This window comes from Rhizobium favelukesii, from assembly GCF_000577275.2.
GTDB lineage: Bacteria > Pseudomonadota > Alphaproteobacteria > Rhizobiales > Rhizobiaceae > Rhizobium > Rhizobium favelukesii.
The window spans coordinates 4009513-4065670 of record NZ_HG916852.1; the positions used below are offsets into that span (position 1 = coordinate 4009513).

A 56158-nucleotide genomic window follows, 5' to 3' on the forward strand; every position below is an offset into this window, starting at 1 on the left:
CCGCATATTCTCGCGCAGACCTGTATCGAGTGCCGAAAACGGTTCATCGAGCAACATCAAGCGCGGCTTGCGGCCGAGCGCGCGGGCAAGCGCCACACGCTGTTGCTGGCCGCCGGAAAGCTGGTGCGGCCGGCGGGTCAGCATGTTGCGGTCAAGCTCGACCATATCAAGCAGGTCGATAATGCGTCGCTCGCGATCGGGCGCGCCGCGCTCGAAGCCAAAGCCGATATTGTCGGCAACACTCAGATGTGGGAACAGCGCGCCGTCCTGCGACACGATGCCGATGCCTCGCTTATGCGCGGGCACTGCTACGGGACCATCGGCCAGAAGCTCGCCGTCGAGCGTCACTTGGCCGCCATCGGGCTGCTCAAAACCGGCGATGATGCGCAGCAGCGTGGTCTTGCCCGACCCTGAAGGCCCGACGACGGCAGTGCGGCTGCCTGCGGCAACATCGAGTGAAATATTCTGCAATGCCTGGACATGCCCGTAGCGCTTGCTGATGCGATCGATCGTAAGCAGCGTCATTGTCCGGCTGTCCGTTTCGATTGGGCATAGAGAAGAAGGGTGAGCGGCAGCGATAGCACGACCATCATGAATGCGTAAGGCGCCGCCGCCACGTAGTCGATTTCGCTGGTCAGCGACCAGAACTTCGTCGCAAGCGTCTCGACACCGTTCGGCGCCAGCATCAATGTCGCGGTGAGCTCGTTCGTGATGCCGAGACCGACAAGTGCGACGCTGGCGGCTGCACCCGGCGCGGCAAGCCGCATGGTGATCTGCCTCACGGCCTGGGCAGGCGTGCGGCCAAGCCCCATTGCCGCACGCTCAAGCTCCACGGGCGCCTGAGCGATGCTGGCGCGGAGACCCACCATGGCACGCGGCAGGAACAGCAGTATGTAAGCAACAATAAGGGTCGCAAAGGTTTGATAGAGCGGCAGAACAAGACGGACCGTAATCGTCACCAGCGCGAGCGCAACGACCACACCCGGCAACGAGCCGACATAGTAGTGGCAGGCCTCGAGCAGGCGCTGAAGACGCCCCGGCGCACGCACGGAGAGCCAGGCCATCGGTGCGGCGGCAATCGTGGCGAGCACGCCACCGGCAATGGCAAGAACGATGGTTTGTGCGAACGCATTGCCGACCGTGTCGACATGCCAGACCTCAAGCCCGCCGAGATAGAGCCACCGCACCAGCGTTACGAGGGGGACGCCGAGCGTCAAGGCCGCCAGTCCCAGCTGCAGCACGATGGCCGGCACGACGAACCAGCCGAGCCGACGACGATCCGCCGGCCGGGCTGAGCCGGATCCGACCCGGGCATATCGTTCATTGCCGCGCAACAGGATTTCGAGACCAAGCAGAAACAGGCAGCAGCAGACAAGAACACCGCCCAGCATGTTGGCGGCCGGGCTGTTGTAGGCGGATTGGAACTGGTCGACGATCGCGGTGGCGAACGTGTCGAAACGGATCATCACGTAAAGACCGTATTCCGACAGCAGGTGCAGCCCGATCAGCAGCGAGCCTCCGCAGATGGAGAAGCGCAATTGCGGCAGGATGGTACGGAAGAACAAACGCCAAGGCCCGAGCCCGAGGGAAGCGGCTGCATCCTCGATGGCAGGATCAAGCCGGCGCAAGGCAGCGGCGACCGGGAGGTAGAGAAATGGAAAATAGGCAAGTACGGAAACGAATATGCCGCTCTGCAGCCCGCGCATGCCGGGGACAAGGCTGATCCAGGCGTAACTATGGACGAAGGCCGGCACCGCGAGCGGCGCAACCGCTAACCACGACCAGAGCCGTGCGAAGGGTATATCCGTCCGTTCGACCAGCCAGGCAAGCGTCACGGCAAAGACGATCGACAGCGGAATGGTAAAGGCTTCCAGCAGCACTGTGTTGACGAGCAGTTCGCCAACGCGCGCGCGAAACACCAGCTCCTTGACGGTCTGCCAGCCGACATCAAAGGTTATCCAACCGATGAAACCAAGCGGCACCAGACTGAACAACGCTACGACGGAGGCAAACAGGATAACGGAAAGGTGGGGCAACCGCGCCCGCAGCCGATCCATTCCCGCCACCGGCCGAGCGATCGGCCCTTCATGGCCGGGAGCAAGCAATCTGTTGTCCTGCAGCAAGGCCGCCGCCTTCATACGCTGAAAAAGGAAGGCAACCGCCTTGAAAGGCGGTTGCCGATTTCGGCATGCCCTACGTTTTTCTTGAGCCAAAAGCAATAGTTTTGACAGTCAGGGCCTTTGACGGAAAGACTAGATGATGCCGGCGGCAGTCATCAGTTCCGTCACCTTCTTGCTGTTCAGCTTGGCTGCATCGACCTTCGGTGCGTTCAGATCAGCCAGCGGAACGAGCTTGTTATTTGAAGTGGCATCCTTACCGATGGCGTATTCGTAGGATGTACCGTTCTTGAGGACGCCCTGGCCGGGCTGGCCGGTCACGAACTTCAGGAAGGCCTGAGCCTCCTTGGCATGCTGGCTCGACTTCAGGACGCCGCCGCCGGAGATGCTGACGAATGCGCCCGGATCCTGGTTCTTGAAGTAGTGCAAGGCGACGTTCTTGCTGTTTTCGCCGGTCTTCGCCTGATCGCCGAACCAGTAGTAGTGATAGATCACCGCGCCTTCAACTTCACCGGCATTCACCGCCTTCATGGCGACGCTGTTGCCCTTGCATGGCGTGGAGTTTTCCTTGAGTGCCTTAAGCCAAGCCGCCGTTGCTTCCTCGCCCTTGAGTTCGAGCAGAGCGCTGACGATCGCCTGGAAGTCAGCGCCGGCCGGCGAAGCGCCCCAACGACCCTTCCAGGCCGGATCCGCGAGGTCGAGCAGCGACTTCGGCAACTTGTCTTCGGTCAGCTTCGTCTTGTCGTATGCAAAAACGGTGGAGCGAGCGGCGATGCCGGTCCACATGCCATCAGACGGACGATATTGCTCGGGAACCTGGTCCAGGGTCTCCTTGTCAACGGGCGCGAAGAGGCCAGCGGAATCGACCAGCGTCATGGCCGGAGAGTTCTCGGTCAGGAAAACGTCAGCCGGCGATGCATCGCCTTCCTGAACGATCTGGTTGGCGAGCTGCATGTCGCTGCCCTGGCGCATCGTTACCTTGATGCCGGTTGCCTTGGTGAATGCGTCGATCCACTCGCGCCCGAGGCTCTCATGCTGAGCGTTGTAAACGACGATACCTTCGGATTCCTGTGCCATAGCGCCACCGGCGACCAGCGAAGCCGCGGCAAAGACCGAGGCAGCGAGCGCTACAGCACCGGAAGCGCGATTAAAGGAAATTTTCATGAAGCCCTCCATGGTGTTTCACCCGAGATCCCCGAGGTGATGAGAGCCCGTATATTTTTGTTGATTTGGAATTTCAAGTTTTGGAGATGGTTCAGGGATCACGAATACTTGAAATCTTTCATCAACTTTAGAATCGTTCTAGCTAGAGCGAATGGATGGTGGCAATAACTTCACCCTCGACCTCGATGCCGCTTTCCAGCGCCTGTCTACGAGCCGTTTGGCCGCGGCGCCCCGGGAGCCGAACGCCGGGGTCAGATGAGATCTCGCCCACCAGCATGGCCAATCGCTCAGCAACACCACTTCCACCGCTGGCCGCCGGGTTGATAACGATCAGCATCTGTCCAAGACCGGGCGCCGAACCTTTGTCATCGAACAGCGACGAGGACTCGAAGGAGAAGTTGGCCCCGGTCAACCCACCGGCGAGGATTTCGACCATCATCGCCAACGCCGCACCTTTGGCCTCTCCAGATGGGGCCATCGTCCCCTCGAGCGCGGCAATAGCGTCCGTCGTCGGCTGACCGTTCCGGTCAAAAGCCCAATCCGCGGGGATATCGACGCCTTTCTGGCGCGCGGCCATCACCTTGCCGCGGGCGACCCGAGAGAGTGCAAGGTCGATGACGAGAGGGTCGGTCTCCGGGATCGGCGCGGCAAACGCGATGGGGTTCGTTCCAAACACGGGCTTGCGCCCGCCCCAGGCTGCCATGGAGGCTGTGGCATTGGCGACCATCAGAGCGACAAGCCCCATTTCCGCAAACCGCTCAACGGTCAAGGCAAGGACGCCGGCGTGGTGCGAACGGCGAACTGCCGCCAAGGCAATGCCCTGCTCCCGGGCAATCTCGGGAAGAACCGAGGCGGCGAGATCGAACGCAGGGTAGGCATAGCCATAACAGGCATCGATCCGCACGACCGCGGGAAACAGACGTTCGAGCTGCGGCTTGGCAAATCCATCGACCTTGCCCGCCTTCGCCTGCTTTGCGTAAGCCTCGACACGGCGCAGGCCATGGCCTCCCTGTCCGGCAGCTTCGGCGGCAACAAGCGCCCGGGCGACCGAGCGCGCATTTGCCTCGTCCACGCGATTGCGCGTCAGGGCATCGATAACCAGCGTTTCGGCCGCAGCCAAAGTCAAATGCATGAGGAACCCGCACAGAAGAAAAAGGGCAGATGACGTGTTATGTCATCGCCCTTGCAGCTGCAATGGAGCAGCAATCATTCAACGTCGAACTTCACGCCCTGTGCGAGCGGCAGTGTCTTGCCGTAATTGACCGTGTTCGTCGCCCTGCGCATGTAGGCTTTCCAGGCATCCGAGCCGGATTCGCGGCCACCGCCAGTTTCCTTCTCGCCACCGAACGCACCACCGATTTCGGCTCCGGACGGACCGAGGTTGATATTGGCAATTCCGCAATCCGAACCGCGAGCCGAAACGAAGGTCTCGGCTTCGCGCATGTCATTCGTGAAGATCGAAGAGGAAAGACCCTGCGGCACCGCGTTGTGCAGTTCCAATACCTGATCGAAGTCTGTGTACTTCATCACGTAGAGGATCGGCGCAAACGTCTCATGCTCGACCGGGCCAGTCTGGGAAGGCATTTCGACGAGAGCCGGACGGACATAGAAAGCGTCCTCCGCACCGTTTTCGACGCGCTCGCCACCGGCAACTTTGCCGCCGGCCGCCCTCGCCTGCTCCAAAGCGGACTGCATGTTGCTGAAGGCCTGCTTGTCGATCAGCGGCCCGACCAGCGTCCCGGCTTCCAGAGGATTGCCGATTGACACGGAGCTATAGGCCTTCCGAAGGCGCGGAACGAGTTGGTCATAGACGCTCTCGTGAACGAACAGACGGCGCAGCGTCGTGCAGCGCTGGCCGGCCGTACCCATGGCGGAGAAGGCAACACCGCGCAGCGTCAGATCAAGATCGGCCGTTGGGCAGATGATCGCGGCATTGTTGCCGCCGAGTTCGAGGATGGCGCGGGCGAAACGCTGCGACAGGCGAGGACCGACAACGCGACCCATGGCCGTCGAGCCGGTCGCGGAGACGAGCGGCACCTTGGGATGGTCGACGAGGACTTCGCCGACATCGCGGCCACCGATGAGCAACGTCGACAGGTTGGCAGGCGCGGCCCCGCCTTCGGCAACGAACCGCTTCACTGCCTTTTCAAATAGCACCTGAACGGCAAGGGCCGTCAACGGCGTCTTTTCCGACGGCTTCCAGACCGTCGAGTTGCCGCAGACAAGCGCCAGGGCGGCATTCCAGGACCAGACGGCAACAGGGAAATTGAAAGCCGAGATGATGCCGACGACGCCGAGCGGATGCCAGCTCTCCATCATGCGGTGCTCGGAGCGTTCCGTTGCAATCGTCAGACCGTAGAGCTGGCGTGACAAGCCGACCGCAAAGTCGCAGATGTCGATCATTTCCTGGACTTCGCCGAGCCCCTCGGAGGTGATCTTGCCAACCTCGATCGAGACAAGTCGACCGAGAGCGGTTTTTGCAGCACGGAGCTCTTCGCCAAGCAGGCGCACGAGTTCACCGCGCTTCGGAGCCGGAACGGCCCGCCATTCAAGGAATGCCTTGTGGGCGGCCTCGATGGCGGCCTTTGCCTCGGAGCCCGAATGCTCCTTCAGCGCACCGATCTCCTTGCCGGTGACCGGAGAGCTGACACGAAGCGTGCCGCCGGTATAGCGGTCGGCACCGACACCCAATTCAGCGAGCAGTTCTTTCGTCCTGGTGGCGAGATCAAGTGCAGAAACGGTCATTGGTTCAACCTCGGTGTTTTCAAAAACGGGCGTCGGCGAAGTGGGCGACTTGGGCGCCGGCTTCGTACCACACTTCCTTCACTGCACGGAAGCTCGGCTCGGACGGGGCGGTAAGCGGCAATGGCAGGTCCGCTTCCGTCGTCTGCCCCAGGATGAGCCGGGCAAGCGTACGGCCGAAGACCGTACCGGGCGCGATACCGCGACCGTTATAGCCAGAGAAACCGACAACATTGGGCGCGAACCTGTGGAACCGGGGCAACGCATTGTCGGTCATCCCGATCTTGCCATACCACTCACATTCGAACTCGACATCGCCAAGCTGCGGAAACAGCTTCTTCAGCGACCGTTTGGCCCAGGCCGTGTGGATCCCAAGCCCTGTATTGCGCAGAGCACCGACACTGCCGAAAACCAAGCGTCCGGCGTGGTCCATACGGTAGGACGACAGGATTTCCTTCGTATCCCAAACGCCCTCGCGCCCCGCGAGAATAGAACCGCGCAGATTGTCGCTGAGCGGCCTGGTCGCAAGATTGAAATAGGGCAGGTGCACTTGTTCGTTGCGCACCTCCTCCCAGGGACCGGTGCTATATGCGTCAGTCGCCACGATGATCCAGTCGGCCGTCACCTCACCCTTTGCAGTCTTTACGGTCCAGCGATTGCCGTTTCGCTCGGTCTCGATGACGGGGCTCGATGTGTGGATACAAACGCCGGCCCTGACCGCTGCATGGGCCAGACCGCGGGCGTAGGCGAGCGGCTGCAGCGTACCGGCGCGCATGTCGAGCAATGATCCCGTATAGGCATTGCTGCCGACACGCTTGGCTGTCCCGGCGGCGTCCAGCAGCGTCACTGGCGCTCCGAGCGCTGCCCACTGCCGCGCGCGGTTTTCGATCTCCTTCAAGCCACTCGCACCGACGGCAACGTGAAGCGTGCCGTTTCGTTCGAGCTCGCAGGCGATGCCGTGCTTGGCGATCAATTCCATCACCAGCCTCGGCGCATTACCCAACAGGTCGAGCAAACGTTCGCCGTAAACCGGCCCGAGAACACCCGGAAGGTCGTCAGGCATGACCCACATGCCGGCGTTGATGAGGCCAACGTTGCGGCCCGCGCCGCCAAAGCCGATTTCCTTGGCTTCCAGCAACACGACCTTCGAGCCCGCTTCGGCCAGATGCAGACTTGAGGAAAGGCCAGTATAACCTCCGCCCACGACGACGACATCAGCGCTCACTGCCCCCGCGAGCGAAGATGTCACGGGCGGCTGAGGAGCGGTCTTTTCCCAAAGGCCGTGGGAACGGGGATCGTTCAGCATCGATCAAAATCCATCCATTAAACTGGCGGCATTCTAGCGCCGCGCGATTGCTTGTAAAACCGCTGATCAGGCTGCCGATCGCAGCCCGGGATCGCGAGTCCAGCAGATCGATCGCATTTCCAGTTCATTCCGATTCTGTCGGATGAATTACTTTACAAAGCCGGATAAGCCGTAAATATCGACATTTGGGAAATAGCTTATTCTGAAATGGAATGATGGATGCTGCCATCACGACGCTTTCTTCCGTCGACGTCCTTGCTTGTTGCCTTCGAGTCCGTTTCCCGGACCGGCAGCGTGACAGCCGCCGCGCGCGAACTCGACCTCACACAGAGCGCCGTCAGCCGCCAGATCAAGGCGCTGGAAGAGCAACTCGGCGTCGAACTGTTCGTGCGCGAGCGCCAGACCGTGCGGTTGACGCTCGCCGGCGACGGCTATGCGCGCGAGATACGCGAGGCGCTGCGGCGCATTTCGAGCGCATCGCTCAACCTTCGCGCCAACCCGCACGGCGGTACGCTCAACCTGGCCATTCTCCCGACATTCGGGACACGATGGCTGGCACCCCGGCTCGGAGGCTTCCTCGCAGCCAATCCGGGGGTGACGATCAATCTCGTCACCCGACTGTCGCCCTTTGACTTCCGGCTCGATTCCATTGACGCGGCCATTCACTTCGGCCACCCGCATTGGCCTGGCGCGGAGCTGACATTTTTGATGTCGGAGAAGACCGTACCGGCCTGCAGCCCCGGGTTCCGCGGCCGGCACGCGATCACCACGGCGCAAGATTTGCTCGACGTTTCACTGCTGCATCTGACGACGCGGCCGGATGCCTGGGAGCGCTGGTTCGCCGGAAATGGCGTGAATTTTCAGACCGTGCACGGCATGCTCTTCGACCAGTTCGCGACCGCCGCCCAAGCGGCGATGGCAGGTCTCGGCGTTGCGCTGCTGCCGACCTTTCTCATCCACGACGAGCTGAAGCGCGGCGACCTGATTGCAGCCGTCGATTGCGAAATGGAAAGCAGCGAGCGCTACTATCTTGCCTATCCGACAGAACGGGCCGACTACGCGCCTTTGGAAGCATTTCGCCGCTGGATCGTTCGAGAAGCCGCCATCTAACGGAACAGCTTGCGCCGACATGGCGCTTTCGATCATTATGCGCCGACCCAGAAATATGATGCAGGAAACTCCCATGAAGCCCATTTTCGTTCAGCTCCAGTGCGCACCCGGCAAGACCTACGAGGTCGCCGATGCCATTTACCAAACAGAGCGCGCTTCCGAGCTCTACTCGACGAGCGGCGACTATGATCTCCTGCTCAAGGTCTATGTCGAAGAGGGGCAGGACATCGGCAAGTTCATCAACGACAACATCGCCAACATCCCCGGTATCGTGCGTTCGCTGACGACGCTGACCTTCAAGGCTTTCTGAGCCGCTTTCAAGCGCCCGCCGATCCGGCTTACCAAATGGACAAGTTGCAGGCAGAGCCTCAAAATGAAAGCGCTCGTGAGCCGCCGAGGCTTGTTATCTCACCGCAAGGCGCGTCTCCATCGGCCGATCTCGACAGCGGAAGCAACCGGACGCGTTTGGCGGTGCCGGGCGCAAGATGAAACCAATCGTCATCTGGTCGATAGCCATCGACATTGACGTGGACGGACTGAGCGAACCTGTCGGCTGAGATATCGAGTCCCCACGCATCGTCCTGTCGCGTCACCGACACCTGGATTTCAGCGTCGTGAAAGGCCTTGGAGCGCCCCAACGGAAAATGGAAGGCGTCGGCGACCACAGGACCACCGTTTGGCAGACGCAGGCGAGCGACGGTGACGTCGTGAGAAGGCGGACCGAAGCGGAACGCGTAGGTTGTGTCAAAGAATGCGCCAAAGAGATCGGTGGCGGCAAAGGCCTCGCGGCTTCTCGGCGCCAAAGTCAGAATGCGGCCGCCACTAACGACGTGCTGCTTGCCATGCCGCAGGCAAACGAGCTCGAGATCAAGCTGGAGAGCGTGTTCGGTCTCATTGAGCACGTGAATGTCGAGGCCATTCGTACCCTCGTCGGTCACAACCACCTGCACCGGTCGGAAAGCGCGGCGCAAGGCATACCAGACTGGCTTTGGTTCTCCGGTCGAATCGATCACACCCCAACCGGCACCGGGCATCAGATCCTGCAGGGTCCAGACCAGTGCACCGTTGCATGTCGACCCGTTGCGGCGCCATTCGGCGAAGCTCGCTTCCGCAACTTCGCCGGTGACGACGCGGGAAAGATCCAGGTACCGCTCGCGATCTTCGCGACGAAGCCGTGCCGGATCCTCGCGATAGAGTTCTGCCAGATAGAAATCCCTGACGTCTTCGAAATCCCATGACGCGCCGCGATCGCGGGGAACCCGCGATTTCCATAGCGGACTGTGGACTGGCGGTGCATCGAGGTGGCGCTGCAGCGTTCGCTGTTGCGGCACATTGGCGAAAGCCAAGCTCTCGGCTGCGAACCGCACGTTCGCGCGTCGCGCGTCGTCGAGCGGTCGCATATAGGCGCCCACCCCGTAATAGTGGGTAACACCTGCGTTCGGAGAGAATGGCATCGCGCCGCCTGAGGGCGAGTTCGCCACATACGGGACGTCAGGCCTCATACGGCCGGCAATCGCTGGAATGATCTCCTCCGTAATGGGGCCGGCCCAATACTCACGCGGCAATCCGAGCATGGCCGCCTGCTGGTAGATCTCGCTGCCGCCGCAGAGCACCGCCAGCGACGGGCATCCCTGGACGGCGTGCAGGAATTCCTCGACCTCCGCGTGGACATGGGCAGTAAGAGCCTTGTCGTTCTTCGGATAATCGAAATTGGCAAACATGAAGTCCTGCCAGACGAGCAGACCGAGTTCGTCGCAGAGCTGAAAGAAGTCCGGCGTCTCGTAGACCATCGTCGCGCCAATGCGGATCATGTTCATGCCCGCCTGGGCCGCAAGGCGGAGGAACGGCTCGTAGTCTGCCTTCCCACCTGGCAACCGAACGATGTCCGCCGTCGTCCAGACGGCGCCACGGCAAAAGACGCGCTCGCCGTTGATCAGCAGCGCAAAATCATCGCCGTGCGCTCCGCGGTCGACGTCGATGCGCCGAAAGCCGGTTCGGCCTGCGTGATGCTCAACACCGTCAACGACGATCGAGAAGTCATAAAGGTGAGGCGCGCCATGCGTATGCGGCCACCAGAGATCGACGTCCTTCAGCCTGAGGATTGCCGAGTAGTGGTTCTCTCCGACCTTTTCGAAAGCCTGCCGAATATCTCCGCAGCCAAGCACAAGGTCCGGATTGTCGACATTCGTATGAAGCGAAACGCTCAGCCGCCCGGTGCCGTCCGACTCAAGCACGGCACGCACCGAGACGTTGTCGATCGAAACGACATCGCGGCGGACGAGCGTGATGGGTCGCCACGGACCGACGGCATGAATTTCCGGACACCAGCCAGGCATGCGCCCAAGAAGCGATGTGCGGACGTTCTTCAAGCCCTGCGGCGTGATCATCTGCGGTCGCCAGCGAGCGCGTGGGCCGGGTTCGGCCAGGCGCGGAGCAAGCGCTCTGAAGCAAAGCGCGAGCTCGTCTCCGCCAGACAGCGTCACCGGTATCTCGTACATGGTGAACATGCTTTCCGACGACAGGATCTCCTGGCCGTTGAGAAAGACATGACACAGCGTCGCCAGCCCCTCGAAGCGAAGGATCGCATCACCGGGCTGCGCGTCAAAAAGCCGGCAAAGATACCACGCATCGCGGGTATCGAGCGGCTCCGGATTTTCACGGTCGAAGTGCCCGGCCTTTTCCAAAGCACCGGCAACTGTCCCTGGCACTTCGGCGGCGATAAACTGTGCTGATAAGGGGATGTCATGTGGGGTTGCACAAGCGCCCGGTTCCGTCAGAACCAGATTCCACCCTTCGGCGAGCAGCGTTTCCTCTGCACCGACACTCGCCAACCGTCCCCGCATACTCAGACTCCCGGCTTCACAAGCGCTCCTTGAGCGAAGCCATCATGGAATCCCATGCATCGGCTGCCGGATCAAGCGCCGTGCGCAGCGGATCGTATTTCTTGCGGGTCACGGCCCGGGCGAGCTGGAACTGCACCGACTTTGCGACTTCGGAAATTCGGCGCGCATCGTCGATGGCGGACGAGAATTCACTGGCGGATAGCCAAGCCAAATGATCGCCGGCAAGCTCGAAATTGGCACCGAACTGACGCAACGTGTTGAATGCGTACTTGTGAAAGAAACCAAAAGGCCGCTCTGCCATTGCCTCCACCTGCTGCGGAAACACTTCAGCGAAGGCGCAGATCGGGTTCGAGACGGGTCTGCGGCTGAAGTGCAGTCCGAGAAGTCTGCGTGCTGTAGTGCTCATACGAGCAGCGTCAGGCATGCGAACGGGAAACTTCGCAAATTCCGTGTAGGGGAGAAACGGCGGATCTTCTGCCGTCAGATGCAGCTGGAACAGCCCGTCAAAGTCTTCCCCCTCGAGCTCGAAATAGCCGCCATTGTGGAAATATTCGACGCGCTTGCCAGCAAAGTCGAGCCTGTTGATTGCTACCGTGGTCTTGCCATGCTCGGTCCGATAGGCAGTGCCCTGCGTATCGGGCATATAGAACGAATCCATCTCGATGAGGCAAAGACGCCCGCGCGCAATCTGCACCTCGGCGTGCCATTCGACGCGGTCGAAGATGGCAAGTTCGGTGACGCGGATGTCGTAAAGTGACTCAAGATCCTCGAGTGGCACTTTGAAGAACGTGAATTGATCGCCTTCAAAGTCTTGTGTGAGCGTGAAGCCAAGCATCGCCTCCGGCGCGGCACCGACGGCGTTCAACACTTCGATCCAGAGGTCGACGTAGCAATTGGTTTCCGGCCACATGCGCTCGGTGGAATGCAGCGCATGCGGCTGATAGCCGTCCGGGCACAGCTGCGGGAAGACGGCTTTCATTGATCCGTTCAGCCCCACAGCGCTTGACGCACCTTGGAAGGCCAATGCTTGACCTCGAGCCCGTGGTGATGGAACAGGGCAAGAGCGATGCGTTCAAGCCCGAAGCCAACGCAGGCGGTATGCGCAACGCTGCCGTCTTCGAGATAAAGGTCCCATTTCGCGCCGAACGCGTCCTGATGGTAGTTGAAGCTCATGCAGGCCGTCGGCTTCGCGACCGAAGTGATCGGAATGAGCAGCTCGAACTTCAGGTTCTGATCGCGCTGATTGTTGGCGAGCATCTTGCCGGCGCGGCCGAAGAACGGATCGTTCGCGACATCGATGGTCACATCCAGGCCGACCGCCTTCATCATTTCGATGCCGCGGTCCATCCAGCTTTGACGGAAATCCGTGACGTGCTGCTCCGTACCCATGCAAATGTATTCGCGCATGCGGAAAAGTTGCTGGCGGGCTGGATCCTGCGACGGCTCATGGCGGAAGCAATAGGACTGCAGATCGAAGAGGCCGCCGCTCATCGGCAGTTTGCCGCGGCGAGCAATCGTCGGATAGAGCGGATAGCACGCGGCAGGAGTCAACACGATGTCGGTTGCCTGCTGATCCTTCGTCCAGTCATCGCCCACTTCCATGCACTGAAGGAGGTTGATGTGGTCGAGTTCACTGCCGCAGAAACTGTGAACAGTGCCGGCGAGCTGCGGGAAGCTCTTCATGTAACCGCTCTTCTCGAAGAAGGCGCGGTTCATCCCGGGCGGAAAACGCATCGCTTCAGCGCCGTCGGCGCCGCCGAACTTGTCGATCAGCCGCTCGAAGGCGGCAATGACGTCTTCGAATTGTCCGCTGCGCCCGTAAAGACCGTCAACGCCCGTATCGATCAAGAGGCCAGATTGAAAAAGCCTGTCTAGAAACGTTGTCTGCACGTCCATGTCGTCACCCCAGTAGGCTAGTGTCCTGCTTGTGGACAAGAAGCATACTCGACGTGTTGCCGAGAATGCGGTCGTTCGAGATCATGAGTTGCGCAGAATGGGCATCGCGCAGATGGCGGCCGACGCTGAATGGCGTGCCGTTCTTGTAGCCCATGATCCCGCAAATCAGCATCACATGATTGACGATTTCGAGAATCGTTTCCGATGAGGCGATCTTCACGTTGTTCATTGTGACGGCAAAGCCCATGGAGGATAGCTTGTCTGCGTCGCTCTTGGCATCCTCGTAGGCCTTCAGGCCGGCCACGACGTTCGAGCGAACCATCTGCAGCAGGTTGGACACCTCAGCCAGTCGCAGGGCTCCGGGCGGTGGCGCACCGGGCGACTTGCGTGCAGCGGCGCGCACGAATGCCTGTGCGCGGCCCACTGCGTCGACGGCGATGCCGTACCAGACACTGCTCCAGAGGAGATGCGACGATGCCAGCATCGATTGAGCTGCGATCTCTGCAAAGGGCTTCGGCAGGATCTGTTCGGCTGGCGCCTCGCCTTTGAACAGGAAGCCGTCCGAACACGTACCGCGCATGCCGAGCGTGTTCCACGCATGCGTTTTTTCCAACGCGTACTGCTCCTTGACGAAAACGGTCAGAACCTGATCCGAAGAGGCCGCATTTGCGTGGGCGCGCGACGTAATCATGATCGCATCGGCGTAGGAGCCGTACGATATGACCGTCGCGTCTTTCTCCAGACGGCAAATGTCACCGTCCACCTCGACGGCGCAGATGCTATTCCTGAGATTGCCGCCGATGCCGCCTTCCGTCGTCGCCGACGCGATCAGCAATTGCTCGACAGCCACGCGTTGCATGAAAGCCCGATGCCATTCACTCTCGGCGCCGTGCTCGACAAGGCTGCAGAGCTTGATGTGATGCATGGCGAAAACCATGGCAGCCGCGGAACACGCCTGCCCGAGCATCGAGCATAGCTCGGCGATCTGCGCAATCGTTGCGCCTTCACCGCCGAACTGGCGCGGGATCTGAATTCCGAGCAGCCGCCCAGCCTTCATTGCATCCACGGCTTCGTGCGGGAACCTCCCATCAAAATCGACGGAATCCGCATGCTTTGCCGCGATCGCGGACACGCGGGCGACCCTGGCGGCAAGATCCTCTTGCGCGATTTTGACCGGAAAGTTCATTTAGGCGACCTTCCGGCTATCTTTGATCTGGTCGACAGTCTTCGCGATCGCCGCGATGCTGGCGAAAGACCTGCGATTCAAGAGATTGTCGGGAAACTCGATGTCAAAAGCCTCTTCGATGCCAAGCATAAGCTGCACGGAAGCAAACGAAGTTAGGCCGACCGCATAGAGGTCGGCATCATCGGCGACTTGATCGACAGAGACTGGAAGCTTTCCGAATTTGGCCAGGAGCTCACGGATCGTAGTATTCATTATGACTTCTCCAAGATGATCATATCTCGAGTGGCGAAACTGACTTGTTCTCGGAATAGGCGTAGTCTGGAAAAGACAAAATTCTCCTAAATGACGTAGTTAAAGCGAGCTAAGCAGCTCAGCTAAATTCTTATAAAGGAAACTGGAGGAAGCAGAACTTATGTTAGATTTCAATATTTTGTCCGAGAATTGCATTCACACGTCGTGTGAGCGGCTTACGACACATTGTCCAAGAACAACACTTCTCTCGTCCATTTTTCACTAAGCAACAGGCGGGTAAAGGTGCTCGGCGCCGCGATAGTCCGAAACTGAATAGCAGCCTTCCCCCGTCTTTCTGATCGACTGTTCAGCGATTACCGCCTTGCCGTGGCCACCGGGTATGTCGAGTATGTAGGTGGGTTGGCAGAGACCGGAAATCCGGCCGCGCAAAGCGGCGACTATTTTCTGTCCTTCTTCGATCGTCAGCCGAAAATGGCTCGTTCCGGGCGCGAGATCCGGATGGTGCAGGTAGTACGGCTTCACACGTGTCTCGACAAAGGCCTTCATCAACTCCGCAAGCACGGTCGGATCATCATTGACGCCCTTAAGGAGCACCGATTGGCTGATCATGACTATTCCGGCATCGACGAGGCGGGCGCAGGCCGCACGCGCTTCGTTCGTCAGCTCGCGCGGATGATTGGCATGCAGGGCCAGGAAAACAGTTTTGCCACTCGCTCTCAGCGCCGCAATCAGGGCCGCATCGACTCTTGACGGATCAACGACAGGGATACGTGTATGGAACCGCACGATCTTCACGTGATCGATCGACGCCAACTGGCGAAGAATTTCTTCCAGCCGCCGCGGAGACAACACCAACGGATCGCCGCCCGTCAGGATCACCTCCCAGATTTCCTCGTGGTCGCGGATGTAGGCAAAGGCTGCCGTCATTGCCCCGGGGTCCAGCGTTCCGAGGCCCTGCGGACCGACCATCTCGCGGCGAAAGCAGAAGCGACAGTAGACGGGGCATACGTGAACGGCCTTCAACAACACCCGGTCGGGATAGCGATGAACGATCCCTTGCACGGGACTGTGGGCTTCGTCGCCGATCGGGTCCGCACGCTCTTCCTGAGCAACGATAAGTTCGACCGGGTCCGGCACGAATTGCCGGGCGATCGGGTCGGCAGCGTCCGTGCGATCGATGAGACCCGCGACCGTTGGCGTCAATGCAATGGCGTAATGGGCGGCAACCTCCGCCAACGCTTCCCGGTCTCTTTGACCGAGCAGCCCGGCGCGTTCCAGACCCTCGACGGTCTTGATAGGCCCGACACTATTCATCTGCCGTACTCCGCGACCGGCGCCCACATCACCTGATCGATCCGCGACGCCCCGGTAGCCAGCATCACCAACCGGTCGAAGCCAAGGGCGATACCGCTCGCCTCCGGCATGATGGCAAGGGCGTCCAGAAAATCCTCGTCGATCGGATAGGTCTCGCCATAGATGCGGGCCTTCTCGGACATCTCGATCTCGAAGCGGCGGCGCTGTTCCGCCGGATTGGTGAGTTCACCGAAGCCGTTTGCGAGCTCGACACCACAGGCATAGACCTCGAAACGTTCGGCAACGCGAGGATTATGTCCCGACGGACGCGCCAAAGCTGCTTCCGACACCGGATATTCGTCAAGAATGGTGACGCGGCCGAAGCCCAGCTGAGGTTCGACCTTTTCAACGAGCACGCGGCTAAACAAATCCGCCCAACCGTCATCGTCGGCAACGCGCATGCCGATCCGCTTCATCTCGCAGGCGAGATGCGCCCGATCCGTCGCACCGTCGGTCGCAACGGACGCCAGGAGATCTATACCCGCATAGCGGTCGAAAGCTGCGGCAACGCTTATCCGGTCCGGCCCCGCGAACGGATCGCACTCGCTACCTCGATAGGTCAGGCGTCTCGTCTTCGTGGTTTCTGCAGCAAGCGCCAGAATGCGAACGCAGTCCATCATCAGGCTCTCGTAGCTTTCGTCCACACGATACCATTCAAGCATCGTGAATTCCGGATGATGCAACGGACCGCGCTCGCGATTGCGGTAGACGTGCGCGAAGCAGGCGATGCGCTGCTCTCCGGCCGAAAGCAATTTCTTGCAGGCAAACTCAGGCGAGGTATGCAGATAAAGCGACGCCGCCTTCTGACCGTCGGTCGTCAATGCTTCGGTGGCAAACGCATGAAGATGCGCCTCGTTGCCTGGCGACACCTGCAGCGTGGCGGTGTCGACTTCCAGAAAATCCTCGCTCAGGAAGTAGCCACGCAGTGCAGACTGGATCGCATTCCGCCCAATCAGGAACGGGCGACGGTCCAAATGCACGCTCGGCGTCCACCACGGCGATACTTTGGCGATCGAGGGCTTCATCGGCATTGTCCTGACCGACCTAGCCAACGCTGGGGCTGGCTATTTGCCGGATTTTAGGTTAGTTGCGCCCCAAAAGAACAATCAATTGCGTCTTTGAGGCTGTATCGACAGTCCTCTACGACGCCAAAAGCCGAGTTACAAGGAAGTCTTAATGGTCAAGGTCATCGCCTCTTCCGTCCGCAAGGGCAACGTTCTCGACGTGGATGGTAAGCTCTACGTCGTTCTGACTGCCCAGAACTTCCATCCGGGCAAGGGCACGCCGGTTACCCAGGTCGACATGCGTCGTATCGTCGACGGCGTTAAGGTCGCTGAGCGCTGGCGTACGACCGAACAGGTCGAGCGCGCCTTCGTCGAAGACGTGAATTTCCAGTATCTTTACGAAGATGGTGAAGGATTCCACTTCATGAACCCGGCGACCTACGATCAGGTGGTCGTGAACGATGAAACGATGGGCGATCAGAAGGCCTATCTGCAGGAAGGCATGACCTGCATCCTGTCGATCCACGAAGGCGTTCCGCTTGCGCTCGAGCTGCCGCGCCATGTGACCCTCGAAATTACGGAAACCGAACCGGTCGTTAAGGGCCAGACGGCTTCTTCCTCCTACAAGCCGGCAATGCTGTCGAACGGCGTGCGCACCATGGTGCCGCCGCATATCAACGCCGGCACACGCGTGGTTATCGCCACGGAAGACAATTCCTACGTCGAGCGCGCAAAGGACTGATCGTCCGCCTCATGCGCTGAGAAAACTAAGGCCGCATCGGAAACGACGCGGCCTTTTTCTTGTCAGCAGTTACGGTCATATCGCGACTGCCGTTCAAACAAAAAGCGCCGATCAGGTCGTAATGCAGTTCACTTAGTGAGCTGCGGGCAAGTTTGATGGTTCGGGATGGGGATTCGTTTTCCCATCCTGTTTTTGTTTGTGATGTCACGCACCCTTGGACATTCGGCCGAATTATCGGCTCTTTCGCAGGCGATCGACCCGGACTGGATCGCTCAGGCTCTCGCCACGACAGGCAAGGCGAGCATCCGCAAGCGCAAGCTGCCAGCCGAGCAGGTCGTCTGGCTGGTGATTGCGTTGGCCCTTTATCGTCATCAGTCAATCCCGGAGGTGGTGGCCCATCTTGATCTGGTTTTGCCCGATGAGGTCAACGCGGATATTGCCAAGAGCGCGTTGACACAGGCACGGCAGCGCTTGGGTCAGGCACCGTTGGCGCAGTTGTTTGCAATGAGTGCATCATGCTGGGATGAACGCCACCAATCCGGGCGTGCCTGGCGGGGTCTTTGTCGTTATGCCGTGGACGGCAGCACGCTGCGGACGTCCGACAGCCCGGAGAACCGGGCGCATTTTGGAGCGCAGGCCTACGCGTCTGGCGTTGTCGCAAGCTATCCGCAATTGCGGCTGCTGACGCTGACGGCGCTGGCGACGCATCTGGTGCGTGATGCGGTGTTCGGAGCCTATGGCACAAACGAGATGCTCTATGCCAAAAGCCTGCTCGACCGGGTTCCGGACCATTCGCTGACGGTCTTCGACAAGGGCTTCTTCAGTGCCAGCCTTCTCTTGCAATTGCAGACGAAGGGACATGAGCGTCACTGGCTGATTCCGGCCAAAGCCAACAGCACATGGGAACGACTGGATCCGCACCCCACCGATTATCGGGTGCGCATGAAGGTCTCGCCCCAGGCGCGGCAGGCAGAACCGGACTTGCCGGCCTTCTGGGAGGTCAGGGCCATCGAGACGACCACCAGCCATGGCAAAAAGCGCATATTGTTGACATCGCTGATGGACAGACAAACTTATCCGGCAAGCGAAATCGTCCATCAGTATGAAGAGCGATGGCGCATCGAGACAAGTTATCGCGAACTCAAGCAGGAGCTTCTCGGTAGCGAACTGACCCTGCGAAGCGGCACGCCGGAGACTGTCTATCAGGAGGTCTGGGGCGCGTTGCTGGCCTACAATCTGGTGCGGCTCGAAATGGCAGAGGTCGCGACCGAAGCCCAAGTCGAGCCAACCCGACTAAGCTTTATCACAGCCCTGCATTACCTGCGTCACGAATGGGGATGGATGGCGATCGAAGCACCCGGCAAAATCCCCGCCCACCTCACCAGATTGAGAAACAGATTGGCAGACTTGCTGCTGACAGAAAAACGGGGGCGATCATGCCCCCGTGTCGTCAAAAAACTGCCTGCCAGATACCCGATAAGAGCCGTAAGCAAACCTAAGTGAACTGCATTACCGATCAGGTCGGCGCTTTTTTCTTAAGGTAACGAAGTTAGGTCGCAAGCTACCTCAGTCGGCCCCGCCCTAGTAGCGCGGGCAACGTGCTTCGTAGCGGCGGCCGTATCGGTCCCTGTAGACGCAGTAGCCACGACGCTCAACGGACTGGCCGATCAATGCGCCAGCGAGACCACCGGCTACGGCACCGATTGCTGCGCCGCCCCAGCTGTGGCTAACAGCACCACCAATAATGGCGCCGCTGCCTGCACCGATCGCGGTGCCTTGTTCAGTCGCCGTGCAAGAAGCAAGCGCGCCAACAAGCGCGCCAATAATACCAGCGAGCGCAGAGTGCGACTCACTTGGGATTCCCGAATCGGTGAAAATCTGAATCCATGGGGCAAACGGGAGGTTTGCAATGGGTTCGGCGATTGCATTGCGCGATGATTTTGATGGTCCTGCTCTGCGGCAGTTCGCGAAAGGGACCAAGGATGCCGCTCAAGCGCGGCGGCTTCTGGCGTTGGCGGAAATTTATGACGGCGGCTCGCGTACAGATGCGGCCCGGATCGGGGGCGTGACCTTGCAGATTGTTCGCGACTGGGTCGTTCGTTTCAATGAGCACGGGTCGGCCGGGCTCCTCAACGGCAAGGCTCCCGGCAATCGGCCCAAGCTGAATGATGATCAGCGCCAGGCCTTGGCCAAGATTGTAGAGCGTGGTCCGATCCCGGCTATCCACGGTGTCGTTCGGTGGCGGCGCAAGGATCTGGTCCAATGGATCTTCCAGGAATTCCGGATCTCGATGGACGAGACCACGGTTGGTCGCGAATTGAAGGCTCTCGGCTTTGCCAAGCTGTCTGCCCGGCCGCGCCACTACGCCCAGAATGAACCCGAAGTGGACGCTTTTAAAAAGAGTTCCCTGCCGCATTGGCAGCCATCAGAAGCAGCCTCCCGAAGAATACCGAGATCGAACTCTGGTGGGCCGACGAGGCGCGCATAGGTCAGAAAAACAAGATCACCCGCCGATGGGCTCGCCGTGGCACCCGACCTTCAGCGCCGCTGGATCAACGGACGATGTGGGCGTACATCTTCGGTGCCATCTGCCCCAAGAAAGGTAAGGGCGCGGGCCTCGTATTGCCCTATTGCGATACCGACGCCATGAATCAACATCTGCTGGAAATCAGCCAGGCAGTCGATGACGGCGCTCACGCGGTCCTCATCCTCGATCAAGCCGGATGGCACGTCACGCCGAAGCTCAGCGTCCCTGACAACATCACATTGCTGTTCTTGCCGCCGCGTTCGCCTGAATTGAACCCTGTCGAAAACGTCTGGCAGTTTATGAGGGACAACTGGCTGTCGAACCGCATCTTCACAGACTACGAGGACATCGTCGCTCACTGCTGTGCCGCCTGGAACAAACTCGTCGCGCAACCCTGGAAGATAATGTCCATTGGACTGCGCGAGTGGGCGCATCGGTTTTGATCAATGCATGTTGGTATAAGAACAAGCTTTTTCATCATGAGATAACTCCCAATTTTTTCGTCGCTTAGATGCGACCCATTAGCACAAGGATAATAATAATAACGAGAACTAGTCCCAAACCGCCGGAAGGTCCATAGCCCCATCCACGGCTATAACCCCAATTTGGTAAGGCGCCGATCAAAAGCAGAATAAGGATGATGAGAAGGATCGTGCCAAGCATGGTTCAAGTCCTCGACCTCATTGCACTCGGAATGGACGAGAAACACGCATCACTGATTTTTGTTCCATACGTATCAAATCTTCCGCTTTGACGGTAAAACCACCCGATCAAGCCTGATTTTCGGTCTCTCCGCGTAACGCAACACCAACGCGAAAAGCCTCAGCCAGAAGTCGCCCGGCAATTTCCGGTAAAAGCGGTTAACAAGCCGAATCCAACCCGCCCACGCGTATGACGCGAATTTCACGATTCAGCATCTTGTGGTAAAAAGCGATTCAAAATCAATACTTAGCCGTGAACAAACACTGAATCAGCCGGAGTCAGCGATTCGTCTCCGATTCGTTCTCAAGCTGTTCCGAATCGGAAAACGAGCAATCTGCAAGCTATTCGCGCAATAGAAAACCGCGGAGTAAATTCAAATCAGCCCTTGCGTTTGAGACAACGGCTGTCCATGTGTTGTGTGCTTCGGAGAGGAGCTGACTTGATCTGGGGCACCCCCGCCTCATCTGCCAGGACCATGACACTGACATCGCAGCCGATGATACTGAGTGGGCGCGGAGTAACCGCGGTGCTCGGGCCAACAAATACCGGCAAGACGCATTATGCCATCGAGCGCATGGTTGCCCACGGCACCGGCGTGATCGGGCTGCCGTTGCGGCTGCTGGCACGCGAGGTCTACACACGCGTCGCCGAAAAGGTCGGAATCCAGAATGTTGCGCTGGTAACGGGCGAGGAGAAGATATCGCCTCCCAACGCCCGCTTTTCGGTCTGTACCGTCGAGGCAATGCCGCGCGAGACCAAGGCAGCTTTCGTCGCCATCGATGAAGTTCAGCTTGCCGGCGATCTGGAGCGCGGGCACATCTTCACGGACCGTATCCTGCATCTGCGTGGCCGCGACGAAACGCTGTTGCTCGGCGCCGGCACGATGCGCCCAATTCTGCAACAACTTCTCCCCGGAATCACCGTGGTCGAGCGACCCCGGCTTTCTCACCTGTTCTACGCTGGACAGAAGAAGACCACCCGCCTGCCGCAGCGCTCGGCAATTGTCGCTTTCTCTGCGGACGAAGTCTATGCGATCGCTGAGTTGATCCGCAGACAGCGTGGCGGGGCGGCCGTGGTTCTTGGAGCCCTCAGTCCGCGCACCCGCAATGCGCAGGTGGCGCTTTATCAGGCCGGGGATGTGGAATATCTGGTCGCGACGGATGCGATCGGCATGGGTCTCAATCTCGATGTCGATCATGTCGCCTTCGCGCAGGATCGCAAATTCGACGGCTATCAGTTCCGCAACCTCAACCCTGCCGAACTCGGGCAGATTGCCGGTCGCGCAGGCCGCCATGTTCGCGACGGAACATTTGGCGTCACCGGCCAAGTGGATCCTTTTGATGAGGAATTGGTCGAACGCATCGAAGGTCATGAGTTCGACAATGTAAAAGTGCTGCAGTGGCGCACAAAGAACCTCGATTTCGCTTCCATTCATGCGCTGCGGGCGAGCCTTGAAACCGGCCCTACCGTTTCCGGCCTGACACGCGCTCTGCCCGCCGTCGACCAGCAAGCGCTGGAACACCTGTCGCGTTACCCGGAAATCATTGACCTTGCTGACAATCCGGCGCGGGTCGAGAAGTTGTGGGAGGCGTGCGCGCTGCCGGACTACCGGCGCATTGCCCCGGCCCAACACGCCGATCTCATCTCCACCCTCTTTTCCGATCTCGTGCGCTATGGCACGGTAAACGAGGACTTCCTTGCCGAGCAGGTACATCGTGCGGATCGAACAGACGGTGAAATTGACACGCTTTCGGCGCGAATCGCGCAGATAAGGACTTGGACCTATGTGTCGAATCGGCCCAATTGGCTTGCCGATCCGACACACTGGCAGGAAAAGACGCGGGAAATCGAAGATCGATTGTCCGATGCGTTACATGAAAGGTTGACGAAACGCTTTGTTGATCGCAGGACATCTGTGCTCATGAAGCGCCTGAGAGAGAATGCGATGCTGGAAGCTGAAATCAGTGTAAATGGCGATGTCTTCGTTGAAGGACATCATGTGGGGCAACTGTCGGGATTCCGGTTCACGCCCATTTCGGGAGCGGATGGACCGGACGCTAAGGCTGTTCAGTCTGCTTCGCAAAAGGCGCTCGCTCTGGAATTCGAGGCACGTGCTGCTCGCCTCCATGCGGCCGGCAATGGCGATCTCGCGATCGGCTCCGACGGTTCGATCCGCTGGTTGGGCGATCCGGTGGCACGTCTGGCGGGCAGCGATCATGTGATGCGCCCGCGCGTCATTATTCTCGCCGACGAGCAATTGACCGGCAATGCGCGCGACCACGTGGCCGCTCGGGTCGAGCGCTTTGTGAATCATCATATCAGCACGGTTCTGAAGCCGCTTGACGATCTGTCCCGCGCAGAGGATCTGCAGGGCCTGGCGAAGGGCCTGGCGTTTCAGCTCGTCGAGAACCTCGGTGTTCTGTTCCGGCGCGACGTAACCGAAGAGGTAAAGTCCCTGGATCAGGATGCGCGCGCCTCCATGCGCCGCTATGGCGTTCGCTTCGGCGCCTACCATATCTTCGTTCCCGCTCTTCTGAAGCCCGCGCCGGCGGAGCTCATCACCCTCCTCTGGGCGCTGAAGAATGACGGTCTCGACAAGCCCGGGTATGGCGATCTCATTCCTGTGCTTGCTGCGGGCCGCACTTCGGTCGTGACCGATCCGGGTTTCGAGCGCACGTTCTACAAGCTGGCCGGCTTCCGGTTCCTTGGCAAACGCGCAGTTCGTATCGATATCCTGGAGCGCCTGGCGGATATCATTCGCCCGCTGCTTCAATGGAAGCCCGGCCAGGCCAATCGCCCGGAAGGCGCATATGACGGCCGTCGCTTCACCACGACAACCGCCATGCTTTCGATCCTTGGCGCCACCCTCGAGGACATGGAAGAGATCCTGAAGGGGCTCGGCTATCGTGCCGATGCCGTGAAGGCAGAAGAGGCGGCAGCCTATTTGTCGGCTCAGGACGCCTCGGCGGAACCGGCGACCGAAACTGCATCCGAGGAGAATGCCGAGAAAGCGGATCATGACGATGCCGACAGCACATCGGAGGAGCCCGCCTCGGAAGTCCCCGCTGCCGAAGCAGTGACCGCCGAACAGCCCGTCGCCGCTACTGCGGAAGAGGCCGAGGAGCCGAAGCCGGTTCTTCTCTGGCGGCTCGGTGGCCGTACGGACAATCAGCGTCAGGCTCGCAGCCCCGGCGAACGGCGCGGCGGCAACAATCGCGGCCAGGACCGTGGACCTGGTCATCGTCGCCAAGGTGGTGAAGGTGGAGAGGGCCGCGACGGCAACCGCCAGCATCATGGCAAGGATGGCGGCAAGCCACAGCAGGGACGCGGCGACCGCAACGAACAGCGTGGCGACCGTCAGGACCGGGGCGATCGCAAGGATCGCAACAACCGCGGCGGCCCGCAGCCGTTGCGCTTCGAGGCAAAGCCACCGCGCAAGGAGAAGCCGATCGATCCGGATTCTCCTTTCGCCAAGCTCGCTGCCTTGAAGGAGCAGATGAAGAAGTAAGCAGATGGGCGGGGAGACACAGCCAGGAAGCGGTTCGCGACAGCGCATCGACAAATGGCTGTTCTTCACACGTATGGTGAAATCGCGCTCGCTGGCACAAAGCCACATTCAATCCGGGCATGTACGGATCAATGGCGAGCGCGCGCTCCAACCGAGCCAAACGATCAAAGCAGGCGACAAAGTCGAGCTCGCACTGGAGCGGCGCGACGTTGTCCTCATCGTCAAGTCGGGAGGTGAGCGACGTGGCCCGTACGAGGAAGCCCGGCTGCTCTATGAGGACCTTACGCCGCCACCCGATGAGGCAAAGCGCTTGACGCCTTACGAACAGGCGATCCGTGCGACCGGCACGGGCAGGCCCACGAAGAAGGATCGCCGTGCAATCGACAGGCTGATCTCGGACGAGGATTAGAAAACTCTGTCCAAACTGCCGGGTTTTGCGATTTCTTTATTCTTGAAATCCGCAGGCAAAGCCGATACGTCACAGTCAACTTGCCGGATAGCGTGACTGCCTCCCAAGCCTGTCAACGCTTCCTCTCCGGTTAGGGGAAAGGCGCGACGTTCCAGGTTGCCCGGCCCCATTGTATGGAAGTCCTGGAGTTCTTCATGACCTATGTCGTGACCGACAATTGCATTCGCTGCAAATATACCGACTGCGTGGAAGTCTGCCCTGTCGACTGCTTCTATGAAGGCGAAAACTTCCTCGTCATTCACCCCGACGAGTGCATCGACTGTGGCGTTTGCGAACCGGAATGTCCCGCCGAGGCGATCAAGCCGGATACGGAGCCTGGCCTCGACAAGTGGCTCAGGATCAATGCCGAGTATGCCAGCGTCTGGCCGAACATCACGGTCAAGAAAGATGCTATGCCTGAGGCAAAAGAATTGGACGGCGAAAGCGGCAAGTTCGAGAAGTATTTCTCGGAAAAGCCCGGATCAGGCGACTGATCCCATCTGGTTCGGAGCTTGAGCCTGAAACCGTGTTCAGTTGGCTGAAAAAGGCCTGAAGCGTGCCGCCGGCATATGGGTGGCATGTGTTGCGCGCATGACTCAGGCGCAGTAAATTATTGATTTCCTCATATTTTTGTGATAGCTTTTTGAAACTGATCCATTTGCGGCATGAAGCATGCCCGAGCCACCACGAAAGCAAAACAAATCCACAAACGCGGTTTCCGTGACATATCAACGCCTTGAGCCGTGAGGTTCCAAGCTTGTGTGCATGGATATGTCCGTTTTTGTCCGGTAGGACCAGAAGTAAGTCACCCGACGGATCTGACCGTCTCATCCGGGCCTGACTGACCCGGCTCCGGCTGCAGCCGGAAGCGTAACAGGGAGTTTTTGAATAGAATGACGACCCAGCAGAAAAAACCTTCTTCCGCACGTCACGGCTTCAAGACCGGTGAATCGATCGTATACCCCGCACATGGCGTCGGTACCATCAGCGCCATCGAAGAGCAAGAAGTAGCAGGCATGAAGCTTGAACTTTTCGTTATCGATTTCGAGAAGGACAAGATGCGCCTGAAAGTGCCGGTCGGCAAGGCCATGAGCATCGGCATGCGTAAGCTCTCCGAAACCGATTTCGTCGAGCGTGCATTGAAGGTTGTGCAGGGCAAGGCGCGCGTCAAGCGCACCATGTGGTCCCGACGCGCCCAGGAATATGATGCCAAGATCAATTCCGGCGACCTCATCTCCATCGCTGAAGTTGTCCGCGATCTCTATCGCGCCGAGAACCAGCCGGAACAGTCCTATTCCGAACGCCAGCTTTACGAGGCTGCACTTGATCGCATGGCACGCGAGATCGCTGCCGTGAACAAGATGTCGGAAACGGAAGCCGTCCGTCTCGTAGAGACGAACCTCAACAAAGGCCCGAAGCGCGGCAAGGCAATCGAGGAAGACGAATCTCAGGACGAGGCTGCATAAGCTCCTTGTTTTTCTTGCAAAAAACCCGGCCTCGCGCCGGGTTTTTTATTGGAACTTTTTCCGTCCTGGTGCGTTTTAAGGGTGTAGCTGCGGACCGCGTCGGGAACTGACATCACCCTCGAACGCTCGCATTCCTGTAAACGTTCGATGAGGAGCGGATCATGCCTTCCACGTTCTGCCTATCCGGCAACTTGAAGAAACTGGTCCTACCCGGCCGTATTACCGGCGCATAACCCTAAGCTAGGGTCCCATCTGGAAACGTCCAGAGTTCGGGGCCTTTATACGTTCAAGACATGAATTTGGTCTGGGCAGCAATGTCCGGAAGCAAGCATTCTTTGCCCTTTTTTTGGCGTGACGCCTGAATTCAGGAGACCGATATGAAGAACATGTCAGCAGACCGGCGCATGATTAAAATCGCCATGGCGGCTCCCTACCTTGCTCGCGAAGAGGAACACGATCTTGCAATCCGCTGGAAAAACAATGATGACCGTGGCGCCCGCAATCAGATAGCCATGGCCCACATGCGTCTCGTCATCTCAATGGCGGGAAAATTTCGCAATTTCGGCCTACCGATGAGCGACCTTGTGCAGGAGGGCTACGTCGGTCTGTTGGAAGCCGCAGCACGCTTCGAGCCCGAGCGTGATGTCCGCTTCTCCACCTATGCAAGTTGGTGGATCCGCGCCTCCATCCAGGATTACATCCTTCGCAATTGGTCGATTGTTCGCGGCGGTACGAGCTCTGCTCAGAAGGCCCTGTTCTTCAATCTTCGTCGTTTGCGCGCCAAGCTCGCTAGGGGTGACACTCAGCTTACTCTCCAATCCATCCACCAGGAGATCGCCGCCGCTCTCGGCGTCAGCCTCTCCGACGTCCAGACGATGGATGCACGGCTTTCAAGCAACGACGCCTCGCTTCAAGCGCCCTCGGTTTCAGGCGATGCCGACAGCGCCGAGAAGATGGACTTCCTCGTCAGCGATGATCCTCTCCCTGACGAGCAGGTATCGAACATGATCGATGGCGAACGCCGACGCAACTGGCTCGCTTCCGCCTTGAAGCATCTCAATGAGCGGGAAATGAAGATCATTAGCGCTCGAAGACTTGCCGAAGACGGCGCTACGCTTGAGGAACTCGGCGCCGACCTCGGTATTTCCAAGGAGCGCGTCCGGCAGATCGAAAGCCGGGCGATGGAAAAACTCCGCAGCGCACTCGTCAGCGCTGACCCTTATATGGCCGCATCGGCCTAAGAGAGCTTACTCCCCCAGTGACGCAACTAGCCCGGTGAAAACCGGGCCTCTTCTTATTCGGCGATGATCTTGACGCGGTCACCAGGAGAAACGGAGGCGCCGGTCGGCAAAGCGTTGATAAGCTTGAAGAGATCGAGCTTTCGATCCGTACCCATCATCCGCGCAGCAAGCGTCGTGATGTTTTCGCCCGGCCGGACTTTGACGACCCTTATACGCAGAGGCTTCAGCGAAGCCGTCTCTTCCGGCGTCATTCGGCGGAAGCTTGCCCGCAACACATTGGCTGTCTGCTGCAGCGTCGGGCTCCCCTTCGGCACCGCCGTCAGGAACCGGAAGATCTGCGAATTGTTGCGGATGACGGTGACGTCGAAATCCCAACGATCTGCGCTCGCGCGCGCCGTTGCCGCCTCCATCCCATTGACCGTGATCTGCTGGATGGTGGAGGGGTCGAGACCGGTAACCCAGCCGCTGGAGATATAGTTGGTCAGGCTCTGGTTTTGATTGTCGGCGACGCCATCGAAGCGGATCGCGACATCGCCCGGGCCGGTTGCCATGACCGCCTCGACCTTGTTGTCGATCTTGAAATCAGGTGGTACGTCGAAGCGGATACCGAGCCCGCCATGCAGGAAAGTCTGGCCGCGGACATAGCCCTCCTCCGGGCTGTCGCCGTAGAGCAGGCCGTCGATCCCGTCGAGATAATAGTCCCTGCCCTTGTCGCCAACCTTGCCTTCCTGGCCAAAGGCGCGCGCATGGTCGCGCGCCAGCTCGATGCGCTGCGCCGAGTTCGGATGGCTGGACAGGAAGTCGAGGCTCTGGTCGGCCTCGGGATCGACCGACATGAAGCGGCTGTAAGCGGCCATCGAATCCAGGAACCGCGCCGCCGCATAGGGATCGTAGCCCGCTTCTCCGAGCATACGAACGCCAATGACGTCTGCCTGCAGCTCCTGCTGGCGCGAGAAAGCGGCCAATCGGAGCTTGCCGCGAGCCAGAGCCTGCTTTCCGGCAATGTCGCTGGACAGCACCTCGGCAACGACGCGGCTGGCGATCACTTCCGCTTCCTCACGCTTCTGCCGTTCGATGCCATGGTTTGCCGTGACGTGGCCCATCTCATGCGAGAGAACGGCAGCGACCTCGGATGCGTCGTTGGCAAGTGCCAGCAGGCCGCGCGTTACATAGAGATAGCCGCCCGGCAGTGCAAAGGCGTTGATAGCTGGCGAATTCAAGATGGTGATGCGGTAGGACTGGCTCGGATTCTCGGAGACGGCCGTCAACGCGCCTGCGATACGGGCAACCAGGCGCTCGGTCTTTGGGTCCTTGTACTCGCCACCATAGCTTGCAACGATGCGCGGATGCTCGCGAGCACCCATGGCAGCGCGCGGATCGTTCTTCTGCACCTCATCGACGATCTGCGGATTGGAGGACGGTGCAACGCTTGGCTGATAGGATTGCTCGAGAATAGACTGGCAGCCGTATAGCGCCATGCTTGTGGCACAGATGAACAAGGTCCGTCGGACCAGACGGCACGCTGCAGAGAGCACATCACTGGAAGGCGCGGGCAATTTCCACGTCGTCATGCTGTCCAGTCTGGCTCTCCAAGTCATCTTGCTTGTCGGCCGGCCCGCTTGCGCGACCCGGTCGGTCTCATGGTGATTCAACAGGCGTCCGTCCCCGTTCTTGCACTGCACAATCGGGGACACAAGGCTTTGCTGTAACTGATTTCCGCATCGGTTGCATAGCGAGGTTCTGACTAAATGTGGCGCCGTTGTATTTTAGCAAGCCTAACGTGCTTCTTGGAGTTTCCTCGGTCGCCCCAAATTATGGCGAAAGTGCCGTTGTGACTGTCAAATTCGTCAACTGCGGAGAAATTGCGTCAATCCAGGATGATCGTCGCAACCCAAAAACTTACCAATCGGAGCCGCCACGACAATCCTGCCGCCCTCGATGAAGAGGCCGAAATCTGCGATGCGTTTGACCTCGTCCGGATCATGCGACACGACGACGACGGTATTGCCGGTCTCGCGATGCATATCGAGCAGCAGCGCCGCCATTCCGTTTCGCAAAGAGGGGTCGAGCGCCGCGAAGGGCTCGTCCAGCAGCAGCACTGGACGGTTGCGAACAAGCGCGCGCGCAAAGGCGGCCCGCTGCCGCTCGCCGCCGGATAGCGTACCCGGCATTCGCCGTTCGAAACCGGCAAGCCCCACCTTTTCAAGCGCAGACGTGATCGATCGGCGATCGGCGGCCGTGAGTTTCATCGCCGGGTTGATACCAAGGCCGATATTGGTGAAAATATCGAGATGCGCGAACAGGTTGTTGTCCTGAAATACGAGAGAGACGGCTCGTCTCGCCGGGTACTCGTCGGTGACGTCCTTTCCCGTGATCAGAATTCGCCCTCGGGCGGGCACATCGAAGCCGGCGAGCAGATTCAGAAAGGTCGACTTGCCGGCCCCGGACGCGCCCGTCACGGCAATCACGGCGCCGGCGGGAAGCCGGCAATCGAAATGAAAGTCTTGCCTCCCAAGTTGGAGACTGACATCGCGCATCTCGATCGAGAACTGCGGATCAGGCATGGAAAGCCCCCTCGCGCCGCGCAGGCCCCATGGTCCCGGCGATCGTGAGCAGCAGGCAGACGAGGCCAAGGATCAATGCCAGCCCATCCGCATCGTTGGTCCGGTAGCTCCCCATGCGGCTATAGACGAGCCAAGGCAGTGTGACGAAGCTATCCGAGCCGAACAGCGCAACGGCGCCCAGATCGCCGAGCGACAATGCCATCGCGAACGAAAATGCCGTGAGCATCGGCTTGAACAGCGCCGGCATGTCGACCAGGCGCAGCCGCGCCCAGCCGGTGACACCAAGGCTTGCCGCGAGTTTCTGCGTCCGGCGCTTGTGAACGATGAAAGCCGGCTCGAGGACGCGCATCACAAAGGGCAGGGACATCAACGCGTTGATCGCGACAATCAGCAGCGGAGCGAACACGCTCACGTCGCCGAAATTTGTCAGTGCAAGAAACCATCCCGTCGCAAGGACGATCGGCGGCACCAGCAACACCAGCGACGACGCGCCACCCGTGGCAGCAAAAAATGCTCTCGCGCCGGGGGCCGCTGAACCTCGGAGAAGTACTGCGCGGCGCGCGCTCACCAGTGTCATCGAGATCAGCAAAGCGAGAACCGCTGCGGAGATCGAAATGGCAAGGCTGGTCGCAGCCGACTGCCAGAAAATGCGTTCGCTCAGGAGCTTCATCAGATCGGACCGAAGTCCCGCCAGGACGACGGACATCAATGGTAGCCCCAGAAACAGCGCGGCGAGCATCACGACGCTGCCATCTGCAAGCCGCGCTGTCAGCAGTTGGCCATCCGGACGCCTGACGGCCTTACCTGCCGTCATACCTTCGTCCTCCGGAGCGGGAAGAAGCGACAGGCCGCCAAGAATTACAGCGGTCAGGACGATCTGGAGCAGGGAGAGAGCGACGGCCCTGCCCGGGTCGAAATCAAAGCGAAGCGATTGATAGATGGCAACCTCGACCGTCGTTGCCGCAGGCCCGCCACCCAATGTCAGCACGAGCGTGAAGCTCGTGGCGCACAGCATGAAGATCAGGCCCGCGATACCAGGAATGACCGAGCGCAGAACCGGCCATTCGATGAAGCGGAAAATCGAACCGGGCCGCATGCCGAGACCACTCGCCATCAGCCAATATTCCGCTGGCACACGCTCCAGCGCCGCCAGCATCAAGCGGCACGCAAGCGGCATGTTAAAGAACACATGCGCCAGCAAGATCCCGGAAAGCCCGTAGATGCTGATCGGTTCCGCCATGCCGAGCTCGAGCAACAACGAGTTCAGTATCCCCAGCCGCCCCCAGATTCCGATCAATCCGAGCGCTCCGATCAGAACAGGAAGCCCCATCGGCACAGCCATGAGGCGAATGATCCAAATACGGCCGGGGAAATGCCGCTGACGTGCTAGGGCCTGTGCGACTGGAATGGCAAAAACGACGGACAGGAGTGTCGAAAGCAGAGCCTGCAGCAAGGTGAACCGCAGGACCCGCAAAATGTAGGGTTCGAACACCGCCGTCAGAATGGACGAAGTTCCGCTCGAAAGAAGCAAGGCAAAGGTTGCAAGGCCCACGAAACCGGCGATGCCGACGAGGCTCACGGCCCCGCCCAGTATCACCTGCCGTATCTCAGCCTTTGTCAAAAGCATCAGTTCATGCTCATGGCGGCCAACCACTCGTCGATCCAGGCCTTGCGGTTCTCGGCGACTTCATCCGAGCTCATCAAGAAGGTCTTTGAGGGGCTCACAAGCTTGCCGAATGCGTCGGGCAGCGGTTGCGATGTCGCCGAAACCGGCATCATCCAGTTGTTGGTCGGGATGGTATCCTGGAAGCCCGGCGTCACCATGAATTTCAGGAAATCGCGCGCAAGCTCCTTGTCGTGCGCATTCTTCAGCAGGCCGGCCACTTCGATCTGTATGTAATGGCCCTCTGAAAATGCCGCAGCCTGATAGCGGTCCGTATTTTCCGTGACCATATGGTAGGCGGGCGAGGTCGTGTAGGAGAGCACCATGGGTGCCTCGCCCTTGGTGAACAGCCCATAGGCCTCAGACCAGCCGGGAGTTACCGTCAGCACGCGCTTCTTGAGTTTTGCCCAAGCTTCGGGCGACTTGTCGCCATAAACAGACTTTACCCACAGCAAGAGCCCGAGCCCGGGCGTCGAGGTGCGCGGATCCTCTATGACTATCTTCTGCGAAGGGTCGCCTTCGACCAGCTCCTTCATGCTTTGCGGTGGGTTCTTGATTGTCTGCGTGTCGTAGACGACGGCGAAGTGGCCATAATCATAAGGCACGAACACGTCGTCCCTGTAGTCGCCCGGCACCTCAAGCGCGGTGACATCGACACCACTTGCCTCGAACAGGCCGGTTGCTTTCGCTTCCGTAGTCAGGTTCGTGTCCAGGCCGAGCACGACGTCTGCCTTCGTAGTGGCGCCTTCGAGCTTGAGACGCGACAACAGCGCCACGCCATCGGCCACGCTGACGAAATTGACGCTGCAGCCGCAGGTCTTCTCGAATGCTTCCTTGACCTTCGGCCCCGGTCCCCATTCGGATGTGAAGCTCTCGTAGGTGTAGACGGTGAGTGTCTTGTCCGCTGCCTGCGCGCTTACGCCGGCAAGGCCGACAGACGCGACAAAGGCCGCAGCAAGCAGCGAACGGCTCGTCAATATGTGTTCGAACATGGCACCTCTCCTCTGGTTTGCTTGAAGGGGAAAAGGGCGGTGCCAGATGTCACGCGTCTAATCCCTCCGCCGGTGTTAGCCGGATCAGGTTCCGCGGGTTGGCTTTCAGCCTCTCAGCCGCGCACCGAATGGCACGAGGCACCCCGTTAGAGCGTTTGAAGATGTATCGCCACGCTTGGTCTCTTGCAAGTGGCGGCCTCAGTCCGCCACCGGCATTTACTCCGCTGCCTCGGCACTGGCAGCCGGCCGTACCTCGGCCACGCGAGGCAACTGCGTCGGCTTCAGCATCAAGGCGGCACAAAGGCCGATGAGAGCGATCGCGCAGGAAGCCATGAAAAGCGGAATGAAGGCATTGGCATAGGCTTCGGCCACAGCCTGACGCGCAACCTCCGGCAAAGCTGCCAGCATCTTCGGCGTCAGCTGCTCGATATCGGTCACGCCGGGAATGGAAAGTCCCGTCTTGCCGAGCTGTGAGCCAACGATCGCGCCATAAATGGAGATGGCGATCGATGCGCCGCCCATGCGCGAGAGCGTTACCGACCCGGTCGCCGCGCCGACGTCGCGAGCGGGCGCCGCATTCTGAACGCCAACGACGGGCACCTGTTGTGCGAGGCCCACACCAAAGCCGTGCAGCGCCATCACCGCCCCGATAAGCAAGACCGGCGTTCCTGCATGAACCTGAGTGAGCAGCACGAATGCGATGGCACTGCAGGTCAAGCTTGCTATTGCAAACGGCTTGTAGCGCCCGGTGATGGAGATGATGCGCCCGGCCGAGAGCGACCCGCAAACGATGCCGCCGGTCAGGAGAATAAAGAACGCTCCGGCTGCCGACGGTGAAAGGCCGGTCGTCGTCTGCAGGAACAGCGCAAAATAATTGACCATGCCAATGCCGATCGCGCCGCTCATGATCGACATCACAAGCAACAGGCTGAACGTGGAATTGCGGAACAGCGACAGAGGAACAATCGGTTCGGCGGCGCGACGCTCGACGAAAACCCATCCGATTACTGCAGCGACGCCGAGCACCACCATGGCGAGGTTCTGCGGTGCCACCAGCGAACCGAAGAGCTGAGCGCCATCGGCGGCCAGCACGATGCTTGCGGTCGTCAAGGCGAGCAGCAGAGCGCCGGCATAATCGATCCTCGGACGACGATTCGGCTTTCGGTAAGGCAGCATCACAGCCAGACCGACAAGGACAACAAAACCGATCGGAACGTTGACGAGGAAGATCGAGCGCCAACCGAAGAGATCGCTCATCGCACCACCGAGCACCGGTCCGATAGCGCCGGACGCCATCAACACAAGGCTCGAATAGCTCTGGTAACGCGCGCGTTCGCGGGGCTCAAACAAATCTGCGTTGACCGCAAAGATCGATACCATGATCCCACCCCCGCCAAGCCCCTGCAGCACGCGGGCCGCAATCAGCGTGTTCATGGATATAGCCAGTCCGCAGACGGCGGAGCCGACCGTGAAGATCATGATCGCGGCCATCATCACATACTTGCGGCCGAAGAGATCACCAAGCTTGCCGTAAAGCGGCATCACTGCGCTCACAGCGAGAAGATAGGCCGAGCCGATCCAGCCAAACCGCTCGAGATGACCGAACTCGCCGACGATCGTCGGCAGGGCCGTTGCAACGATCTGGTTGTCGAGCGTCGCCATGAACATGGCTGCCATCAGGAAAAGGAAGAGGATGAACCGCCGACGATGATCTGTCACAAGCGGCGCCGCGGCAATTTGAGTGTTCATGAAGCGTCGTTCCGAATGGATGTTGAGACAACTCATGTGCTATTAGCATATATTTGTCAATGTCACTTGATTGACCTCGGCATATTCTCAATCGACATATGACATGCTATATTTCCGGAATGAACGAGAGCTTGATAAACCTCACCAACACGGACCCCGCCACCAACGAACCGGGCATTCTGCGCATCGGTCAAAGCATGACACGCATGCGCCTCATGACCGGGCGCCGACTGATCGGGCGGCTCGCCATCCAGAGTGTGGCTCCCGGTCTTGAGCTATCGCACCTTGACGTACTGGACGCTGTGCGGCGCGCTCAGGAGACCGGTGAAGTAACAGTCGGGACGATCGCCGAGATGATGCGGATCGATCCGTCGCGCGCAAGCCGCATCGTCGCGGATATGGTCGGACGCAATATTCTGCGGCGAAAGGCATCACAGACCGACGCGCGACGGATCATTGTGGTGATGACCCCACTCGGACAGAGGCTGTTGTCGGAGATACGCGCGCAGAAGCTCACGTTCGTTTCCGAAGTGGTCAAAGACTGGAAACCGGAAGAGATCGAGGCGTTCGGGGAGCTGTTCGAGAAGTTCATTTCCGGCTACGAGGACGTTTTTCAAGCGCGCATCAAGGATATCGTCGACGAAGCCTGAACGGCGGCCCTTTCCCTTCCCCCCCGCTTTGCGCTATGGGCAATGCGCATGAGCCAATCCACCTACACCATTCTGCTTGGCGGCGAGTTGCAGGTAACCGATCGTCTGCGCGACGCCATCTCGGACAGCCGTTTCATTGCGGCCGACGGGGGAATGCGTCATGCGGCTGCGCTCGGCGTCGTTCCGGAGCTCTGGGTCGGTGATTTCGACTCGACGCCGGTTGATCTTGCGGGCGCCTTTCCGGCTGTGCCGAGACAACCCTACCCCGCAGCAAAGGCTTCCACCGATGGTGAGATCGCCGTCTCCGAAGCGATCGCACGTGGGGCGAAACGACTTATTTTGGCAGGCGCCCTCGCGGGTGAGCGTTCCGACCATGCCATCCAGCACCTGCTCTATGCCGTCAGTCTTGCAGAACAGGGCTATGACATGCTTCTGACGTCGGGCCGGGAGGAGGCTGTGCCACTGGTTGCCGGTGCAATCGAGTTGGACCTGCCCCCTGACAGTCTCTTTTCGGTTCCCGGTTTCAGCGAACTTCGCGGCCTGACGATCGAGAACGCGCGCTACCCGCTGGCCGATTTCCATTTGCCCTTCGGCTCGTCGCGCACCATTTCCAATGTCGCGAAGGGCAAGGTGCGCTTTTCGCTCGAGAGCGGTCGGGCCATTGTGCTCGCCCGCCCCTATGACCTTTCCGGAGTCTGATCTTTGGCGCCCCCCATTCTGAAACTCGATGACGTCTTTCTCAGCTTCGGCGGCACCCCATTGCTTGCCGGCGCCGCCCTGCAGGTGGAGCCTGGAGACAAGATCTGTCTCGTCGGCCGCAACGGCTCTGGAAAGTCGACGCTTCTCAAAATCGCCGCCGGCATCGTCGAAGCGCAGTCGGGCGAGGTCTTCCGCCACCCGTCGTCAACGGTGCGCTACCTCGAACAGGCCCCTGATTTCGCAGGCTACAAGACCGTCCAGGCCTATGCCGAAGCGGGGCTTGGTCCTGGCGACGACCACTATCGTGTTACCTATCTCCTCTCGCACCTCGGGCTCACCGGCGACGAGGATCCCAACAACCTCTCAGGAGGCGAGGCGCGCCGCGCCGCCCTGGCACGTGTCCTGGCGCCCGAGCCCGATATCCTGCTCCTCGACGAGCCGACCAACCATCTCGACCTGCCGACCATCGAATGGCTGGAAAGCGAACTGCAGAAGAGCCGCAGTGCGCTCGTCCTGATCTCCCACGACCGGCGCTTCCTCGAGAAGGTTTCGACGGCGACCGTCTGGCTGGACCGCGGCACCTCGCGGCGGCTCGACAAGGGCTTCGCCCATTTCGAAGCCTGGCGTGACCAGGTGCTGGAAGCGGAAGAACTTGAACAGCACAAGCTCGGCAAGGCAATCGAGCGCGAAGAGCACTGGCTGCGTTACGGTGTCACCGCACGGCGAAAGCGCAACATGCGCCGCCTCGGCGAACTGCAGACCATGCGCACGCAATATCGCGGCCACAAAGGCCCGCAAGGGACCGTGCAGGCCACGGTTTCCGACGCGCAGGAATCCGGCAAACTCGTTATCGAGGCCGACAAGATCACGAAGACCTTCGGGGATAGGCCCATTGTCGCACCCTTCTCCATCCGCGTGCATCGCGGGGATTGCATCGGTCTCGTCGGCCCGAACGGCGCCGGCAAGACGACGCTCCTGAAGATGCTGACCGGACAACTCGCGCCGGACAGCGGCACGATAAAACTCGGGACCAATCTGGAAATCGCGACCCTGGATCAGAAGCGCGAAGACCTCGATCCCGACGAAACGCTCGCCCACTACCTGACAGATGGCCGCGGCGAGAATCTGATTGTCAACGGTGAACAGAGGCACGTGACCGGCTACATGAAGGAGTTCCTGTTCCAGCCTGAACAGACGCGTACGCCGATCAGGAATCTATCCGGTGGCGAGCGCGCGCGACTGATGCTGGCGCGGATCATGTCGCGTCCGGCAAACCTATTTATCCTCGACGAGCCGACCAACGATCTAGATATCGAGACGCTGGATCTGCTGCAGGAAATCGTTGCAGGCTTCCCCGGCACCGTCATCCTCGTCAGCCACGACCGCGACTTTCTCGACCGCACGGTAACGTCGACGATCGCTCCGGCGGTCCCGGATGCGCCTGATGGACGTTGGATCGAATATGCGGGCGGCTATTCGGACATGCTCGCGCAACGAAAGGGCATCGCCGACGAGCGAAGGAAGGCCGAGAAGGCGGCGCAACGATCGAAACCGCAGGAAGCAACTGCCCCGGCCGAGACGGCGAAAGGAAGGGCTAAGCTGTCCTTCAAGCAGAAGTTCGCGCTCGAAAATCTCCCGAAGGAAATGGCCAAGGCCGAAGCCGAGATCGCAAAACGGGAGGAGCGGATGACGGACTCCGGCCTGTTCACCAAGGACCCCACCACATTCAACCGTCTGGCAGCGGAGATGGAGAAGCTCCGGGACAGCCTGACGAAAATGGAAGAGGAATGGCTGGAACTCGAGATGCTGCGGGAGGAATTGGAGGGCTAAGATCCTTTCGCGCCCGCTCAATCCGACCCGTCTTTGCCGCGCGAACTGGCTTTCACGTTTCATTGATTCGTCAGCGTTCGACCGGCAGGACTAAGCTGCGCCCCGTATCCGCAGCTTGCACGACGGCAAGGAAAGCAGACTATGCCACACAATCTCAAAGCATCTACCGCGCTCGTCTGGGCCGCGGGTTTCCTCGTTATTACGTCGCACGGCGCGCTTGCCCAGGAAGCGCAACGCGTGCGTGGCGCGATTGAAAGCCTGAGCGGCGACACGTTGGTGGTCAAAACACGAGAAGGCACCGAGCAAACGGTGACATTGAAGCCAGACTGGAAGGTGCGCGGCATCAAGAAGGCCGCCGTGGAAGATATCAAGCCGGGCGATTTCGTTGGGGTTGCATCACTGCCAAAAGCTGATGGCGGCGATGGCGCTCTCGAAGTGCTGATCTTTCCAGGAGCGATGAAGGGCACCGGAGAAGGCAGTCGCCCTTGGGACTTGAGGCCAAACAGCACGATGACCAACGCGACGGTCGCGAAAGCCGTCAAGGCAGTCGATGGCCACACCATCACGCTGACATATCAGGGCAAGGAAAAGACGATATCGATCGCCGACGATACACCGATCGTCACCTTCGCCCCTGCCGGAAAGGCAGACCTTGTCGCAGGAGCGCGCGTGATCGTGATGGGAGAAAGAGCTGCAGACGGCACGGTGTCCGCAGCAAACGTCACAGTCGGTAAAAACGGCGTCGTGCCGCCGATGTAAGCCGTCAGAGCGCGGGTGCGGGTGCGTTTGGCGCTTTTGCCACGACCTTCACTTCCGGCTTCGCATGCAGAGCTTCCAGATGCAGCACGCGGGGCTTGAAAGTGTCGACGAAGGCGTCCGAGCGACCGATGTAGATCATCGTGGTGTCAGGCATCGAAGCCAGGACGTCCATCATCGATGATTGCCATTCCGGCTCCATGCCTTCCAGCACTTCGTCGAACACGATCCATTTCGGTCGTACGAGAAGCAGGCGAGCAAAACCGATCGCGCGCTGCTCGTCGGAATCGAGCAGCTTGTCCCACCGGGCCCGGGTATCGAGCCGGGAAACCAGATGGTGGAGGCCTGCCTTCTCCAGTGCTGCCACAACGTCGGCATTCTGATAGGTGTCCGCAGACTCGGGAAACGCCAGCGCTTCGCGGAGCGAACCCCCGGGGATGTAGGCCGATTGCGCGACGAAAAGCATGTCGTCCGTGGGCGGCAAGCCGATCTTACCGCCCCCGCATGGCCAAAGCTCGGAGAGTGCAAGGAAGAGCAGTTTGCGGTTCACGTTGTGATCGCCGTTGATCATGACCTTTTCGCCGGCCTTGATCGTCACGGCGCCTTCGTGGACGCGGAACCCGCCGCACTGGTCGATCTCTTCGCCAATCTTAGAAGCGATCCGTACATGGTCCAGCGTCAGTGTTCCAGGCGGGTTGCGCTCGTAGCTAATCGTGCCCCTGAGATTGATCTCGTCGCTCATGGTGGTGAGCGCTTGACGAAAATCGGTGACACGCATCAGTGTGGCGCGCCATTCGGCAATGGGACCGAAGTTCGCCACATACCAGCGAAGGGCCGTGTTGACCTGGTTGAAAGCACCGACCGATACCATCAGCTCGCCAAACGTCAGGCCGCCGGAGAAGTATGCCGGTGCGGCTACAATGATCGGGATGACCACGACAAGCCAGCCGTAGCCGGCTGACACCCAGGTGAGGTTGACGTTGGCCATCGCCACCCGCTTGATGACGGCGAGCACCGCGCTGATGTCGGTATTGATACGCTGCTGCTCATTCTCCTCGCCGCGCGCCACCGTGATCGCCGGCATGTTCTCGTTGGCATGCATCAGCGCAAAGCGAAGTTCCGCCTCCTTCGAGAAACGATCCGCATTGAGCTTCACAAGCTTGCGGCCTACCAGCTGGCTGAGAATCGATGCGGACGCCGCATAGAAGATTGCGGCCCAAACCATATAGCCCGGAATGGAGAAGGCATAGGTGCCGAAACGGAAGATAAAGCCGCTGGACAATTCCCATAGCACGCCGATGAAACTGATCAGCAAGATCGTCGCCTGCACCAGCCCGATCATCAGGGTCGTCGTGCTTTCCGCGAGGTTGCGGGCATCTTCGTGTAGGCGCTGATCGGGATTGACGCCGATGAGGCCGCTGGCCGAAAGCCGCAGCGCACGCTTGCGCTGGAGCCATTGGTTGACGAGATCGCGCGTCAGACCTTCGCGCATGTAGAGCGCGGTCATCTGGTTCAGCCAGGCCTGCACGACGTTGAGCAAGAGCAGCATGCCCGCGATCAGCGCGAAGACCTTCAGCTGATGAAAGAACCCATGCAAATCGCGCCGAGCGATGCTGTCGTAAAAGGGCGCGTTCCACTGGTTGAGGATGACGGTCGCATAGGCGGTGGCGAGAATGATGGCGATCAGCGCCGTTGCGATCAGCAAGACCCTTCCGCGCACGGGTGAATGCCAGAAAGCCGAGAACATGACCTTCAAGCGATAGCCCAGGCTCAGATCGTATCCTACTCTGTCTTGCCCTTGAATGCTTGGCCTGCCTTCGAGGTCATCTGCCATTACGCGTCCCTAGCCGTCATTCTACTTCAATAAACATCGTGATTCGTTGTGTCCACCAACAGATTCTAGCAGTCATTAACGTGGGAGTGACTTCGCATCGACCCCTCCGTTCGTTTGGGCAATTGATTCGCAGGTCGACTAACGCTATTTAGAACGCTCCGTGGTGATTTGGCCGGCCGGCTTGCAGCCACGTTAAAGAAGTCGCTAAAGGGCCGCGTGCGGACCGATAGCGATGTATTCGTTGTTTTGATCGAGTGACCGCAATGCCCATCAAGATCCCCGATACCTTGCCTGCATTTGAAACCCTGGTTCAGGAAGGCGTGCGCGTGATGACCGAGACGGTGGCTATCCGTCAGGACATCCGACCGCTGCAGATCGGGCTTCTCAACCTCATGCCGAACAAGATCAAGACGGAATTGCAGATGGCCCGCCTGGTCGGCGCGTCTCCACTGCAGGTGGAGCTTTCGCTCATCCGCGTGGGTAACCACAAAGCAAAGAACACCTCGGAAGACCATCTTCTCGCCTTCTACCAGACGTGGGAGGAAGTGAAGCACCGCAAGTTCGATGGCTTCATCACTACCGGCGCGCCGATCGAGACGCTGCCCTACGAGGACGTGAACTATTGGCGCGAAATGCAGCAGATTTTCGACTGGACGGAAACCAACGTCCATTCGTCGATGAACGTCTGCTGGGGCGCGATGGCCGCGATCTATCATTTCCACGGTGTTGCGAAGTATGAGCTCAAGGAGAAGGCCTTCGGCGTCTACCGGCACCGGAACCTGAAGCCGTCATCCGTTTACCTGAACGGTTTCTCGGACAATTTCGAAGTGCCGGTGTCGCGCTGGACCGAAGTCCGCCGCGGCGACATCGAAAAGTCGGAAAGCCTTGAGATCCTGATGGAATCCAACGAAATGGGCGTCTGCCTCGTGCATGAGCGGAAGGGCAAGCGGCTCTATATGTTCAATCATGTGGAATATGATTCAACGTCGCTTTCCGACGAATATTTCCGCGACGTGAATGCCGGCGTTCCGATCAAGATGCCGCACAACTACTTCCCGCACAACGATCCGTCGCTGACGCCGCAAAACCGCTGGCGCAGCCACGCGCACCTGTTGTTCGGCAACTGGATCAACGAGATCTACCAGACCACGCCGTACGATCTCAACGATATCGGCAAGAGCGACTGACACGAGCAACGCCAGGCCACTGGGCGGAGCGTGTCCCCGGCCTGGCAGCGTTTCTTTTTTGCGGCACACCGTTGCGGTTTGCGGCAAATGGGGGCAGGTTCGCTGCCTCACTCGAAGATAGATCTGGACGGTCGTTATGGCGGAATTGTTGAAACGGGAAGTTTTTGGGCAAACCAAGTCGGGAGAAACTGTCTATCGGATCGAGATCAAAGGTGGCGGGCTAACAGCCAAGATCATCACCTGGGGTGCCGTCATTCAGGATCTCCGCCTCGACGACCACGATGCCCCGCTTCTGCTCGGCTTCGACGATTTCGACAGCTACCCCGCTCACTCCTCCTACTTTGGCGCAACGCCCGGGCGCTGCGCAAACCGCATCGGCGGCGGCAGGTTCACGCTGGATGGCAAGAACTATCAGCTCGATCTCAACGAGAAGGGCGTGACCCATCTTCATGGCGGCAGCGACAACATCGCCAAGCAGAACTGGACAATCGTCGAGCATGATGTCGACCGCGTTGTGCTGAAGATCGTCGATCCGGACGGCCGCGCCGGCTATCCGGGCAACTGCACCATCCAGGCAACCTACTGGGTGCATGGCAACGGCGAATTCTCCGTCGTCTACGAATCGACCAGTGATCAGCCGACGATCGCCAACGTTTGCCAGCATGCCTATTTCAACCTCGACGGCCGCGACGATGCGCTCGGCCACGACATCATGATCGCAGCCGACGGCTACCTCGTCACCGATGAACTGCAGGTCCCGACGGGTGAGATCCGACCCGTCGCCGGAACTGTCTTCGACTTCCGCGAGATGTCGCCGATGAAGCGGTTCGACGGCAGCGAGCAGGCGCTCTACGATCACAATTTCTGCCTTTCCGACGACCGGACCGCCAAGCGGTCCGTCGCGCTTGCCCGCAGCCTGAACTCGGGCGTTTCGCTGGAAGTACGCACCACGGAGCCCGGCGTCCAGTTCTATGCCGCCTTCAAGCTCAACGTGCCTGTGCCCGGCCTCGGCGGACGCAAGTATGGTCCGTTCGCCGGCTTCTGCCTGGAAACGCAGATCTGGCCTGATGCAATCAATCACGAGGGATTTCCGGACGCCGTTCTGCGCCCGGGCGAAGTCCTGCGTCAGGAAACGGACTACGTTTTCACGAAGAGTTGACGCTCTGATCTTGTGCTCGAATGAACAAACCCTCGCAGGCCGCCTGCGAGGGTTTTTCTTTTTGGAGTTATTTCCCGCTTGCGATTGGTTCTAAATAGGTTCTATTACTGGAACATGGATAGAACCAGTTTGATAGCCGAGCTGAACAGCCGTGGTCTGCGCGACGAGGCGTTGACGGGACCGCTTTACAAGCGGCTGGCGCAGGCCTTGACTGGCCTGGTTCAGGAAGGATTGCTGAAGCCTGGAACGGCACTCCCCGGCGAGCGCGATATGGCCGAAGCGCTGAAGGTCGGACGCGTGACTGTTCGAACCGCCTATCGTGACCTGATGAACGCTGGCACGCTCGAGTCTCGGCACGGGAGCGGCACCTTCGTTTCCAGCAAGGTCGAACGCATGGAACAATCGCTGTGGCGGCTCTCTTCGTTCTCCGCCGACATGCGCTTGCGCGGTCGCGCCCCTGCCGCAAGGATCTTGTCTCGGACGGTCAATACGCCATCTCCTGAGGAGGCGTTCCTGCTTGGCCTCGGCCTTGATGAACCCGTCCTTCGCCTCGATCGTCTGCGTCTTGCCGACGGGCTGCCGCTTGCGATCGAACGCGCTGTCGTGCCGATAAAATTCCTTGGAGAAAATGGTGGTGGAGAGGGATCTCTTTACGAAGCACTCGCGGCAAACGGCCACCGGCCCGTTCGGGCGCTGCAGAGATTGACGGCGGTCACGCTCGATCCATCATCGGCCGCCGCGCTGCACGTGAATGCCGGCGCGCCCGCGCTACTGATTGAACGCGTCTCGCGCCTGGAAGACCAGCGTGTCGTCGAATACACCCGCTCCCACTATCGTGGCGATGCATATGATTTTGTTGCGGAATTGAGAATTGGAGATGACCTATGAGTGAAAGCCAGTCGCTAATGTTGCAGGAAGCCGGCCAATCGCCGGAGGTCGTCGCAACCTTGCTTCAGAAAGAAAAGTCCGCCTTCGATGAAATCGCGAAGCTGTTTGCATCGGGCGCTCCGACCGTGGTGACGACGGCAGCGCGCGGGTCGTCGGACCATGCCGCGACCTTCTTCAAATACCTGTTCGAGATCACCTGTGGCGTGCCGGTCGCATCGCTTGGCCCATCGATCGCGTCGGTCTATGGTGCGTCTCTGCATCTGAAGGGGGGCATCCACTTCACGGTGTCGCAATCCGGCGCAAGCCCCGACATCATTGCCCTGCAGGATGCGGCAAAGCATGGCGGCGCAACGACGATCGCCGTCGTCAACGTCACCGACAGCCCGCTCGCCAAGCAGGCCGACATCGTTCTCGGCCTCAATGCTGGCCCGGAGAAGAGCGTGGCAGCGACCAAGTCCTTCATCGCCTCGGTCGCCGCGCTTTCCGGTGTCACGGCTGCCATCAGCGGCAAGCGCGATCTGCATGCCTCCTTGGAAAAGCTGCCGGAAGCCCTCCAGGCGACCAGTGGGATCGATACGAAGGCAGCAGAGGACGTTCTTTTCGACGCCAGCTCACTTTATACGGCCGGTCGCGGCCCCGCTTTCGCCATTGCGCTCGAGGCAGCATTGAAAGCCAAGGAGACGGCCAGCTTGCACGCGGAAGCCTTCTCGCTTGCCGAACTGATGCATGGGCCGATGCGTCTTGTTCAGCCGGGCTTCCCGATCGTCGCCTTCACGCCTGATGATCCGGCATTCAGCAACAACGTCCAAGCACTTGAGCGGCTGCGGAAGCTCGGCGCAACCACCGTGCCGTTCTCGGGCCAGCCGGTCTCCGGCATCAATTTGCAGGTGCCGACGACGGGCAGCGGTCTGCTCGACCCGCTCGTTTCGCTGCTCGTCTACTATCGGCTGATCGAGTCAGTCACGCGTCGCAAGGGCTTCGACCCGGACAAGCCGGCCAATCTGCTCAAGGTCACGGAGACGATGTGATGGTTCGCAAGATCTTCTCCGGCGCCCGGATCTTCGACGGCCAACGCTTCCACGACGATAAGGCACTCATTGTGTCGGACGGGCGCGTTGAGGCCATTGCGACGGCAAGCGAACTGCCCGACGGCGAGCACACGCGGTTCGAAGGCGGCGTTCTTTCGGCAGGCTTCATCGATGCGCAGGTAAATGGGGGTGGCGGGCGAATGCTCAACGACGAGCCCTCTGCAGCCTCCATGTACATGATTGCCGACGGTCATCGGCCCTATGGCACGACTGCGCTGCTGCCGACGCTGATCACCGATACGGCGGACGCGACGGAGGCGGCGATCGAGGCGGCCAAGGAAGCCGTCAAGACGAATCGCGGCGTGTCGGGTCTCCATCTTGAAGGCCCACATCTGGCGCCGGCCCGCAAGGGGGCACATCTTGCCGAACTCATGCGCCCCGTTGAAGGCAAGGACGTGACAGCCTTCATTGCGGCCAAGGAAGCAATCGGTACCTTGCTGGTAACGATGGCGGCCGAGCAAGTAACCTCAAAACAGGTACGCGAACTCAGCGAAGCCGGCGTCACCATCAGCATTGGCCATTCCGATTGTTCCAGCGAGGTGGCGGAGGCTCGCTTCGACGCCGGCGCGCGAGGTGTCACCCATCTTTTCAACGCCATGAGCCAACTCGGCCACCGGGCACCCGGCCTCGTCGGTGCCGCCATCGATCATCCTTCGGTCTGGTGCGGCATCATTGCCGATGGCCATCATGTTGATCCGAAGGCGCTTCGAACCGCTCTTCGCGCCAAACGGGGTGAAGGCAGGCTCTTTTTCGTCACCGACGCGATGTCGCTGGTTGGATCGGAGCAAGACTCCTTCACGTTGAATGGCCGCACCGTCCGACGCGAGAGAGGTGGCTTCTGCTCGAAGCTGGTTCTGTCCGACGGCACGCTTGCCGGCTCCGACGTGGATATGGCGTCGACTATCCGCTATGGCGTTACCTATCTGGAACTGCCGCTCGCAGAGGCCCTTCGCATGGCGACGCTCTACCCGGCGCGCTTCCTGCGGCTTGAAGACCACGGCCACCTTTCGCCGGGTGCCCGAGCCGATCTGGTGCATCTGACCGATGCTCTCGAGGTCACTCGGACCTTCATCAGCGGCGAAGCGGCTTAGAAATCGAGGACGTGATGACAGCGATCACCGATGCTTACTTCTCCAATCTGATTGGCCGACTCGAGACTTTGAAGACGGAGCTCGCTGAGCCCATGGCTTTGGCGGCCAATGCGATCCTAGAAGCCGCACGCAATGACAAGCGGGTCTATGTGTTCGGCACCGGACACTCACATATGCTGGCAGAAGAGGTGCACTATCGGGCAGGTGGCCTCGCTTTCACCGTTCCGATTCTCGTTGGCTCCGCGATGCTGCACGAGGGCGCGGTGATCAGCTCCGTCTATGAGCGGACAGAAGGATTGGTGCGGCCGGTGCTGGAACGCTACGGCATGCAGCCGGGCGATGTCATCATCATCGCATCGAACTCCGGCGTGAACGCAGCGCCGATCGAAGCCGCCGATTATGGCCGCGAGATCGGCGCCAAGGTGATCGCGATCACGTCTGTCTCCTATTCGAGTGCGGTCGCGAACGGCCGACGCCGCCTTGCGGACATCGCCGATGTCGTGTTGGACAACGGTCTTCCTCCCGGCGATGCAGTGATTGCGCTCCCAGGCACGGAGCTAAAAGTCGGCCCGGTTTCGACCGCAATCGGCGCGACGGTGCTCAACGCCATCTTCGCTGACGTCGCTTTGGAGCTGTCGAAAGGCGGCGACGCACCGATTTATCTCAGTGCCAATATGCCTGGCGCTGCCGCGGTGAATCAGCGACTGGTGACGAAATATCGGCCGCGCAATCCTCATCTCTAAGAGCGACCGATTGTCAACGCCACGCTGACAGTCGGTCGCCAAAGTTCAATCTACCGGGCTGTGAGGGCGAGGCGCATATTTCTTTCAAGAACAGCGGCGGAGGCTAAGCCCCGCCAGACTTTGAAAGGAACGGTCGCATGACTGAGATCATCTTGAATTCAGCGGTTGCCATCCTCATTGCGGCCGCCTTCGTAACCACAGCCACCGCCGCTCTTCGCGGCGAAGGCCGTGCAATGCAGAAGGTGCCGGTCAGGGCTAAAACAAAGCGCCACCCAAAGGGCTGAAAGACAGCCAAATAATTCCTCAAATCGGCCCCAATATCGACACCAGGTTGAACGACCAATGCGTCGTGGGGAATTTGGAGTGCAGGGCAATGACGAGAATTATCGGTGCGGCCGCAATGTTGACAATCGCCATGGCGGCCTATGCGGCATACTTGAATCCATACGATACGCGTAGCCAGCAAGGCCGCTATTCGCAGCAGATCGAGAGCCACGATAACGGCCTTACGGCGTCCATCCGCTAAACGAACAACTGACCGCCATTGGCGCTTAGCGTCGATCCGGTGATGAAACCTGCGTCGTCGGAAACCAGGAAGACGACACAGCGCGCCACCTCTTCCGGTTCGCCGAGACGGCCAACCGGAATCTGCGGAATGATCCGCTCGTTCAGCACTTTCTCCGGCACTGCAAGAACCATTTCCGTACCGATATAGCCTGGGCAGATCGCGTTCACGGTGATGTTCTTGGCAGCACCTTCCTGCGCAAGCGCCTTGGTGAAGCCGAGGTCTCCGGCCTTCGCAGCCGAATAGTTCGCCTGTCCCATCTGACCCTTTTGGCCGTTGATCGAGGAAATGTTGACGATCCGCCCGTAGCTTCGGTCGCGCATGCCGCCCCAGACCTGGTGTGTCATGTTGAAGAGACCGGTGAGGTTGGTGTTGACGACCTCGTGCCACTGCTGCGGTGTCATCTTGTGGAACATTGCGTCCCGGGTGATGCCGGCGTTATTGACAAGGACATCGATCACACCCAGTTCGGCCTCGACCTTCGCGATGCCTTCGCCGCATGACGCATAGTCGGAAACATCCCATTTGAAGACCGGAATGCCTGTGGCGCCGTGAAAGGCGCTCGCCTTTTCGTCGTTGCCAGCGTAGTTGGCGGCAACCGTATAGCCGGCATTCTTCAGCGCGAGAGAAATCGCGGCGCCAATGCCGCGGGTACCACCTGTGACAACAGCCACCCTGCTCATGTTCCGCTCCCTTATTTGAGGGCCCCGCTATGCTGCGGGGCTCAGGTTCTAGTTGGACTGCCTGCTATTCAAAGAGCTTCGAAACACATTGCGACGCCCATCCCGCCACCGATGCAGAGCGTCGCCAATCCCTTCTTCGCGCCACGGCGCTTCATCTCGAAAAGGAGCGTATTGAGCACCCGCGCGCCGGAAGCGCCGATTGGATGGCCGATCGCGATCGCACCACCGTTGACGTTGACAATCGAAGGATCCCAGCCGAGGTCCTTGTTGACCGCACAGGCCTGCGCGGCGAAGGCTTCGTTCGCTTCGACGAGATCGAGATCGCCGACAGACCAGCCCGCCTTCTCCAGCGCCTTGCGCGACGCCGGGATCGGGCCGGTTCCCATGAGCTGCGGATCAACGCCTGCTGTCGCCCAGGAGACAACGCGGACGAGCGGCTGGATGCCCCGACGGGAGGCTTCGGCCTCGGTCATCAGCACGGCTGCGGCGGCGCCATCGTTCAGGCCGGAGGCATTCGCTGCGGTAACCGTGCCGTCCTTGTCGAAAGCCGGGCGCAGTTTGGCCATCGAGTCCAACGTCGCGCCGTAGCGGATGTACTCGTCGGCATCAACCGTCACGTCGCCCTTTCGTGTCTGGATGACGAAGGGGATGATTTCATCGCTGAATCGGCCGGCCTTTTGCGCGGCTTCCGCCTTATTCTGCGACGCGACGGCAAATCGGTCCTGCTCCTCGCGGGAGAGCTGCCACTGGCGCGCGATGTTCTCGGCGGTGATGCCCATGTGATAGCCATAGAAGGCATCTGTCAGGCCGTCCTTGATCATGGTGTCGACCATCTTCATGTCGCCCATTTTCACGCCGCCTCGCAAATGCGCCGCATGCGGCGCCATCGACATCGACTCTTGGCCGCCCGCGACGATGATCTTTGCATCACCGAGCGCGATCTGCTGCATGCCGAGCGCGACGGCGCGAAGACCCGAGCCACAGAGCTGGTTGACGCCCCATGCGGTCGCTTCCTTGGGAACGCCGGCCTTCATGGCCGCCTGGCGGGCGGGGTTCTGGCCTTCGCCGGCCGGAAGAACCTGACCGAGAATGACTTCATCGACTTCGCCGGCCTCGACACCTGCACGCTCCAGCGCGCCCTTGACCGCAGCCGCACCCAGTTCATGGGCCGGAACGGTGGCGAAGGCGCCATTGAATGAGCCAACGGCAGTGCGACCTGCACTAGCGATGACGATGGATGAACTCGACATGACGATCTCCTCGTTAACTCCACCAGATACATCGAAACTGACAAAGCTTCATCGCCAAGTCAAACGACAAGACTCTACCATTGCATTTTAGGGATTGCTTACGCTGAGGCAAATTATCTCTGACTTAAAAGGGGTTGCCGCATCGCACAAAGAGATTGTCACTGGGCTTCGTTTGCGTCTACATTCCTCGGTGGAGGAATTTCCATAACAATCAGACGGGCTTCGGGAGACTGATATGGCGAAGAATGACGGGCAGATCGTAATCAAGAAATACGCCAATCGCCGCCTCTATAACACAGGCACCAGCACTTACGTGACGTTGGAAGACCTGGCGGAGATGGTGAAGAAGGGTGAGGATTTTACAGTCCAGGATGCAAAGAGCGGCGACGACATTACCCACTCGGTACTGACGCAAATCATTTTCGAACAGGAATCCAAGACGGGCAACACGCTCCTGCCGATCTCGTTCCTCCGCCAGCTGATTACCTACTACGGCGACCAGATGCAGATGGTCGTTCCGAGCTTCCTGGAACATTCCATGCGCGCCTTTACCGAACAGCAGGCGCAGATGCGCGAGCAGGTCACGCGCGCTTTCGGCGAAACGCCTATCGGCAAGAACCTGCAACTACCGATGCAGATGGTCGAAGACCAGGTCCGTCGCAATACCGAGATGTTCCAGCAAGCGATGCAGATGTTCTCGCCGTTCATGACACCGCCGGCTAAGGAGAGCCGCAAGGCGGAGGCAAAAGACATCGACGAGCTGAAAGAACAGCTGCGCGCGCTTCAGAACAAACTCGACAATCTATGAGCTTCAGAGCCCGATCGAAACATCGCGCCCGGCGGTGCGAATAGATACGGCAAAGCCGCCAATCACATCGATCAACGCAATCGTCATCAGGATGAAGAAAACCTGGGTGGCTGCATCTTGGACGAGAAGAAACTCGACCAGGAAGGCTATGAAGACGAGCATTGACAGCATGTGATTGGCCAGGCTGCCGCCAGCATTGCGCGTCGCCCTCAGTATTTCGAAGAATAGCACCGCAAGTGCGATGACGATGAAAAGATCGCCAAGCGACATGCTCCACATGGCTCCCGAAATCATCGACAAAACGATGACGTCGTTTTGCAACGAGGGAAGCCCGCCGCCGCCCATCAAGCCCAGCATCGACATATTGTAAAGAATGAATGGAATAATCATCAGCGGCACAGCATTGAACATCTGGCATATCTCCCCTCAGCGAGAGAATAGTGCCGTAAACAGCCGCATCACTTCAAGGCATCAAAAGAATGTATTTTTCGCGGGAAAAAGCAAAAGGCCGGCACAGGGCCGACCTCGCAAATCCTACTCAGGCAGAACGCAAATGTATTATGCGCTTTCCTTCGGCGTCAGAACCTGACGGCCGCGATACATACCGGTCTTCAGATCGATATGGTGGGGGCGGCGCAGTTCGCCGGAGTTCTTGTCTTCAACGTAGGTCGGAGCCTTCAGTGCGTCTGCAGAGCGGCGCATACCGCGCTTGGACGGGCTCGTTTTTCTCTTCGGTACAGCCATTTTTCTTACTCCACTTCACGGGCAAACACATCCAACGGCCAGACTGGCGGCCGAAACGACGGATCGCGATTTCGGAAATTTTTCGCGCTTATACATGCCTTGGGGGAGCTTGACCAGTCCCCAAGCTTATTTTTTGAGATTCACGCGATTCAGAGGTCAGACCTCGTCTTCCTCGACGATCCAGGCCTCGGCCCGCGCCGCCTCTTCCCACTTCTTCCAGGCCGGATGCCCCTTGACGGCGGCGATATAGCTCAGAGTATCGCTGGCAGAGACCAGGTCGTAGACGTCGAAGCGGTTGACAACAGGCGCGAACATCGCATCGGCGCCGGAAAAATCGCCAAAAAGGAACGGTCCGCCGGAGTGAGCGCGCAGGTCACGCCAGATCGTCTCGATGCGGGCGACGTCGGCCATGACGCCGTCAGCGAGCGCGATCTTGCCCTTCCTCCGCCGGATATTCATCGGACAAGCGTTGCGCAAGGCCCTGAAACCCGAAAGCATCTCCATGGAAACAGCGCGCGCCACCGCTCTCTTGTCGCGCTCCTTTGGCCAGATCCCGGCTTCCGGGAAAAGCTCGGCAACATACTCGATGATCGCCAGCGACTGCCAGACACGAACGTCGCTGTGCTGGAGCACCGGCACCTGACCCGTTGGCGAGAACTCCTTGAAGTGCAGATTGCCGGCCGCGAAATCGAAAGGGACAAGCACTTCCTCGAAAGGAACACCCGCGGCCGTCATGGCGATCCATGGCCGAAACGACCACGACGAATAGTTCTTGTTGCCGATATAGAGCGTCAGCTTGTCCAATAGGGTCTTCTTTTTAGGCTGCGGGCGCGAGCACAAGCCGCTCCTCGAAATGGTTCATATCGTCGAAAGTGCAGAAGGCCGGCGGCTTCAATCTTATCACGGGAGCGTTTTCGCGCAGCGCCGCGAGCGTGCTGTCGATCATCGCCTGCCATTCCGGGAGCGCTGCTTCCGGCAGTCGAATGATTGGATAGCAGAATGTGATGTGGAACGCATAGGCATCATGGTCCGGGTGCCGGTAGCGAAAGACATGCGCAAGAGCGTCCCGCCATTCCTTCATGGTTTGCCGATCTGCGACCGTAGCACCGTTGACTGTAAGCCCCACCGGCGTCACTTCGGTAACTTCAACATCGAAGGGGCCGAGCGGGTCGAAGGATTGCAATCGATCCAGATACATTTCGCTCATGTGCTCGATCGCAGTATCAAGCGCTACATCCTGCGGCCAGTAGGGCAACCTGCGGCGATACTCGATAATGCCCTGAAAAAGCGTCATGTGCAGACTGGAGATCGGAGTGAAGGCGAACCGAGATGCTTCCGGCGTCTCTAGAAAGCGCCGGCGCGCTTCAATGATCATCTGCTGCGCTGGCGATCCCTCGATCAGATGGCACACGACGGTATTGCCCGGCTCGCGCAGAAACGTGCCGGTTGCGTCGTAGCGCGTCCCGAAATGACTTGGCGGAGTAGGGTTATGGGTGGCGGAATAAGTCAGAAGTGCGGGCGAAAAGGCAGAAATCATTGCTGGTAGTCTAGTCGTTAGTGGCGGGATTTCCGTCCATACTTTTAAAGCACGAATGCCAGATGACACTCATGAACACCAACGACTTATTGCGATCTCAATCATAAATGCATCTGATGTAATCGCCCGACCCTCGCGCGCGCCGCTCGATGAGGCTGGCGAGCCGTCGCAATCCCCGCCCGGGCTTGCCGGCATTGCGATCAAAGGGGTTGGGAAGCGCCACGGCGAGAAGGGCAGCCTGCCGGCTGGTCAACTTCGATGCCGGCACTTTGAAATGGTGGCGCGCGGCAGCCTCGATGCCATAGATCCCGGGCCCCCATTCGGCAATGTTGAGGTAGATTTCCATCAGCCGTCGCTTTGACCAGATAACGTCTGCCGTCACAGCCAATGGCAGCTCCAGCGCCTTGCGAACGAAGGAACGGCTATTCCACAAAAACAGGTTCTTTGCCGTCTGCATCGGGATCGTGCTGCCGCCACGGGTGGAGTGACCGCTTAGCGTATCCTCCAAGAGCATGCGCATCTCACCCCAATCGACGCCACCATGGAAGCAGTACTGTCCGTCTTCGGACATCATTACCGACTGAACAAGAACCGGTGAGATATTATCGATTGAGACCCATTGCCGGTCGTAACCGCGCAGCAGCACCAGATCGCGAAGCATGAGCGTGGAAACCGGGTGGATGAAGGGCAGCAGGTAAAGGACGATCAAGACGTACGGAAGGATGACGAGCGCCGCCAGCGCGACAACGATGCGCATGATCACAGGGCGACCTTTAAGCCAAAGAAACACGTGCCTGTGAAACGGCACGGTAATGCGATCCTCTGTCTCCGGCGTTATGTCCAATTCCCCGACCCAGTCTCTTGCCCTTCTCCTCCATACCGTTTGCGAACTGGCATTGCCAGAGACAAAGGAAATCTTCGCCGCACCATCGACAATTCCGTTGCAAGCAGAAGGCGGCTCATGCCAAACAGCGCGCCATGGACGCAAGCTCTGAAACATTCGAAGCCAGACTGGCCGCCACCGCGCGCGAGGTCGAGGCTGTGCTCGACATCCTGCTGTCACCGGCTGCGCTGAACGACGAAATCGCTCGGCCGGAGAGCCTGTGTTCGGCGATGCACTATGCCGTCCTGAACGGCGGCAAGCGACTGCGGCCTTTCCTTGTTGCGGAAACGGCATCATTGCTCGGCGGCAACAGGAGCACGGCGCTGAGGGTGGGAGCGGCACTCGAATGCGTGCACTGTTATTCGCTCGTTCACGATGATTTGCCGGCGATGGACGATGACGACCTGCGCCGAGGCAAGCCGACGGTGCACATCGCATACGACGAAGCGACTGCCATTCTCGCTGGGGACAGCCTGCTGACCTATGCCTTTGACATCATCGCAGCGCCTGAAACGAGCTTGCCGGACACAGCCAAAGTGGCGTTGACGCTGGCCCTTGCGCGCGCCGCCGGAATTGGAGGCATGGCAGGCGGCCAGGCTCTCGACCTTGCTGCCGAAAAGCAGGTCCCGGACGAACAAGGCATCGTTACGCTGCAAGCCATGAAGACAGGCGCACTTATCCGCTTCGCCTGCGAGGCAGGCGCCATCATCGCCGGTGCGTCGGCAGAGGATCGCGCGCGATTGCGCCAGTTCGGCGAGAGGATCGGCCTCGCCTTCCAGCTCGCCGACGACATTCTTGATCTCACCTCCGATGCCGCCACAATGGGCAAGGCGACAGGCAAGGATGCCGGTCGCGGAAAAGGCACGCTGGTGGCACTGCATGGTATCGCATGGGCGGAAACCAAGCTTGCCGAGCATGTGCGCGAAGCCGAAGCATTGCTGTCTACCTACGCCGAGCGCAGCATCATTCTCGCCGAAGCTGCTCGCTTCATTGCGGGACGCAAGAACTGAAAAAGCGTCACCGGGACAATATTTCCGCCACCACACGAGACACAGTCTCTTGTCGATCGCCGGGAACCGCGCCTAAGAAACGAGGCCAAGATCCACCGACCGAATAAGAGACGTAAGATGCACGAGATCCTGACCTACCTACCGCAGATCCTGCCTGCCTACGTCGCTTATTTGATCGCCGTCATCAGCCCCGGCCCGGCAATCATGGCAATCGTGTCGACGTCGATGACGCATGGCCGGAAGGCAGGCATGACCATCTCGCTCGGCATCTTTGCGGGCTCGTTCACCTGGGCTTGTGCTGCCGCTCTTGGCCTGGCAACCATCCTCCAGACCTACGCCATCGCGCTCGAGATCCTGAAGATTTTCGGCGGCATCTATCTGCTATATCTCGCCTACAAGGCCTTCAAGGCCGTACGCGCCAACGATGGCCTGCCGCAGGCTGTCGTGCAAAAGAGCCTTACGGCGCGCGCCCTGCTGCTGCGCGGCTACGGCATTCACGTTACCAATCCGAAGGCCATCTTTGCGTGGCTGGCGATCATAGCGCTCGGCATGCCGCAGGGCGCCCGAGCATCCGTCGTCGGCCTCATCATCGGCGTCTGCATGGCAACAGGTTTTACCATCTTCATGGGCTACGCAGTATTGTTCTCGACACCGCACGCACTGAAGATTTACCGCAGCCTGCGCCGCTGGATCGAAGGGGCTATGGCCGCCTTCTACTGTGTTGCGGGGCTGAAGCTTCTGGCCAGCCGAATCTGAGTGTTTTCGACCGCGCCTTATTCCGCGGCCGTCTTCTGCCCAAATCGCTTTTCGATGTAGTCGGCGACAAGCGCCTCGAAGTCGGAAGCGATGTTCGGTCCGCGTAGCGTCAATGCCTTGCTGCCATCGATGAACACAGGCGCAGCCGGCGTTTCACCGGTGCCAGGCAATGAAATGCCGATGTCAGCGTGCTTGCTTTCACCCGGCCCGTTGACGATGCAGCCCATGACCGCAACGTTTAGCGCTTCGACGCCCGGATATTTCTCGCGCCAGACCGGCATGTTCTTGCGGATGTCGTTCTGGATGTTCTGCGCCAATTCCTGGAAAACGGTCGAGGTCGTGCGCCCGCAGCCGGGACAAGCGGCAACGACAGGGATAAACTGGCGGAAGCCCATCACCTGCAGCAGCTCTTGGGCGACCTGTACTTCGCGCGTCCTGTCGCCATTCGGCTCCGGCGTCAACGACACGCGGATGGTATCGCCGATCCCCTGTTGCAGCACATAACCCATGGCAGCCGATGAGGCGACAATCCCCTTGCTGCCCATGCCGGCCTCGGTAAGACCGAGATGCAACGCATGATCAGAGCGTTCGGAGAGCATCGAATAGACGGCGATCAGATCCTGTACCTGGCTAACCTTGGCCGACAGGATGATGCGGTTGCGCGGCAGACCTATCTCTTCGGCAAGATTGGCCGAAATCAACGCGGACTGCACGATCGCTTCGCGAGTCACTTGGCGCGCCGATAGCGGTGAGCCAGCTTCCGCGTTCCGATCCATCAGCGTCGTGAGTAGCTCCTGATCGAGCGAACCCCAGTTGACGCCGATGCGCACCGGCTTGTCGTAGCGGATCGCCATCTCAATGATGTCGCCGAACTGCTTGTCCTTCTTGTCCTTGAAGCCGACATTGCCCGGGTTGATACGGTATTTCGCCAACGCCTCGGCACAGGCCGGATGATCGGCAAGAAGCTTGTGGCCAATGTAGTGAAAATCGCCGAGGAGCGGCACGTCCATGCCAAGCCGCAACAGCCGCTCGCGAATCTTGGGAACCGCAGCCGCACTTTCGTCGCGATCCACGGTGATCCGGACAAGCTCCGAACCCGCCTTGAAGAGAGCCGCCACCTGCGTGACGGTCGCGTCGACATCCGCCGTATCGGTATTCGTCATCGACTGGACGACAACGGGCGCGCCGCCGCCCACGATGACGCCGCCAACATCGACGGCGACGGATGCGCGGCGCGGTTTCGGATCAAAATCTGCAGAAGAAGACATATAGAGTTCTTGAACCCCTGAAATTCGTGTCTTTCAGGTGGATCATGCCCGCTTTGTTGTCAACCGCCCCGCACATCACTTTTGCTTGGAACCTGCTTCAGTGCCCGCCGCCCGATATGCCGTCAGCATAGCGCGCCAGATTGGAAAACAGCAA

General features: G+C 59.7%; 55 protein-coding genes and 2 riboswitches (2 of these 57 running past the window's edge). Of the genes, 25 read left to right on the forward strand and 30 right to left on the reverse strand.

Annotated features, from left to right (window positions below):
• The 6 genes from LPU83_RS58345 to LPU83_RS58370 form a co-directional block, all read right to left on the reverse strand.
• Positions 1 to 525, reverse strand: partial view of an ABC transporter ATP-binding protein gene (locus tag LPU83_RS58345; protein WP_037070121.1) — the 5' portion only. It extends 516 nt beyond the left edge of the window; 525 of the gene's 1041 nt are visible here — the first part of the coding sequence; it begins with the start codon at positions 523 to 525; its stop codon lies off the left edge, out of view.
• Positions 522 to 2138, reverse strand: a complete 1617-nt coding sequence (locus LPU83_RS58350) for an ABC transporter permease (RefSeq protein WP_051166673.1) — start codon at positions 2136 to 2138, stop codon at positions 522 to 524. Before LPU83_RS58350 ends, LPU83_RS58345 begins: the two co-directional genes overlap by 4 nt.
• 114 nt (positions 2139 to 2252) lie before the next feature.
• Complete coding sequence (locus LPU83_RS58355) at positions 2253 to 3281, reverse strand: iron ABC transporter substrate-binding protein (protein ID WP_024315368.1); 1029 nt, start codon at positions 3279 to 3281, stop codon at positions 2253 to 2255.
• A 142-nt stretch (positions 3282 to 3423) separates the two neighbouring features.
• On the reverse strand, positions 3424 to 4413 hold the full coding sequence (locus LPU83_RS58360; RefSeq protein ID WP_024315369.1) for an Ldh family oxidoreductase: 990 nt from the start codon (positions 4411 to 4413) through the stop codon (positions 3424 to 3426).
• Positions 4414 to 4487: 74 nt separating this feature from the next.
• On the reverse strand, positions 4488 to 6026 hold the full coding sequence (amaB, locus tag LPU83_RS58365; RefSeq protein WP_024315370.1) for an L-piperidine-6-carboxylate dehydrogenase: 1539 nt from the start codon (positions 6024 to 6026) through the stop codon (positions 4488 to 4490).
• Positions 6027 to 6045: 19 nt separating this feature from the next.
• A complete protein-coding gene (locus tag LPU83_RS58370) occupies positions 6046 to 7329 on the reverse strand; it encodes an NAD(P)/FAD-dependent oxidoreductase (RefSeq protein WP_024315371.1) in 1284 nt (427 codons plus the stop codon).
• A 219-nt stretch (positions 7330 to 7548) separates the two neighbouring features.
• Between LPU83_RS58370 and LPU83_RS58375 the strand changes: the two genes are divergently transcribed.
• Both LPU83_RS58375 and LPU83_RS58380 read left to right on the forward strand, forming a co-directional pair.
• Entirely contained in the window at positions 7549 to 8439 is an 891-nt protein-coding gene (locus tag LPU83_RS58375) for a LysR family transcriptional regulator (protein WP_024315372.1), read from the forward strand.
• Between the two features lie 73 nt (positions 8440 to 8512).
• A complete protein-coding gene (locus LPU83_RS58380; protein ID WP_024315373.1) occupies positions 8513 to 8749 on the forward strand; it encodes an Lrp/AsnC ligand binding domain-containing protein in 237 nt (78 codons plus the stop codon).
• Positions 8750 to 8807: 58 nt separating this feature from the next.
• On the opposite strand, the gene LPU83_RS58385 is transcribed toward LPU83_RS58380, so the two are convergent.
• From LPU83_RS58385 to epmA, 7 genes are all read right to left on the reverse strand, one after another.
• Positions 8808 to 11282, reverse strand: a complete 2475-nt coding sequence (locus LPU83_RS58385; RefSeq protein WP_024315374.1) for a glycoside hydrolase family 2 protein — start codon at positions 11280 to 11282, stop codon at positions 8808 to 8810.
• Positions 11283 to 11298: 16 nt separating this feature from the next.
• On the reverse strand, positions 11299 to 12261 hold the full coding sequence (locus LPU83_RS58390; protein ID WP_029710076.1) for a DUF1839 family protein: 963 nt from the start codon (positions 12259 to 12261) through the stop codon (positions 11299 to 11301).
• An 8-nt stretch (positions 12262 to 12269) separates the two neighbouring features.
• Positions 12270 to 13178 carry an amino acid--[acyl-carrier-protein] ligase gene (locus tag LPU83_RS58395; RefSeq protein WP_024315376.1) on the reverse strand — a complete coding sequence of 303 codons (909 nt, stop codon included), beginning with the start codon at positions 13176 to 13178 and terminating at the stop codon, positions 12270 to 12272.
• Positions 13179 to 13182: 4 nt separating this feature from the next.
• The gene (locus LPU83_RS58400; protein ID WP_024315377.1) at positions 13183 to 14364 is read right to left on the reverse strand and encodes an acyl-CoA dehydrogenase family protein; all 1182 of its coding nucleotides are present in this window, start codon (positions 14362 to 14364) and stop codon (positions 13183 to 13185) included.
• Positions 14365 to 14616: an acyl carrier protein gene (locus LPU83_RS58405; RefSeq protein ID WP_024315378.1), complete on the reverse strand. Its 252-nt coding sequence runs from the start codon at positions 14614 to 14616 to the stop codon at positions 14365 to 14367.
• Between the two features lie 261 nt (positions 14617 to 14877).
• The gene (locus tag LPU83_RS58410; protein ID WP_024315379.1) at positions 14878 to 15930 is read right to left on the reverse strand and encodes a lysine-2,3-aminomutase-like protein; all 1053 of its coding nucleotides are present in this window, start codon (positions 15928 to 15930) and stop codon (positions 14878 to 14880) included.
• The gene (gene epmA, locus LPU83_RS58415; RefSeq protein WP_024315380.1) at positions 15927 to 16994 is read right to left on the reverse strand and encodes an EF-P lysine aminoacylase EpmA; all 1068 of its coding nucleotides are present in this window, start codon (positions 16992 to 16994) and stop codon (positions 15927 to 15929) included. The genes LPU83_RS58410 and epmA overlap by 4 nt, the downstream gene beginning before the upstream one ends.
• A gap of 151 nt (positions 16995 to 17145) precedes the next feature.
• On the opposite strand from epmA, the gene efp reads away from it, so the two are divergent.
• Both efp and LPU83_RS58425 read left to right on the forward strand, forming a co-directional pair.
• Positions 17146 to 17715 (forward strand): elongation factor P, encoded by a 570-nt coding sequence (efp, locus tag LPU83_RS58420; RefSeq protein ID WP_024315381.1) that lies wholly within the window; start codon positions 17146 to 17148, stop codon positions 17713 to 17715.
• Between the two features lie 165 nt (positions 17716 to 17880).
• A complete protein-coding gene (locus LPU83_RS58425) occupies positions 17881 to 19218 on the forward strand; it encodes an IS4 family transposase (protein ID WP_197901934.1) in 1338 nt (445 codons plus the stop codon).
• A gap of 78 nt (positions 19219 to 19296) precedes the next feature.
• Here the strand turns inward: LPU83_RS58425 and LPU83_RS58430 are convergent, their stop codons facing one another.
• Positions 19297 to 19542: a YMGG-like glycine zipper-containing protein gene (locus tag LPU83_RS58430; protein ID WP_082321268.1), complete on the reverse strand. Its 246-nt coding sequence runs from the start codon at positions 19540 to 19542 to the stop codon at positions 19297 to 19299.
• Between the two features lie 82 nt (positions 19543 to 19624).
• Between LPU83_RS58430 and LPU83_RS58435 the strand changes: the two genes are divergently transcribed.
• Positions 19625 to 20685, forward strand: a protein-coding gene (locus LPU83_RS58435; protein ID WP_112334090.1) for an IS630 family transposase whose coding sequence is annotated in 2 segments (ribosomal slippage) — positions 19625 to 20117 and positions 20117 to 20685 — 1062 coding nt in all. Because the reading frame shifts where the segments join, the coding sequence is not laid out codon by codon here.
• 64 nt (positions 20686 to 20749) lie between these two features.
• Here the strand turns inward: LPU83_RS58435 and LPU83_RS58440 are convergent.
• Positions 20750 to 20905 (reverse strand): DUF3309 family protein, encoded by a 156-nt coding sequence (locus tag LPU83_RS58440; RefSeq protein WP_017962528.1) that lies wholly within the window; start codon positions 20903 to 20905, stop codon positions 20750 to 20752.
• 514 nt (positions 20906 to 21419) lie between these two features.
• Between LPU83_RS58440 and LPU83_RS58445 the strand changes: the two genes are divergently transcribed.
• From LPU83_RS58445 to LPU83_RS58465, 5 genes are all read left to right on the forward strand, one after another.
• Entirely contained in the window at positions 21420 to 24452 is a 3033-nt protein-coding gene (locus tag LPU83_RS58445; RefSeq protein ID WP_024313344.1) for a helicase-related protein, read from the forward strand.
• Between the two features lie 4 nt (positions 24453 to 24456).
• Positions 24457 to 24861 carry an RNA-binding S4 domain-containing protein gene (locus tag LPU83_RS58450; protein WP_024313343.1) on the forward strand — a complete coding sequence of 135 codons (405 nt, stop codon included), beginning with the start codon at positions 24457 to 24459 and terminating at the stop codon, positions 24859 to 24861.
• 194 nt (positions 24862 to 25055) lie between these two features.
• A complete protein-coding gene (gene fdxA / locus LPU83_RS58455; protein WP_024313342.1) occupies positions 25056 to 25394 on the forward strand; it encodes a ferredoxin FdxA in 339 nt (112 codons plus the stop codon).
• Positions 25395 to 25793: 399 nt separating this feature from the next.
• The gene (locus LPU83_RS58460; RefSeq protein WP_024313341.1) at positions 25794 to 26366 is read left to right on the forward strand and encodes a CarD family transcriptional regulator; all 573 of its coding nucleotides are present in this window, start codon (positions 25794 to 25796) and stop codon (positions 26364 to 26366) included.
• A gap of 377 nt (positions 26367 to 26743) precedes the next feature.
• Positions 26744 to 27607, forward strand: a complete 864-nt coding sequence (locus tag LPU83_RS58465; protein ID WP_018855886.1) for an RNA polymerase factor sigma-32 — start codon at positions 26744 to 26746, stop codon at positions 27605 to 27607.
• A 53-nt stretch (positions 27608 to 27660) separates the two neighbouring features.
• Here LPU83_RS58465 and LPU83_RS58470 read toward each other — a convergent pair whose 3' ends face one another.
• The 5 genes from LPU83_RS58470 to LPU83_RS58490 form a co-directional block, all read right to left on the reverse strand.
• The gene (locus LPU83_RS58470) at positions 27661 to 29205 is read right to left on the reverse strand and encodes a M48 family metalloprotease (protein WP_024313340.1); all 1545 of its coding nucleotides are present in this window, start codon (positions 29203 to 29205) and stop codon (positions 27661 to 27663) included.
• 249 nt (positions 29206 to 29454) lie between these two features.
• Positions 29455 to 30171 carry a thiamine ABC transporter ATP-binding protein gene (locus LPU83_RS58475; protein ID WP_024313339.1) on the reverse strand — a complete coding sequence of 239 codons (717 nt, stop codon included), beginning with the start codon at positions 30169 to 30171 and terminating at the stop codon, positions 29455 to 29457.
• Entirely contained in the window at positions 30164 to 31798 is a 1635-nt protein-coding gene (gene thiP, locus LPU83_RS58480; protein ID WP_024313338.1) for a thiamine/thiamine pyrophosphate ABC transporter permease ThiP, read from the reverse strand. Before thiP ends, LPU83_RS58475 begins: the two co-directional genes overlap by 8 nt.
• Complete coding sequence (gene thiB, locus LPU83_RS58485; RefSeq protein WP_029709898.1) at positions 31798 to 32826, reverse strand: thiamine ABC transporter substrate binding subunit; 1029 nt, start codon at positions 32824 to 32826, stop codon at positions 31798 to 31800. The genes thiP and thiB overlap by 1 nt, the downstream gene beginning before the upstream one ends.
• Before the next feature lie 44 nt (positions 32827 to 32870).
• A riboswitch (TPP riboswitch) is annotated at positions 32871 to 32982 on the reverse strand.
• Between the two features lie 60 nt (positions 32983 to 33042).
• Positions 33043 to 34575 (reverse strand): MDR family MFS transporter, encoded by a 1533-nt coding sequence (locus tag LPU83_RS58490; protein WP_024313336.1) that lies wholly within the window; start codon positions 34573 to 34575, stop codon positions 33043 to 33045.
• 119 nt (positions 34576 to 34694) lie between these two features.
• Between LPU83_RS58490 and LPU83_RS58495 the strand changes: the two genes are divergently transcribed.
• The 4 genes from LPU83_RS58495 (at position 34695) to LPU83_RS58510 (ending at position 38513) form a co-directional block, all read left to right on the forward strand.
• The gene (locus tag LPU83_RS58495; protein ID WP_024313335.1) at positions 34695 to 35225 is read left to right on the forward strand and encodes a MarR family winged helix-turn-helix transcriptional regulator; all 531 of its coding nucleotides are present in this window, start codon (positions 34695 to 34697) and stop codon (positions 35223 to 35225) included.
• A gap of 48 nt (positions 35226 to 35273) precedes the next feature.
• Complete coding sequence (locus tag LPU83_RS58500) at positions 35274 to 35924, forward strand: thiamine diphosphokinase (RefSeq protein WP_024313334.1); 651 nt, start codon at positions 35274 to 35276, stop codon at positions 35922 to 35924.
• A gap of 3 nt (positions 35925 to 35927) precedes the next feature.
• Positions 35928 to 37754, forward strand: a complete 1827-nt coding sequence (locus LPU83_RS58505) for an ABC-F family ATP-binding cassette domain-containing protein (protein ID WP_024313333.1) — start codon at positions 35928 to 35930, stop codon at positions 37752 to 37754.
• Between the two features lie 141 nt (positions 37755 to 37895).
• Positions 37896 to 38513 (forward strand): DUF5666 domain-containing protein, encoded by a 618-nt coding sequence (locus LPU83_RS58510; protein ID WP_024313332.1) that lies wholly within the window; start codon positions 37896 to 37898, stop codon positions 38511 to 38513.
• A gap of 4 nt (positions 38514 to 38517) precedes the next feature.
• Here the strand turns inward: LPU83_RS58510 and LPU83_RS58515 are convergent, their stop codons facing one another.
• The gene (locus LPU83_RS58515; protein ID WP_024313331.1) at positions 38518 to 40344 is read right to left on the reverse strand and encodes an ABC transporter ATP-binding protein/permease; all 1827 of its coding nucleotides are present in this window, start codon (positions 40342 to 40344) and stop codon (positions 38518 to 38520) included.
• A gap of 150 nt (positions 40345 to 40494) precedes the next feature.
• Positions 40495 to 40572: riboswitch (SAM riboswitch) on the forward strand.
• A 35-nt stretch (positions 40573 to 40607) separates the two neighbouring features.
• Here LPU83_RS58515 and metA point away from each other — a divergent pair.
• From metA to LPU83_RS73165, 8 genes are all read left to right on the forward strand, one after another.
• A complete protein-coding gene (gene metA, locus LPU83_RS58520) occupies positions 40608 to 41531 on the forward strand; it encodes a homoserine O-acetyltransferase MetA (RefSeq protein WP_024313330.1) in 924 nt (307 codons plus the stop codon).
• A gap of 136 nt (positions 41532 to 41667) precedes the next feature.
• Positions 41668 to 42690 carry an aldose epimerase family protein gene (locus tag LPU83_RS58525; RefSeq protein ID WP_024313329.1) on the forward strand — a complete coding sequence of 341 codons (1023 nt, stop codon included), beginning with the start codon at positions 41668 to 41670 and terminating at the stop codon, positions 42688 to 42690.
• Between the two features lie 114 nt (positions 42691 to 42804).
• The gene (locus LPU83_RS58530) at positions 42805 to 43578 is read left to right on the forward strand and encodes a GntR family transcriptional regulator (protein WP_024313328.1); all 774 of its coding nucleotides are present in this window, start codon (positions 42805 to 42807) and stop codon (positions 43576 to 43578) included.
• Positions 43575 to 44606, forward strand: coding sequence for an SIS domain-containing protein (locus tag LPU83_RS58535; protein ID WP_024313327.1), 1032 nt, complete (start codon positions 43575 to 43577; stop codon positions 44604 to 44606). The genes LPU83_RS58530 and LPU83_RS58535 overlap by 4 nt, the downstream gene beginning before the upstream one ends.
• On the forward strand, positions 44606 to 45757 hold the full coding sequence (gene nagA / locus LPU83_RS58540; protein ID WP_024313326.1) for an N-acetylglucosamine-6-phosphate deacetylase: 1152 nt from the start codon (positions 44606 to 44608) through the stop codon (positions 45755 to 45757). The genes LPU83_RS58535 and nagA overlap by 1 nt, the downstream gene beginning before the upstream one ends.
• A 14-nt stretch (positions 45758 to 45771) precedes the next feature.
• Positions 45772 to 46500: an SIS domain-containing protein gene (locus LPU83_RS58545; protein ID WP_024313325.1), complete on the forward strand. Its 729-nt coding sequence runs from the start codon at positions 45772 to 45774 to the stop codon at positions 46498 to 46500.
• 137 nt (positions 46501 to 46637) lie between these two features.
• Entirely contained in the window at positions 46638 to 46784 is a 147-nt protein-coding gene (locus LPU83_RS73160; protein WP_167546214.1) for a hypothetical protein, read from the forward strand.
• Between the two features lie 89 nt (positions 46785 to 46873).
• Positions 46874 to 47026, forward strand: coding sequence for a hypothetical protein (locus LPU83_RS73165; protein WP_167546215.1), 153 nt, complete (start codon positions 46874 to 46876; stop codon positions 47024 to 47026).
• Here the strand turns inward: LPU83_RS73165 and phbB are convergent.
• Both phbB and LPU83_RS58555 read right to left on the reverse strand, forming a co-directional pair.
• Positions 47023 to 47748 carry a beta-ketoacyl-ACP reductase gene (gene phbB / locus LPU83_RS58550; RefSeq protein WP_024313324.1) on the reverse strand — a complete coding sequence of 242 codons (726 nt, stop codon included), beginning with the start codon at positions 47746 to 47748 and terminating at the stop codon, positions 47023 to 47025. The two genes, LPU83_RS73165 and phbB, sit on opposite strands and share 4 nt — an antisense overlap.
• 68 nt (positions 47749 to 47816) lie before the next feature.
• A complete protein-coding gene (locus tag LPU83_RS58555; protein WP_024313323.1) occupies positions 47817 to 48998 on the reverse strand; it encodes an acetyl-CoA C-acetyltransferase in 1182 nt (393 codons plus the stop codon).
• Between the two features lie 235 nt (positions 48999 to 49233).
• On the opposite strand from LPU83_RS58555, the gene phaR reads away from it, so the two are divergent.
• Positions 49234 to 49806, forward strand: coding sequence for a polyhydroxyalkanoate synthesis repressor PhaR (gene phaR, locus LPU83_RS58560; RefSeq protein WP_007528399.1), 573 nt, complete (start codon positions 49234 to 49236; stop codon positions 49804 to 49806).
• A 3-nt stretch (positions 49807 to 49809) separates the two neighbouring features.
• Here phaR and LPU83_RS58565 read toward each other — a convergent pair whose 3' ends face one another.
• The 5 genes from LPU83_RS58565 to mtgA all read right to left on the reverse strand — a co-directional run bounded on the left by LPU83_RS58565 (position 49810) and on the right by mtgA (position 52931).
• Entirely contained in the window at positions 49810 to 50217 is a 408-nt protein-coding gene (locus LPU83_RS58565) for a hypothetical protein (protein ID WP_024313322.1), read from the reverse strand.
• Between the two features lie 147 nt (positions 50218 to 50364).
• Complete coding sequence (gene rpmF, locus LPU83_RS58570; RefSeq protein ID WP_003543812.1) at positions 50365 to 50550, reverse strand: 50S ribosomal protein L32; 186 nt, start codon at positions 50548 to 50550, stop codon at positions 50365 to 50367.
• Between the two features lie 156 nt (positions 50551 to 50706).
• A complete protein-coding gene (locus tag LPU83_RS58575; RefSeq protein ID WP_024313321.1) occupies positions 50707 to 51354 on the reverse strand; it encodes a glutathione S-transferase family protein in 648 nt (215 codons plus the stop codon).
• 13 nt (positions 51355 to 51367) lie between these two features.
• Positions 51368 to 52087 carry a DUF1868 domain-containing protein gene (locus tag LPU83_RS58580; RefSeq protein WP_024313320.1) on the reverse strand — a complete coding sequence of 240 codons (720 nt, stop codon included), beginning with the start codon at positions 52085 to 52087 and terminating at the stop codon, positions 51368 to 51370.
• Positions 52088 to 52184: 97 nt separating this feature from the next.
• Positions 52185 to 52931, reverse strand: a complete 747-nt coding sequence (gene mtgA, locus LPU83_RS58585; RefSeq protein ID WP_024313319.1) for a monofunctional biosynthetic peptidoglycan transglycosylase — start codon at positions 52929 to 52931, stop codon at positions 52185 to 52187.
• Positions 52932 to 53065: 134 nt separating this feature from the next.
• Here mtgA and LPU83_RS58590 point away from each other — a divergent pair, with 134 nt between their 5' ends.
• Positions 53066 to 53980: a polyprenyl synthetase family protein gene (locus tag LPU83_RS58590; RefSeq protein ID WP_024313318.1), complete on the forward strand. Its 915-nt coding sequence runs from the start codon at positions 53066 to 53068 to the stop codon at positions 53978 to 53980.
• 117 nt (positions 53981 to 54097) lie between these two features.
• A complete protein-coding gene (locus LPU83_RS58595; RefSeq protein WP_024313317.1) occupies positions 54098 to 54736 on the forward strand; it encodes a LysE family translocator in 639 nt (212 codons plus the stop codon).
• A 17-nt stretch (positions 54737 to 54753) separates the two neighbouring features.
• Here the strand turns inward: LPU83_RS58595 and ispG are convergent, their stop codons facing one another.
• Together ispG and LPU83_RS58605 are read right to left on the reverse strand one after the other, a co-directional pair.
• The gene (ispG, locus tag LPU83_RS58600) at positions 54754 to 56004 is read right to left on the reverse strand and encodes a flavodoxin-dependent (E)-4-hydroxy-3-methylbut-2-enyl-diphosphate synthase (protein ID WP_024313316.1); all 1251 of its coding nucleotides are present in this window, start codon (positions 56002 to 56004) and stop codon (positions 54754 to 54756) included.
• A gap of 97 nt (positions 56005 to 56101) precedes the next feature.
• Positions 56102 to 56158, reverse strand: the final stretch of a protein-coding gene (locus LPU83_RS58605; RefSeq protein ID WP_024313315.1) for an MFS transporter. The gene runs 1137 nt beyond the window's last position; only the last 57 of its 1194 coding nucleotides appear in the window; the start codon falls outside the window, past its right edge; its stop codon occupies positions 56102 to 56104.

Excerpts from the sequence above, each read along its gene's own strand:
- LPU83_RS58350 (WP_051166673.1), bottom strand. The coding sequence starts at position 2,138 with ATGAAGGCGGCGGCCTTGCTGCAGGACAACAGATTGCTTGCTCCCGGC.
- LPU83_RS58355 (WP_024315368.1), bottom strand. The coding sequence starts at position 3,281 with ATGAAAATTTCCTTTAATCGCGCTTCCGGTGCTGTAGCGCTCGCTGCC.
- LPU83_RS58360 (WP_024315369.1), bottom strand. The coding sequence starts at position 4,413 with ATGCATTTGACTTTGGCTGCGGCCGAAACGCTGGTTATCGATGCCCTG.
- amaB (WP_024315370.1), bottom strand. The coding sequence starts at position 6,026 with ATGACCGTTTCTGCACTTGATCTCGCCACCAGGACGAAAGAACTGCTC.
- LPU83_RS58370 (WP_024315371.1), bottom strand. The coding sequence starts at position 7,329 with ATGCTGAACGATCCCCGTTCCCACGGCCTTTGGGAAAAGACCGCTCCT.
- LPU83_RS58375 (WP_024315372.1), top strand. The coding sequence starts at position 7,549 with ATGCTGCCATCACGACGCTTTCTTCCGTCGACGTCCTTGCTTGTTGCC.
- LPU83_RS58380 (WP_024315373.1), top strand. The coding sequence starts at position 8,513 with ATGAAGCCCATTTTCGTTCAGCTCCAGTGCGCACCCGGCAAGACCTAC.
- LPU83_RS58385 (WP_024315374.1), bottom strand. The coding sequence starts at position 11,282 with ATGCGGGGACGGTTGGCGAGTGTCGGTGCAGAGGAAACGCTGCTCGCC.
- LPU83_RS58390 (WP_029710076.1), bottom strand. The coding sequence starts at position 12,261 with ATGAAAGCCGTCTTCCCGCAGCTGTGCCCGGACGGCTATCAGCCGCAT.
- LPU83_RS58395 (WP_024315376.1), bottom strand. The coding sequence starts at position 13,178 with ATGGACGTGCAGACAACGTTTCTAGACAGGCTTTTTCAATCTGGCCTC.
- LPU83_RS58400 (WP_024315377.1), bottom strand. The coding sequence starts at position 14,364 with ATGAACTTTCCGGTCAAAATCGCGCAAGAGGATCTTGCCGCCAGGGTC.
- LPU83_RS58405 (WP_024315378.1), bottom strand. The coding sequence starts at position 14,616 with ATGAATACTACGATCCGTGAGCTCCTGGCCAAATTCGGAAAGCTTCCA.
- LPU83_RS58410 (WP_024315379.1), bottom strand. The coding sequence starts at position 15,930 with ATGAATAGTGTCGGGCCTATCAAGACCGTCGAGGGTCTGGAACGCGCC.
- epmA (WP_024315380.1), bottom strand. The coding sequence starts at position 16,994 with ATGAAGCCCTCGATCGCCAAAGTATCGCCGTGGTGGACGCCGAGCGTG.
- efp (WP_024315381.1), top strand. The coding sequence starts at position 17,146 with ATGGTCAAGGTCATCGCCTCTTCCGTCCGCAAGGGCAACGTTCTCGAC.
- LPU83_RS58425 (WP_197901934.1), top strand. The coding sequence starts at position 17,881 with ATGGGGATTCGTTTTCCCATCCTGTTTTTGTTTGTGATGTCACGCACC.
- LPU83_RS58440 (WP_017962528.1), bottom strand. The coding sequence starts at position 20,905 with ATGCTTGGCACGATCCTTCTCATCATCCTTATTCTGCTTTTGATCGGC.
- LPU83_RS58445 (WP_024313344.1), top strand. The coding sequence starts at position 21,420 with ATGACACTGACATCGCAGCCGATGATACTGAGTGGGCGCGGAGTAACC.
- LPU83_RS58450 (WP_024313343.1), top strand. The coding sequence starts at position 24,457 with ATGGGCGGGGAGACACAGCCAGGAAGCGGTTCGCGACAGCGCATCGAC.
- fdxA (WP_024313342.1), top strand. The coding sequence starts at position 25,056 with ATGACCTATGTCGTGACCGACAATTGCATTCGCTGCAAATATACCGAC.
- LPU83_RS58460 (WP_024313341.1), top strand. The coding sequence starts at position 25,794 with ATGACGACCCAGCAGAAAAAACCTTCTTCCGCACGTCACGGCTTCAAG.
- LPU83_RS58465 (WP_018855886.1), top strand. The coding sequence starts at position 26,744 with ATGAAGAACATGTCAGCAGACCGGCGCATGATTAAAATCGCCATGGCG.
- LPU83_RS58470 (WP_024313340.1), bottom strand. The coding sequence starts at position 29,205 with ATGACTTGGAGAGCCAGACTGGACAGCATGACGACGTGGAAATTGCCC.
- LPU83_RS58475 (WP_024313339.1), bottom strand. The coding sequence starts at position 30,171 with ATGCCTGATCCGCAGTTCTCGATCGAGATGCGCGATGTCAGTCTCCAA.
- thiP (WP_024313338.1), bottom strand. The coding sequence starts at position 31,798 with ATGCTTTTGACAAAGGCTGAGATACGGCAGGTGATACTGGGCGGGGCC.
- thiB (WP_029709898.1), bottom strand. The coding sequence starts at position 32,826 with ATGTTCGAACACATATTGACGAGCCGTTCGCTGCTTGCTGCGGCCTTT.
- LPU83_RS58490 (WP_024313336.1), bottom strand. The coding sequence starts at position 34,575 with ATGAACACTCAAATTGCCGCGGCGCCGCTTGTGACAGATCATCGTCGG.
- LPU83_RS58495 (WP_024313335.1), top strand. The coding sequence starts at position 34,695 with ATGAACGAGAGCTTGATAAACCTCACCAACACGGACCCCGCCACCAAC.
- LPU83_RS58500 (WP_024313334.1), top strand. The coding sequence starts at position 35,274 with ATGAGCCAATCCACCTACACCATTCTGCTTGGCGGCGAGTTGCAGGTA.
- LPU83_RS58510 (WP_024313332.1), top strand. The coding sequence starts at position 37,896 with ATGCCACACAATCTCAAAGCATCTACCGCGCTCGTCTGGGCCGCGGGT.
- LPU83_RS58515 (WP_024313331.1), bottom strand. The coding sequence starts at position 40,344 with ATGGCAGATGACCTCGAAGGCAGGCCAAGCATTCAAGGGCAAGACAGA.
- metA (WP_024313330.1), top strand. The coding sequence starts at position 40,608 with ATGCCCATCAAGATCCCCGATACCTTGCCTGCATTTGAAACCCTGGTT.
- LPU83_RS58525 (WP_024313329.1), top strand. The coding sequence starts at position 41,668 with ATGGCGGAATTGTTGAAACGGGAAGTTTTTGGGCAAACCAAGTCGGGA.
- LPU83_RS58530 (WP_024313328.1), top strand. The coding sequence starts at position 42,805 with ATGGATAGAACCAGTTTGATAGCCGAGCTGAACAGCCGTGGTCTGCGC.
- LPU83_RS58535 (WP_024313327.1), top strand. The coding sequence starts at position 43,575 with ATGAGTGAAAGCCAGTCGCTAATGTTGCAGGAAGCCGGCCAATCGCCG.
- nagA (WP_024313326.1), top strand. The coding sequence starts at position 44,606 with ATGGTTCGCAAGATCTTCTCCGGCGCCCGGATCTTCGACGGCCAACGC.
- LPU83_RS58545 (WP_024313325.1), top strand. The coding sequence starts at position 45,772 with ATGACAGCGATCACCGATGCTTACTTCTCCAATCTGATTGGCCGACTC.
- LPU83_RS73160 (WP_167546214.1), top strand. The coding sequence starts at position 46,638 with ATGACTGAGATCATCTTGAATTCAGCGGTTGCCATCCTCATTGCGGCC.
- LPU83_RS73165 (WP_167546215.1), top strand. The coding sequence starts at position 46,874 with ATGACGAGAATTATCGGTGCGGCCGCAATGTTGACAATCGCCATGGCG.
- phbB (WP_024313324.1), bottom strand. The coding sequence starts at position 47,748 with ATGAGCAGGGTGGCTGTTGTCACAGGTGGTACCCGCGGCATTGGCGCC.
- LPU83_RS58555 (WP_024313323.1), bottom strand. The coding sequence starts at position 48,998 with ATGTCGAGTTCATCCATCGTCATCGCTAGTGCAGGTCGCACTGCCGTT.
- phaR (WP_007528399.1), top strand. The coding sequence starts at position 49,234 with ATGGCGAAGAATGACGGGCAGATCGTAATCAAGAAATACGCCAATCGC.
- LPU83_RS58565 (WP_024313322.1), bottom strand. The coding sequence starts at position 50,217 with ATGTTCAATGCTGTGCCGCTGATGATTATTCCATTCATTCTTTACAAT.
- rpmF (WP_003543812.1), bottom strand. The coding sequence starts at position 50,550 with ATGGCTGTACCGAAGAGAAAAACGAGCCCGTCCAAGCGCGGTATGCGC.
- LPU83_RS58580 (WP_024313320.1), bottom strand. The coding sequence starts at position 52,087 with ATGATTTCTGCCTTTTCGCCCGCACTTCTGACTTATTCCGCCACCCAT.
- LPU83_RS58590 (WP_024313318.1), top strand. The coding sequence starts at position 53,066 with ATGGACGCAAGCTCTGAAACATTCGAAGCCAGACTGGCCGCCACCGCG.
- LPU83_RS58595 (WP_024313317.1), top strand. The coding sequence starts at position 54,098 with ATGCACGAGATCCTGACCTACCTACCGCAGATCCTGCCTGCCTACGTC.
- ispG (WP_024313316.1), bottom strand. The coding sequence starts at position 56,004 with ATGTCTTCTTCTGCAGATTTTGATCCGAAACCGCGCCGCGCATCCGTC.